We start from the raw sequence: 57,671 nt of genomic DNA on the forward strand, positions 1-57,671 counted from the left end.
CAGACAGGGTGTTCATCCGGCTGAGTAAATATTCCAGATCGTGCCTGTCGAGATCGACGCCCAGATCGCCATACTGGGTCAGCACGCGTTCAAGCAGACGGCGCTGATAGCGTTCCAGATCGTTGGCACCGCAGTCATAGTCTGTTTCGCGGATGACATCGATGGCAGCCCGTATCGCGGGCAGCAGGCTGGGAGGCAGGGAAGCCTTTTCAAAAATACCGTTCAGCCCCAGAGAGCCGCTGTCGTGGATCAGGATGCGGGCGTTGATCACCGGCACGCCACTTTTGATCGACATGGCATATTCAAAGAACTTGAGGTCACCCATGCACAGCGACCGCACGATGATGGACGGGGTCAGGCGACCGTGGTCCTGCATCTGCTGGACCAGCCGTTCAACCTCATCTTCGGCGCTTTCCGACGACAGGGTGATCACCGCCCGTTCGCGTGACTGCACAACCAGATCGGCGGCAATGTCGGCGGGCAGTTCGTGGTTTTGCAGGATATGGTCCTGCAACACTTCGGATACCCGGTGAACAAGGCGTTCGGAAACGGTGATCGGCAGATAGGCGCGGTGGACCAGCGGGGCCTGTACCGACGGATCGTCACCAAAGCGTTCCACCAGTTCCAGCATGGTGCCTTCGCTGATGTGGGCGCTTTCGTTGGCGGCCAGAGTGGCGGCCACTTCGGCATCGCCTTCGCTGACCAGCTCGGACGCGATGTCTTCACTCAGATTGTCACGACGGGCCACGGCCTTTTGACGACCGGGATCATGGGCGTGAATGATCTCTTTCAGGTCGTCTGCGGTCAGAACCTGTGAAAATTCGATCACCGGCAGGGCAACACGATCCACGTCGCTGGCCAGGGTGCGGGCGACATCGTGGGGGACCCGGGGATTGTCCTTGAGGTTCAGCGCCAGGGATTCGCGGACACGAACCTCGGCATCACGCAGCATCAGGCGAAAGATGTCTTCTGCCAGTTGCCGTTCGGATGTGCTGAGGCTGGGAGTATCATACTGCATCGCCAGTTTGCGGGCAGTATCGGCGCGCACGTCGCCGGACGGATCCCGCAGGAGCCGTGCCACATCCTCAGCTGTGAGTTTTTGTTCCGCCATGATAAAGGCCTAATGTTATCAAATCGCTACTGAGACAGAGGACGCCGGTACCCCTGCCGGATACCCCGCCTGAGCGGGACGGTCGCGCGGCAGGCGGCTCCTTTGTGTGACCAAGAGCAGGATACCCTTATTCCCTCTCCCTGTATATATGACAGAGCAGACACGTCGTCAGTGATGGTGAGCACTGGTGACGGTTTTTCGCGTTGCCGGTGTATGTTCCGGCCACGGATCGGCGGCAACAGGGCAGGGAGCAGGGCGCCGTTACTTCATCAGCCCGGCTTCGCGATAGTATTTCTGGGCTCCGGGATGGAGGGGGGCGGTGCGGGCGGCGTTGATCAGGTCTTCTTTTTTCAGGGCCTCAAAGGACGGATGCATCCGCTTGAAATCCTCGAAATTGTCAAAGACGGATTTGACCAGTTGATAGACAACCGGGTCCGGGGTTTTGGCGGTGGTCAACAGGGTTGCGCGGACACCGAAGGTCTTGACGTCCTTGTCGCTGCCCCGGTACATGCCGCCCGGAATGGTGCTCCAGCTATAGAACGGGTTGTCCTTGACCAGCTTTTCGATGCCGGGGTTGTCGATGCTGACCAGCTCGGAATCACAGGCGGTGGTGGCTTCCTTGATGGTGCCAGAGGGATGGCCGACCATGAAAAAGATCGCGTCAACCTTGCCATCACACAGGGCCTGGCTTTGCTCGGAAGCGGTGAATTCATCGGCCACCGAGAAATCCGAGCGTGGATTGATGCCGGCGGCGGCCAGCATGATGTCAACGGTCGCCCGCGCGCCTGATCCCGCATTGCCGATATTCACCCGCTTGCCTTTCAGATCGGCGAGGGTGTGGATATTGGCATCCTTGCGCACGACCAGCGTCATGACTTCCGGGTAGAGGGAAAAGACGGCCCGCAGGTCGCTGAACGGGCCCTTGGTGCCGAATTGCGCACTGCCCTTGTAGGCGTGGGACTGCCAGTCGGACTGGCTGATGCCAAAGGTGATGTCTTCGGCGCGCAAGCCGTCGATATTGGCGATCGAGCCGTTGGTCGATTCAACCGAACAGCGGATCGAGTGTTCTTTTCGCCCCTGATTGACCAGTCGGCAGATGGCACCACCGGCAACGTAATAGACGCCGGTAACGGCACCGGTGCCGATGGTGATGAAGGTTTGCTCTGCTGCCCGTGCCGGTGCCGGGGATGCAGACAGCAGGGCGAGGCTGGTCATCAGGGCGAGGCTGCTCATCAGGGTGGCAGGCAGGGTGGTCAGGGACAGCAATTTCATGGGGTCACTCCGTACCTGAGGCGATGAGCCTGCAGTACCTGCAGTAATTGACTGAACAGATATGACTGACCCTTGGTGCAGGTTACACCCTGTCAGACATGCGAAAAGATGATGGTGGCTCAGACTGATAGACGTAAGCGAAACACAGACTATCCCTTGGTGCAAGGAGGGAGTCACCCTTGAAAATAGAGGTCAGGGCCCCGTGTGGCGAAAAAGGGTGATTGCTCGCAGAACTTCGGCCCGGCAGGCGTCGTGTTCGGCCAGCAGTTCGTGACGGGCAGCCGGGATGTGACGCAGGGTGGCCTGCGGAAAGCGGCTGAAAAAGGAGGAGTGGGTGGCATGGGGGACATAGGGGTCATCGCTTCCAACCAGAACCTGTATCGGGATGGTGGGCGATGACGGCCAGGGGGCGGCAAGCTGGCGGGTCAGGCGAAAGGCCTGATGTAACCAGTTCCACGTCGGACCGCCGACCCGCAGGTCTGGTCTGGCTTGTAACAGGGCGACCTCGCGGGCGAAACGGCGATGATCGCTGGTTCGGCGGTTGCCCTCGAACTGGCAATCATCCCGCAGTCCCCAGCCCCCATGGCCCGGAACATAGCGGGACCCGCGTCCGGCGATCACCGCCAGCCGGGCGAGCAGGCGGGCCAGCCATTGCGGTGTGCCCCAGGTGGGAATGCTGATCATCGGGGCGCTGAGGACGATTCCCCCCACGGCCAGTCCGGCCGGAGAGCGGGTTTGCAGCCAGCGGAGCACCACAGCCCCCCCCATCGAATGGGCGAGCAGAATCACCGGGCGGTGCTGGTGCGCCGAGTGCTGGCGATGCCAGTGCAGCAGATGATCAAGGTCGGCGACCAGATCATCAAACCGCTCCAGATGACCCCGGCGGGAAATGGCCGGGTCCGGGTGACGGGTGGACAAGCCCTGTCCCCGCCAGTCAACGGCCCATACCGGCATGCCTTCGGCCAGCAGATCACTGGCGGTTTCGGCATATTTTTCTGCCGGTTCTGCCCGTCCGGGAAGAATGATCACCAGCGGGGCACTGGTGGCGGTTTGCCCTGCCCAGGACCATTCCAGCCCCCGCAAGGTGATGCCGGGGGCTGGTGTCAGGTGAAAGGGAACCGCCTCAGGCACCGGAATGATCCCCGCCGCTGCTGGCCGGCTGCCGGGTGGGGCGCAGGCCGCTCAGACTCAGGCCGTTGATCTGCCCGATGGCGCTGCCGTCGGCCCACACCCGTCCCTGGGCTTTCAGGGTCAGGCTGCCATCATCGCCGTTCTGACTGGTGGTGATGTCCAGACACAGGCGGACCTGCGCGGTGGAGGGCAGGATCTGGCCACGGAACTGACCGCTCAGGCGCCCGTCAAAAACCCGGCTTTGTTCGCTGAGGGACAAGCCCTTTTCTGCGGCGGCCACGGTCAGCAGGCGTTGCAGGCTGGCAACCATCACACTGCCGGGGAGCACCGGGTCATTGTGGAAATGGGCGGCATACAGCCAGTGGTATGGGTCATTGTGCAGATCGGCGACAAACCGGCCCAACTGCTGCGGTCCCCCCGTCGGATCAGCGAGGCGCAGACGGTCAAGGACGGGAAGCCGATCCCCCTCGACCAGCGGCAAGCGGCGGCCTTCGGGCAAGGGGCCGAGGATGGCGCTGTCGTCATGGGACAGGGCGGGGCGGGCGATGGGGCGGGCGGGCTGACTGAGGCGCGCCGCTTCCATGAAGCCAATAATGCCGCGCGCATTGACCAGAACCCGATCCTGCTGGCGGGCGCACAGGGCGGTTTCCATCAGGCTGGTGCTGCCCATGCGGGTGACCCCGGCCAGGCGGACGCTGACCTCCACCGGCGGGCCGTCGAGGTCCGGGCGGTGCAGCGGGGTCATCTCGAAACTGAGCAGGCGGCCACAGGTGTCTTGCGGCGGGCGGGTCGGCAGATCCAGCCACAGGGCGGTGTATCCGGCGGCCTGATAGAGGGTTTCCATCATCGCCACCGTATCACCGATCCCGATCGGGTCGAGCTGGTAACACCAGCGGGTGCTGTCGGACGGGCTGAGGAACAGGGCTTCGCTCCCTCGCCCCTGTGGGGTCAGGGACGCCATACTGGCATGGGACAGGAACAGGAACGGCGGTGCGGGCAAGCGGGGGCCGCGCAGCCCGAGACGGTCAAGGGTATCCCCGGCTTTTCCCACGGCAGCGGCCAGCGGGCCGCAGGCCGCTGCCAGCAGGGCGGTCTGATCCTGCACAACACCATGAACGTTGGGGGCATTGCCGGGGATGGCGTCTGGCCCGCTCTCTGCCTCGCTCTCTGGACCGGTTTTGACAACGGGGGGACGCAGGGTGAGGGCAAAATCCGTCAGGTGCAGGACTTCGCGCTCGCCGACCCATGCCTGAACATCGGCGCGGACGTGCCGGGCCGCGCGTTCGCGGAGGGTTAGTTGATAGCGAACGGCGTCTCCGGCAGGCAGGGGGGCGGGGCTGCCAGCAAGGGTGAACGGGTGCTGTGGCAGTGGTGCGAGGGTCCAGCCATCACGCTGCCGTGTCAGGCCGCACACCACCAGAGCGATGCTGTGCAGATCAAGGGCGGTGGCAAAAACGGCAAAGGGGGACAGGGACTGCGCCTGTTCGGCAGTACGGCCAAAGGCCCGCAGGCATCCGGCCTGCCACGGACCTCCCTCCGGGTCCCAATGGTCAATGCGGGCAAGCGACGGCTCCGGCTGAGCGCTCGGGCGCGGCGTCTGGCGGTGGGCCGCCATGTCCTCAAAGCCTTCTCCCAGAAAGCCGAAGGCATCGCCGTTCCACAGCGCCGCCAGCGCCGCCTGTCCAAAGAGCGGGCGGTCATTCTCTTCGGGTGGCGGGGCACTCGGGGAGGCCGATGGCGTGGAGGAATACTCAAGGGTTAACGGCAGGCAGGAACAGGCAAAGCCATTCAGGCCAGTGATGCCGCCGGCAAAGACATGAACATCCGGGGAATCAGAGGCCGAAGCGCGCATATCAAGCCGCAAAACCGGCGGCTCGTTCGTCTGTTGGGCAGGTAAATCCCCGTGCAGGGCTGCACGCAGGCGAAAGCGGGACAGGGGGGCGTCTGCCGCCACGCCTGTGGACAGAAGGCTGACCGCTTGCTCAAAGCAGTCTGCCAGCGGGGGCAACGGGCCGGTTAAGGGCAATGGTTGCTGGAACAGCCGTTCTGCCGGTGGGACTGGTTCGGCGGCCTGATCTTCGGCGATTGCCTCGGCGGTATCATCCGCGTCTGTGACCGCTTCCGGCTGGTTGTCGTCTTGCGGTTCGGCGGTTTCGTCTGTGGCGACAGCCTCGGCGGTATCATCCGCGTCTGTGCCCGCTTCCGGCTCAGCATCGTCTTGCGGTTCGGTGGCTTCGTCTGGGGCGATGGCCTCGGCGGTATCATCCGCGTCTGTGACCGCTTCCGGCTCGGCATCGTCTTGCGGTTCGGCGGCTTGGTCTGTGGCGATGGCTTCGGCAGTATCATCCGCGTCTGTGACCGCTTCCGGCTCGGCATTGTCTTGCGGTTCGGCGGTTTCGTCTGTGGCGATGGCTTCGGCAGTATCATCCGCGTCTGTGACCGCCTCCGGCTCGGCATCGTCTTGCGGTTCGGTGTCTTTGTCTGGGGCGATGGCCTCGGCAGCATCATCTGCGTCCGTAACCGTTTCTGGTTCATCATCCAGCGGTTCGGTGGCTTCGTCTTTGACGATAGCTTCGGCAGCAGGAGAGTCCACCACCGCAGGGGGGAACAAGGTCAGGGCCAGCGCCCGTTCCTGCGACGCATAAAAATCCTGCAAGGCCAGATGGCTTTGCAGGGTGTAGGCCGAATGGGCGGCAAGAGTGGTGTTGATGTGCTGACGCCACAGGTCCAGCCGATCGGCAGACCCGGAGATATCAGACGGCGAGGACGGCAGAGGGGCAGAGTCATCAGGGGAGCACAAAGCCATCACCATAATTTACTTCTACAGCACCGTCGGCGCCGCTCAGGGTCTCGCGGACGAATAACCCGGCGCCTTCTTGTTGAGGTAGGGCGTGCGAGGTGCTTTGTGCAAGCGGGTCACGCTCGTCCGATGCTTTTTCCCAGTCTCCCCAGTTGATTGAAACCACCCGGCAGCCGTCCCCACGGCGACGTTGTTCGGCCCATGCCAGTTTGTTGAGGACTTCGCAGCCCATGCCGTAGTCCAGTTCTCCGGCCTGTCCGCTGCGGGCAACGACCGAGCTGAAGGTGGCAATCAGGCGCAGCGGATCTTCGCTGGTCAGCGACAACAGGGTGTGCAGCGCAAGGGCCTTTGTCCCGAAAACAGCCTCGAACTGGGTGATGGACTTGTCTGGCAACGGGCGGGACGGGCGCAGACCCGCCCCGTGAATGATGGCCTGCACGGGGCCAAAATCAGCACGGGCCTGATCCAGTACAATTGTCAGTGCCTCACGGTCCCGCACATCAACGTTGGCATAGCGGGCGGTGATGCCGTGATCATGCAGCACGGCCAGGGTTTCCCGAATGGCGCGGGCGGTCATGATGGCATGGACCTGACGGTCGATGCTGCTGGGCGTTGGCAGTTTGCCGTTGCCCTGCGCACGCCGGAACAACAGGGCGCGCAGCGAGGCGGCATCCGGGCAGCCGGTGGTCAGCGGGCTTTCGTCCTGCAGCAGCGAGCGGCCCAGCAACAGATAGGGGCCGGGGCAATATTGCGCCAGCGCCAGAACACACTGGGCGGTAATGCCGTGTCCGCCGCCACTGACCACCACCAGACCGGACACATCGAGGGATGGGGTTTGCGGTGGCGGGGTCCGGTTCAGGCGCGGAACGAAACGCTCCCCGGTCAGCGGCAGGGCGATTTCGACCTGATGCCCACCGGTCAGAATTTCGCTGGCCAACCGTTGGGCAATCTCCGCCGCCGACAGGCCGGTGGTGGCGATGTCAATGGATTTGACTGTCGCCAGCGGCCATTCATGGCGAACGCCCTTGGCCAGCGCCCCCAGTGCCGCACGCCACGGGGCGAGGGGGAACGGCTCGGCGGACAGGCCATGGCCCCCCCCATTGTCAAAAACGGCGATATAGGCTGCCCCGTCAACCGCAGACAGCCGATCATGGCAGGCCTGCGCCCGCTGAAAGGCCGCGCTGGCCAGATCGGCGGCAGAGCGGACGGTTGCCAGAGGACGCAAGCCGCTGAGGTCTACGATGGCCCCCAAAATCTCGCTCTGGGGCTGGTCGTTGCTCACGTCGACGCGATGGCCCGCCTCGCGCAGCAGCCCGGCAAGGATCGGGGCGACACCGGTCTGGTCATCAATCAGGGCCACGGTCAGCCCCTGGTCTTGTGGTGGCAGGCAGGGATCGCCGCTGGCCGGTTCATCGACCAGTGTCAGGGTCTGGCGCGGAACGCTGGAGGCAACGTTAATCGCCGGACGCGGCTGGACGAGGGCCGACAGGGGGGCGTCTTCGAGGGCCTCGGGGGAAATTTCGAGAGTGGAGGCTTCATCTGCCTCAGGCTCGGCCTCCTGTTGGACGGTGGTTTCCGGCAGCGGTTCTGCCTCGTCGTCGAGGAACGGCGCGGTTGGCTCTGCGGGCTGCTGGTCCGCTGGCGGTTCGGATGGGGGCGCGCTGGCCGCAATGGCAAGCCCGCGGTCGAGCGATGCCAGCATGGCCAGATGGGCCTGCGCCATCTGTTCCTGCCAGTTACGATGGGCATCAAGGACCGCTTGCTGGTACAGGCCATAGGCATGGGCGGCGGCCGGGCTCAGGCCGCTGAAGGTATCGGCAGGCAGGGGCGTATGGGCCGGGGGGGGCGGAGTCTGTGGTTCGGCGGCGGCCTCTTCTTCTTCTTCTTCCTCTTCCTCTTCCTCTTCCTCTTCCTCTTCCTCTTCCTCTTGGCTTTCGGCAACCGGAATGATCTCTGTTTCCGGTTCAACCTTGGCCTCGGTGTCCGGTTCCGGTTCAACGTTCGGTTCGGCTTCCGGCTCCGGCTCGACCAGCGCAAAGGCGCAAGGCTCCCTGCCTTCATCCGGGGGGAGCAACTCTTCATCCAGCCCGCTCAGGGAAACCGTGGCCCCGGCAATGATCAGATGGGCAATACCGTTCAGGAAGGCATGCCAGCCGCCGTCGCCGACGGCCTGCAGTTGATCCAGCGCGATGGCGTGATGCGGCAAACCATCAAGGGTTTCGCTGACCAGACGGGCCAATCCGTTGCCGGGGCCGATATCAACAAACACCCGGACGCCGGCGTTATAATGGGCCCGGATCAGGGCGGCCAGATCTCCGGGGGCGGCAACGTGCTGGCCAAGACTGTCGGCCAGATCCATGCTGTCGTCATAGCAGGTGGTCCGGGCGGCGGACCACACCAGACAGGGGCTGTCAGAGGGTAGATGCAGCACCAGCGGCTGCAAGGCATCGCGGAAGGATTCCCCGGCCTGATGCAGAGCGTGGTGGGCATTGAGGGGTTCCCAGGCACACTCCAGCCCCAGCGCACGGAACTGCTCGGCAATCGTCTCCAGCAGATCGGTGTCGGCTGTCAGCAGAATGGCTTGGGGGCTGTCCTGCTCGGTCAACTCCGGGGCTGCGGCTCCGGCGGGCAGGTCGCACAATTCCAGCGCATCGCGGACGGTTTCGGCGTCTCCATCAACGACCAGCACTGGCTGCGGCGTCTGGCTCAGGGCCTGGGCGATCAACTGGCCACGGGTGCGGGCGATCGGCTCCAAAGCCTCGCGCGGTACGGCTCCGGCGGCGGCCAGTGCGGTCAGCTCGCCGCAATCCTGCCCGGCCATGTGACCGGCGTACAGGCCCAGACTTTCCAGCGCCGCCAGCGTGGCCAGACTGGCGACCCCCAGCGCGGGCTGGGCCCAGTCGGGGGCATCAAGGCGGTCCTGCCAGCGGGCCGCCTCCTCATCCGACGGGCGACAAGGGGGGAACACCACGTCGCGCAGGGTCAATTGACCATCGCCGGACTCCTCGCACACCTGCGGCGAGGCATCATCCCACACTGCCAGCGCCGCTGGATGATGCAGGGCGATACCGGCCCCCATCTCCAGGTACTGGCTGTTCTGGCCGGGGAACAGGAAGGCCAGACTGTCACTGTCGAGCGGCAGGGCCTGCGGCGAATACAGCAGGCTGCCATCGTTCTTCAGCGCCTGCGCCGGGTGATCGGCCAGATGGCTGTGCAGGGTTTCAAGTTGGCTGCCCAGTGGCCCGCCGGAAGTCACCAGCAACACCGCCTTGCAGGACAGGGAGGCGTCAAATGCCGCATGGCTGTGGCGGCACAGGCTGCGCCAGCCGTGCGGCGTGCTGGCGAGCTGCTGCCGGAGTGCTTCCACCTGCTCACGCAGGGCGTTGGGCGAGGCTGCCGACAGGGCCAGCACATCCAGCGGGCGACCGTCTGGCCGGGCGACGGGGGCGCGGTCCACCGAGGCAGGCAGGCTTTCCTGCAGGACGGCATCCAGCAGATCGGGCGAGCCGTCGGGGCTGTATTCTTCCAGCGTCAGGTGATGGCAGAGCGCCGCGGTGCTCCAGGCGGCGACGGCTGCCCGGCGCGGGCCATCGGGAGGCAGAACCCACGGGCGGGGTACGGCGGGTGACTGAAAGGCAAGGGCCGGTTCCGCGCGGGCTTCGGCCAGAGCGGGAGGCAGGGCCTTGGTGGCCAGCGACAGGACAGCCTTCAGGACTTGCAGGGCGCTGCCCAGCGGGTGGCGGGCGGCATGGCCCATGCTTCCCAGTGTCACCCAGCCTTGTTGCGGGCCGCTGCGCCGGGGGGCAACGGCAGCAAAGGCGGCGCTGAGGGCCGGGGCCTGCTGTGCATCGGCGGCACTGTCGAGTAGCTCGACCATGTCCGGGCCATAGCCCGCCGCCTGATAGGCCCGTTGCAGGACATCGGCGGTCTGGCGACCGCTGGCCTGCCCCTTGATCACCGCCAGCAGCGGATCATGGTCGCGTTCGGCGTCAGACAGGCGTTTCAGGGCAAACAGGATGGCGCCATCGCGGGGCGTGCTGCTGCCACACAGCATCAGGTCCGCCTCGTGGCTGCGCAGTTGGTGTGCCGCCATGCTCAGGGCGGCAAGGGCCGCGGTATGGTCGCCGCCCAGATCACAGCTAAAGCCATCGCAGGCGACCGTATCGGCCAGCCGCAGGGCCGGGGAGATGCCCTGGACCGGTCCGCCGAGGATGATGCCGCTGAAGGAGGGGCGCTGAACCCCCCGCAGGCAGTCACGCGCCGCCCGCAGCAGGGCTTGCGACAGGCCGCTGGCCGGATCAATGAGGGCTTCGATGTCGCTATCAGCCTGGTCTGTGTCGCGGAAGACACCCTTTAACAGGGCTGTCCACAGGTCGGCGGCAGTCTGGTAGTGTGGGAGGCAGGCCCCGATGCCAACTACGGCGACCGGCTGGGTGAAAAGGCTTTCCGACGGGATGCTTCCAGATGTGGCGCTCTCTGGGGCGTCTGCCGAATCACGGAGGGACAGCGGGGCAGAGGGCGCAGGGCCGGTCATCAGGAAACCTCTTCAACGACAAAAAGACGTATCAGGATAGCAGAGCATGGCCCCGCCAGAAGCCCTTTTCTTAACACAGACTTAAACTGTCGTCCTGTGACGGTTGACGGACCGTCAGCGCAGGAAAGATTTTCTCTTTGTTAGAAAAGCGCGTAAGGGGTGACGAAGTGGTTCCGGCAGGGTACAAGGCTGGCTAACGGCCTCTGGCTGTGTTGCGTATTAACGGCCTTTGGCCGAGTTGCGTGTTAACGGCCTCTGGCCGTGTGGTACGTTAACGGCCTTTGGCCGTGGTTTGAACCTGCCCGTGACTGTAAACTCCGTGATTGTGGAGGCACGATGACCGCAGAACCCCATCATTTCCTTATCCGGCTGGCAACCGTCGAGGATGCGGATGCCATCGGTCTGATCCATCGAACCGGGCAGAAACAGGCCGCCGCAGAGTCCCTGCCAGCCGCCGCGCTGGCGGTTTCGGCATCGCAGTATGCCGAAGAATGGCGGCACTGGCTGCGCTTGCAGGCGATGGGGCAGGCAACCGGTTTTGTGCTGGTGGTTGATACGCGGCAAGGGGTTGGTGGTTTTCTGTGTGCGGTCCCGCCGCGTCCGGCACAGCGGAATTCCTGGACCATCCAGCATCTTTATGTGTTGCCAGCCTTTCAGGGGCAGGGTATCGGCCAGCGTCTGCAGCAGGCGGCCTTTGCCCGCATGCGTTCTGCCGGGGCCGAGCGGGTGGAGCTGTTGAGCTTTGCCAACAATCCCTCCCGCCATTTTTACGACCGGTGCGGTTGGCGGGAAATTGCGGCGGAAACCCTCAGCCTGTACCGGACGGTGCTGCCGATGGTGCGCTATCAGCACGATCTGACCGACTGGGATATCACCCCGGACAAGGAACCGTCTGGCCCGATGGCCGATGATGAGGGTCTGGAGGAGGATCATGCCCCCTATCCCGATGGGGGAGTGTCGGCGCAGGATGAGGACGAGCGTCGGCACGGGGTATGAATGGGCATCCTGTCCCGTTCCGCGCTTGCGAGTCCCCCGGACTGTCCTTATAGACTCTGTCAGGTTTCACAAGGGTAACGGCACGCTGGATCATCGGCCCGGTCTCGGGAAGCGTGAGGTCCAAGGTTTCTGTTCACCCGCCAAGGCAAGGACGGAGAGGCCCGTGTCCGGTTCGTTTCAGCGCACGACGCGCTATGACTATGATCTGATCACCATCGGAGCAGGGTCGGGGGGCGTGCGTGCCTCGCGCCTGGCCGGGGGCTATGGTGCCAAGGTGGCGGTGGTCGAGGAAAAGGCCCCCGGTGGCACCTGTGTGTTGCGCGGATGCGTGCCGAAAAAGCTGTTGGTCTACGGAGCCCACTTCGCCGAAGAGATGGAAGACGCCCGTGGCTATGGCTGGACGATTGGCGAGGCATCCTTTGACTGGGGCGCGCTGATTGCGGCCAAAAACACCGAGCTGAAACGGCTCGAAGGCGTCTATGAGCGCATCTTGCGCGGCAGTGGCGTGGACATCCTGCAAGGGCGGGGCGTGGTGGTCGATCCGCACACCGTGCAGGTGGGCGACAAGACCTATACCGCCGAACGCATCCTGATTGCCGTGGGGGGCTGGCCGAGCCTGCCGGCGGTGCCGGGGCACGAGCATGTGATCACCTCGAATGAGGCGCTCGACCTGCCAGAGCTGCCCGCCTCGATTGCCATCGTTGGCGGCGGCTTTATTGCGCTGGAATTTGCCGGTATTTTCAATGCGCTGGGCAGTGACGTGACGGTGATCATCCGTGGCGATGAAGTGTTGCGCGGCTTTGATCAGGATGTGCGCTCGCATCTGGCCCATGAAATGGAGCGCAAGGGGATCCGCATCCGGCGCGAAACCCGCGTCCAGTCGATCGAACCGACCGCTGATGGCCAGTATTCCGTTCTGCTGTCCACTGATGAGGAACTGGTGGTGGCCAAGGTGATGTATGCCACCGGCCGGGCACCAAATACGCGCGGGCTGGGGCTGGAGGCTGCCGGGGTCGAGCTGGACCCGAAAAGCGGGGCGATCAAGGTCGATGAATGGTCCCGCACGTCGGTACCCAGCATCTGGGCGGTGGGCGATGTGACCGACCGGGTGAACCTGACGCCGGTGGCCTTGAATGAAGGTCGCTGCTTTGCCGAAACTGAATTCAACAACAACCCGCTGACCATGACCCATGCCAATGTTCCGGCAGCGGTGTTTACCCAGCCGCCGGTCGGGACCGTGGGTCTGACCGAGGAACAGGCACGGGCGCGGGGTCCGGTTGACATTTATCTCAGCCGCTTCCGACCGATGAAATACACCCTGTCAGGCCGGGAAGAAAAGACGCTGATGAAGCTGATCGTTGACCGGGAAACTCAGGTGGTACTGGGGGCGCACATGGTCGGCGTTGATGCCCCGGAAATCCTGCAAGGCTTTGGGGTGGCGGTGCGGGCCGGGCTGACCAAGCAGCAGTTCGATGCCTGCGTCGGCATCCATCCGACCGCCGCCGAAGAGTTCGTGACCATGCGCGACAAGCTGCCGGACCCGTCGCCGGAGTGCAGCGAGTAATCCGCACTGAGGCCCCAGACGCCATTTTTAAAATGGGGTCAGGGGCCTCAAGACCCCGGACCCCGGGTGTTCGATACGGCTTTGGGGGACGCAGACGCCTCAATGATCCGCGACAACGGAAAATCCAGACTGGCGGTGGTGCCCTGACCGGGAACCGAGGTCAGGTGGAACTGTCCCTGATGCATTTCGACCATCGCCGCCACCAGCGGCAAGCCCAGTCCGGTACCGTCAAACCGCCGTCCCAGTCCGCTATCGACCTGCACAAACGGTTGCAGGACGGCTTTGCACTGCTCGCGGGTCATGCCGATGCCGGTGTCCCGCACCTGAATGCGCAGGCTGTAGTCGGTTATTTCCGCCGAAATGGTGATGGTGCCGCCGTCGGGGGTGAATTTCGAGGCGTTGGACAGCAGGTTGAGGGTCATTTGCTTGACCCGGCGGCTGTCGGCCCAGATCAGTGGCAAGGGCTGCGGGATGTCACAGATCAGCCGCTGCTGCGCCTGATAGGCGCGCGGCTGGATCAGTTTCAGGCTGCTGGCGATGGCGGCGGCAATGTCGGTTTCTTCTTCGTGCAGGGTCATCTGGCGCGCCTCGACACGGGCAATGTCGAGAATATCGTTGATGACATCCAGCAGATGCCGCCCGGAATGCATGATGTCACCGACATATTCCAGATAACGGTCATTCCCCAGCGGGCCCAGCAGCTCGCTTTTCATGATTTCGGAAAAGCCGAGAATTGCATTCAGCGGCGTGCGCAGTTCGTGGCTCATGTTGGCCAGAAATTCGCTTTTTGACCGGTTGGCGAGTTCGGCCTCTTCCTTGGCTGCCAGAAGAGAGGCTTCGGTTTGCTTTTGCTCGGTGATGTCGCGCAGGACGCCGGTATAGATGGTGCGCTCGCCCAGCGGGGCGGCGCTGACCGCCAGCGACAGCGGGAACACGCAGCCATCCCGCCGTAATCCCAGCCCTTCCCGCCGCTGGGCGCTGGTCCCGGCGGGCAGGGTCCGCAGCGGATTGTCGGGCTGGCTGCGTTCGGAGGGAGGAATGAGCACGGCGGCGTTCTTGCCCTGCACTTCCTGTTGCCGATAACCGAAAATCTGCTCGGCCGCCGGGTTGAAGTTTTCAATCAGGCCGTGCTCGTCAAGGGTGACGATGCCATCGGCAACCGTATCGAGCATGGTGCGCAGATAGGTTTCGCTGCGGCGAATGGTCTCCTCTGCCCGTTTGCGGTCGTCCAGCTCGCGCGAGAGCTGCTGGTTGAGCAGCGCCAGTTCACGGGTTGATGCCTGCACGGCCTGCGCCAGTTCGTCGCGGTGGGCGGCCAGCGCCCGTTCGGCCTGTTTGCGCTCGCTGATGTCGGCGGCCCAGACATAGGTCACCGGCTCGTGGCCGAAAGAGCCATGCTCAAAGTTCAGCAGGCACCACAGGCTGCTGCCATCCGACCGACAGATTTCCGCTTCGACCCCGCGCAGGGTTTCCCCCTGGTGCAGGGTGCGCAGCAGCCAGCGCCCTTGCGTCCGGTTGCGCAACAGCCGGTGCAGGCGGGGAACCTGCTGATGGGGATCAACGCCGATCATCGCCAGCAGGGCCGGGTTGGCATAGCGGACATCGCCTTCGCCGGTGATGGCGGCCATGCCCAGCGGGCTGGCTTCGAGGATGGCATGCAGGCGTTGCTGGCTGGTGCGCAGGCCACGTTCGGCGGCCTTGCGGGCAGTGATGTCAAACAGCCAGGTCAGACGGGCCGGGGCGCCATCAAAATCGACCGGCATGATCGAAATCAGGCAGGTCCGCAGAACCCCCAGCGCGCTGCGCAGGTCCACTTCGTCATTGACCACCGTGCCGCCGGAATGAATGACCCGGGCCAGCCGGTGCAGCTCTGCCGGATCGGCGTAAAACGACCGCCCGTCGCTGCCGATCAACAGGGCACGCGGCAGGCTGACCAGCGCGGCGGCTTTGGGGTTGGCGTAAACGATGCTCCCGCCGGGACGGCTGATCACCACCGCTGCCGGGCTGTCGTCCAGGATGCTGCGCAGGCGGCGTTCGCTGGTCTTGAGCTGGGTCTCGTCGGCCTTGCGGCTGCTGACGTCATAGCTCCAGGCCATCAGGGCCTGCTGGCCGCCAAGATCGACCGTGCGCCACCATTCCTGCACCCAGCGGTCACCGCCATCCAGACGGTACAGCCGGTGTTCATAACCCTCGATGCGTCCCAATCGCAAGGTGCGGTCGAGCATGTCGCGGTAGGACACCGGGTCTTCGAACAGGCTTTCGACCCGGATGTTGCTGGCCTTGGGGCTGCCGATCAGCAGCAGATAGGCTTCGTTGGCGGCGATGATGTCGCCGCTGGCATAAAACAGGGCGGCGGGAACCGGGGCGGAATCGAGCAGGTCCTGAACCTGACTGCGCAACAGCCGCAAGGGCGGGTAGGGGGCAGGAAGCTCGTTGGCCAGCGGCCCGAAGGCCCCGAGGCGCTGATTGCAAATGGCCAGCATCAGCGGTGTGAGGATGCTGAGGGTGGCAATGGTCTGGCCGCAGGTGGCAAGGAAGCTCATGCCCTGCGCCGGGCCGAGAAAAATCCACTGTGCGGTGGTCAGGACAAACGCCAGCCCGACCAGCCCGAGCGCAACCCGTTGCAGCAGCAGGGCTGCGGGAATGCGGTAAAACAGCCACAGCGACAGGATCCGCCCGGCACTGAGCGCCAGGGCCATCATGGTCAGGGTCAGCAGGAGTGCCGACGGCAAGGACAAAGGCAGAACCACGCCGTTGAGCAGAATGATCCCCGTCAGGGCCCCCACGGCACCATACCCGTGCCAGCAGACGACGGCTGCCAGCGCGCAGGACAGGCTTGCCGCCAGATACAGGGACGGCGTAAAACCTTCGTGCGCCTGCAGTAAGGCAACGACCGACGGCAGCGCCACGCAGCAGGCGCTGAGCAGGGCTGTACAGACGGCTTTGAATGACGGTGGCCACAACAGGAATGGAACGCTGGAGGGGCCTTGCCATGGAGACGGTGGCGAGGGCGAAGGGGGAGCTGGTCTGGGCACGGATGGCACTCTATCTGTAAACAGGCGAACTGAACTCTGCACGGGGCGGTGCAGCGCAAGCGGACTGGCTCATCCCGAGAGGGGGCGGCAGGCAGAACAGTCGCTAAATTGTATTTACGCGAATAAAGACCATGGTAGCTGCCTGTTGAGGAGTATAGACAGACTTTCGCCAGAAGGGAAACAGAGGCAAAAGGCTTATATCTCTTGCCAGCACGCTGGGGGGAAACGTGTTGATGTTTTTCTTATAAACGCAGAAGTGGTCGAAACAGCAGAATTTTCGCCAGCGACAACCCTGCTGGCCTGAGGACAGGAACATCGAAGTCTTGACGCTGCCTGGTTCACGACAGGCCGGACAGTGGCAAGTCGATCGGGACGAACGCGCAAAGGATTGACGATGGTCAGTGGAAAGGCGAACGGAGCGGTTGCCGCCGGGCATACCCTTACGGCTGAGGCCGCTCGCGGCATTCTGGAAGATGGCGGTAACGCCTTTGATGCCGTGCTGGGGGCGGCTCTGGCGGCGTGTCTGTGCGAGCCGGTCTTTGCCTCTTTGGGCGGTGGAGGGTATTTGTTGGCGCGCCCGGCCCATGCCAAGCCGTGGTTCTATGATTTTTTTGCTCACACCCCCCGTCAGCGCCTGCCCGATGACAAACAGGACTGGCACCAGTTGCAGGCCGCCGGAATGCCGCCGATGTGGGGTGGTCTGGGCACTATCGCCACGCCGGGGATGGTGGCAGGGGTGTTTGCCATTCATCAGGATCTGGGGCGGATGCCGGTGCGTGATGTGGCGGCGCGGGCGCTGGCATGGGCGGCTGAAGGCGTCGAGGTGGATGCCTTTCAGGCGCGGATGCTGGCGATGGTAGCGCCGTCGCTGGCCCTGTCAGAGGACAGTGCCGCGATGTTTACCGTGCAGGAGCCTGCGACCACCGCCGCCGACGGTGCCCCGGTGGTCGGAGAGCGTCGCCCGTTGGGGGAGGGGGAGCGGATCAGGAGCTGGCATTTCGCCGACGCCCTTGAGGCCTTGGTGCTGGAAGGCCCGGACCTGTTTTACAAGGGCGAAATCGGTGGTCGGTTGATTGCGGATTGCCAGCGCGATGGCGGCCATCTGCGGCGGGAAGACCTGTTGCGCTATCAGGTCGAAAGCCGGGCACCGCTGGAGTGCAGCTATGCCGGGCAGCAGGTCTGGATCAGTCCGCCGCCGTCGCTGGGAGGCTTGCAACTGGCGTTTTCGCTCGCCCTGCTCGATGGCAGCCAGAGGCGCTCGCCCGGTTGGGGCAGCCCGCATCACTGGGGGACACTGGCCGAGGCCTTTGCCCTGACCTCGGAGGCGGCACTGGAGGAGCCGTCTCCCTTTGCCGATCAGTACGACCGGTCCTTGCTGGCCGAACCGACGGTGGCCCTGTACCGCCAGCGCCTGCAAAACCGTCCGACCGCCCGCCGTGGCACCACCCATATTTCGGTTATCGACGGGGCAGGCAACGTGGCAGCCATGACGTTGTCCAACGGCGAAGGCTCGGGCTATGTCATTCCCCGCACCGGCATCATGATGAACAACATGCTGGGGGTGATGGACCTGATGCCTGATGGCGTCGGGCAATGGCAGCGCAACAGCCGGATGGCAACCCTGTTTGCGCCAACCCTGATCCGGCACCGCGACGGGCGCGAGATGGCGCTGGGGGCAGGAGGATCGTCACGGATCAGAACGGCGCTGGCGCAGGTTCTGTGCAATCTGCTCGACTATGACCTGCCGCTGGAGGAGGCGATCACCCGGCCTCGCCTGCATGTCGAAGGCAGTGGAGACGACGCCCGCTTTGGCTGCGAGCGGGATATGCCCGATGACCTGCGCGACCGCTGGCGCACGCCCTGTGTGTGGGATGATCTGCACATGTATTTCGGCGGCGTTCATGCCGTCGAGCGCAACGGGCGTGGGGTGCTTACCGCCGTTGGCGATCCGCGCCGGAATGGAGCCGAAGCCTTGGTGTAAAGCGGGGGAGGGGCCACGCATGGCCCCTCTAGAGCAAATCCCGAGCAGATGGACACATCTGCGACGACGTATTTGCTTATATAACAATCCATTAGAGCATTTATCGTGATCCTTGGAGACCGAGAAATGCTCTAACGGCAGGATTAGATAGTAGCCGCAGGGTCTTCGATCGGACAGATTTCCTCGCCGACGTAAATCCCCAGCCCGCGGGCGGTGCCGACCATCGTGCCACAGGGGTCCAGCGAGCGGGGACCAATGCACACCTTTTCCAGTGGCACCGCCACCACGCTGCGGCCTTGCCAGCCGACCATGGTGCCGAACTGTTTTTGTGCCACCAGATCAACCGCTTTCACCCCAAAGGCCGAAGCCAGCAGGCGGTCGCGGGTTGACGGAATGCCGCCACGCTGGACGTGCCCCAGAATGGTGACGCGGGTTTCCGCACCGGTCATCTGGGCGATCTTTTCGGTCAGGTAGTTGCCGATGCCGCCATAGCGTTGCTGGCCACCGCTGTAGCTGATCATGAACGGCTCGCCGCTTTCGGTCTTGACGCCTTCGGCCACCACCACCAGCGCATGGCTGCGGCCCTGCGCCAGCACGGTGCGGATTTTGCGGGCCACGCCGTCCAGCGAATAGGGCACTTCGGGGACCAGAATCACGTCGGCACCACCGGCGATACCCGAATTGATCGCAATGTGTCCGGCGTCGCGGCCCATCACTTCCAGGATCATCACCCGGTGATGGCTGGCGGCAGTCGGTTGCAGGCGGTCGAGGGCTTCGGTGACCACATTGATCGATGTGGCAAAGCCGACGGCATAGTCGGTGCCGTGAACGTCATTGTCGATGGTCTTGGGGACGCCGACCATGCCGATACCGGCGCGTTCGCACAGGCGGGACAAAATCCGCATCGAGCCGTCGCCGCCGATCACCACCAGCGCATCAAGGCCCAGCATCCGGCAGCCTTCGGCGAATTCTTCCGAACGGTCCTTGATGGTGCCATCGGGCATCGGGAAGTTGAACGGGTCGCCCTTGTTGGTGGTACCAAGGAAGGTGCCGCCTTCGCGCAGATAATTGCCGCCAAAGGTTCCCATGGTCAGTTCACGGAACTGCAATGGCCGCTGGATCAGGCCCATCGAGCCATCCATGATCCCATAGACTTTCCAGCCGTAGGTCTGAATGGCGCTGTAGGTGACGGCCCGGATGACCGCGTTCAGGCCAGCGCAATCGCCGCCGCTGGTCAGGACGCCGATGGTGCGGATACCGCTGTTCATGTCTTTGCTACCCCTGCTGTTTTTGCCGTGTCACGATTTTCACACGGAGCCCGTCATCCAGCCATACCGTTTTCGCTCCGCATCTGCTAGTGTCAAATCAATGACTCTGTCCTGCCCTTTTCCATGTGGTGCCTGCCCCATGATTGATGATGAAACCGTGCAGCAATTGCAAATGCGTCTGGCTGAATTGAAATCCGAACACCGTGATCTGGATGACGTGATCAGCAAGGTGGTGGACTCCGGCCCCCATGATCAACTGCAAATGGTCCGCCTGAAAAAGCGCAAGCTGATGCTTAAAGATGAAATCCTGCGGCTGGAAAGCAAGCTGCTGCCCGACATTATCGCCTGATCAGGGGATTTGGCGGGCATTTCCGCTGTGATGTCCGCCGTTTACAGCAGGTTTTCAGTGGCAAGGGACGTGCGCAGCAGCTCGTCAACGGCGGCCAGCGCCTGTTCACCCTCATCCCCGGCCTGCAAGGGCATCACCGCGGCCCGCACGGTCAGCGAGACCAATCCGTCGCGCAGGGTCAGAACCCGCATGCTGAGGGTTTCCAGTAACTGGGCGATCCGTGTCTGGGCACCATCAAGGGATGCGCCCGGCATCAAAACCAGCAGGCCCGCCCCGCCGACTGATCCGACCCGATCCGATGCCCGGACGGCCCCTGCGACCTGACGGGCCAGATGAATCAGGGCGTCTTCAGCTTCGATCAAGCCATTGTGACGGTGCAGTTTTTCAAAATTCACCAGATAAAACAGGGCGACTGCTCCGATGGCGGCAGTGCTGTCTGCGTAGGGCGTTTGGGGCTGGTGAGTAAAGGCGCTGACCTCGCGCAGGATGGCGCGGCGGTTCAGGACCGGCATGTAGGCGTGCTGGTCGGAAAGCTGCTCCAGAAAGCTGATCCGGCCTTCATTCTGCAAGATGGTTTGGCGCAAGCCCTCCTGCTCGACCACCAGTCCCTGAACGATCTTGTGGACCGCGGGCGGCAGGTTCAGAAAGCCTTCGCTCAGGGCGCTTAGATCATCGGTTGGCATCATCGCAGGACTGCCGTCGTTTTCGCTGGCTGCCTGCTGATACTGTTCATAGGGCGAGCGGCGGCCCCCACTATTGCCATGGTGTGGCCAGGTTACGGCGTCGGTTGCCTGCGGGCGGGGGATTTCTGACATCGGACCTCCGGGGCATGTGCAGGATGCCAAGTGTTGGGTGCAACGCATTATCATAGGGCGTTTCCGGGGTATTTTCTGCTTTTTGTGTCATTGTCGGGAAACTGTCACCCGGCAACAGTTGCAAACCGGCGTATGCTTTCTATAATGCCGTTTTTTCCGGCATAGGCCACGCTGGCTCTGCCAGGCGCAACAGAAAACAGCAGGTTTCGATGAGCACCCTTCCGGTTCAGGACCAATCCTCCGCTCCCCAGGTTGGCATCATTATGGGCAGTCAGTCCGATTGGGAAACCATGCGTCATGCGGTTGAAACCCTGACGGCGCTGGGCGTGTCCTGCGAAGCCCGCATTGTCAGTGCCCACCGCACGCCGCAGCGTCTGTACTCCTATGCCGAAACCGCCCGTGGCCGTGGCCTGAAGGTGATCATTGCCGGAGCCGGTGGCGCAGCGCACCTGCCGGGGATGTGCGCGTCGATGACCCCGCTGCCGGTGTTTGGCGTGCCGGTGCAGTCCAAGGCGCTGAAGGGGCTGGACAGCCTGTTGTCGATCGTTCAGATGCCGGCTGGCGTGCCGGTGGGGACGCTGGCCATTGGCCGTGCCGGGGCGATCAATGCTGCGCTGATGGCGGCCTCGATCATCGCCTTGCAGGACCCGGCGGTGGCGGCGGCACTGGATGATTTTCGCGCCCGCCAGACCGAAGCGGTGGCCGAAATACCGGTTGACGAAGTGTAATGTTGCGACAGGTGTAATGTTGCGCTGACTGGCGTAATATTCCCCTTGGCGTGTTCAGGTTTTTGTGTGTTCAGGTCAGGATTGGCGTTTGTGATGACTGGTTCGTCTGTGTCGGTGATGGTTCCTCCGGGGGGGGCGATCGGTATTCTGGGTGGTGGGCAACTGGGTCGGATGACCGCCCTTGCTGCGGCGCGTCTGGGATATCGCTGCGTCATCCTGACCCCGGAAGAAAACAGCCCGGCGTCTCTGGTCAGCGACCGCACCATCGTTGCGGCCTATGATGACCCGACGGCACTGGCCGAACTGGCGGCCGCGGTGGATGTGGTGACGCTGGAGTTTGAAAACATTCCGGTATCGGCGCTGCGTCTGCTGGAAAGCCAGATTCCCCTGCGTCCCGGCCCGCGTGCGCTGGAAGTCGGGCAGGACCGGGTCAACGAAAAGACCTTTTTCGGTGACTTTGCCGAAACGGCGCCGTGGCGTCCGGTGCGCGATCTCGCCAGCCTGCAAGCAGCGATTGCCGCCATTGGCGTTCCGGCCATTCTGAAAACGGCCCGGCTGGGCTATGATGGCAAGGGGCAGGTCAAGATCACCTCTGCCGAACAGGCTGCCGAGGCGTGGGCGACCTTGCGGTGCCCGGATACGGCGGCGGACCAGCCTGCTCCGGCAATCCTCGAAGGTTTTGTGGCCTTCCAGCGTGAAATTTCGGTGATCGTGGCCCGCCGGGAAGACGGCCAGACGGCAGTGTGGCCGGTGGCCGAGAATGTTCACAGCAACCACATTCTCGATACCACCACCGTTCCGGCAGCTATTCCTGCCGGGGTGGCAGCGGAAGCCCAGCGGATTGCCATCACCGCCGCCGAGCGTTTGGGGCTGATTGGTCTTTTGGCAGTTGAAATGTTCGTTGCCGATCACCACGTCATCGTCAATGAGATGGCGCCCCGTCCGCACAACTCCGGCCACTGGACGATGGATGCCGCAGTGACTGACCAGTTCGAGCAACTGGTGCGGGCCGTCTGTGGTCTGCCGCTGGGCAGCCCGGATTTGCGGTGTCCGGTGGTGATGAAGAACCTTTTGGGGGACGATGTGGCAGAGTGGCAGGCTCTGCTGCAAGACCCCACCGCAAAGCTGCACCTGTATGGGAAAGCCGAAGCGCGTGAAGGCCGAAAAATGGGCCACGTCAATTACTTAAAACCATAAGGGCTGCCGTTTAGCAGCAGCCCGACGCGGGAGAACAGCGGTGGGCAAAGGACAGGGTAAACGCCAGTTGGCGCAGACGGAGGCGGGCCGGTGATCGAAGAGTGGCTCAGTACCTATGGCTATCTGGCGATTTTGATCATTACTTTCCTTGAGGGGGAAAGCATTGTTATTCTTGCGGGGATTGCCGCTTATCAAGGCATCCTGAACCTCGAAGCCGTCATCGCCTGCGCCGTCTTTGGCAGTTTTTGCGGTGACCAGTTTTACTACACCATCGGCCGCCGCTATGGCACGCCCCTGCTGAAGCGATGGCCGGGACTGGCCGGGAAAATCGACTGGGCGTTCCGCCTGGTGCGTAATTACGAAGTCCTGTTCATCCTGTCTTTCCGCTTCATTTACGGGGTGCGCAACGTCAGCCCGTTCGTGATCGCCATGTCCGGGGTGCCTCGTCTGAAGTTCATGGGGCTGAACCTGATTGCTGCGACGCTATGGGCTCTGGCCTTTACCTTTGGTGGCTACTTCTTTGGCAAGGCGCTGGAGAAGGTGATGGGCGAGCATCAGATGAAGGCGCTGGCCGTGCTGGCGATCTTTGCGGCGGCGGTTGCGATCTTTACCCTGTGGCGCAAGCGGCGCGGGAGCAAGACGACGGCCGTGGTTGACCCGAATACGGAAAAGAACGGCAATCCGGCGGAATGATCCTGTCGGCTTGTTGATCCTGCGGTGACAGTCGAGCGTGCTGCTGTCCCCCGAACAATACCCTCCACAGTCTGGTGTGGAGGGTTTTTGTGTTTTATGCTTTTCATGCTGTATGTTTGATGAACGGGATTTTGGGCAGGGAGAAAACGCGTGCAGGCTCGTTGGATTGCGATGCAGGAACAGCATCTGTCGGCCGTGATTGCCATCGCAGAGGTGGTTCATCCGAATTACCCCGAACGGCCCGAAGTGCTGGCCGATCGGCTGACCGTGTTTCCGCAGGGCTGTTTCATGGCGCAGGGAGCCGATGGAGCCTTTTTGGGCTATACGCTGAGCCATCCGGGCGTTTTGCTGCGCCCGCCGCCGCTGGACAGCCTGCTGGAGCGCATTCCGGCAGGGGCTGATTGCCTGTATCTGCACGATATCGCCTTGCTGCCTGCCGCGCGGGGGCTGGGATTGGGGGCCTCGCTGGTTGCCGGGCTGGACAGGTTGGGGCGGGAACTGGCGATCGGGCCACTGGCGTTGACGGCGGTGAACGGGTCGGTGCCGTTCTGGTTGCGGCAAGGCTTTACCGTACTGGAGCCGGATTCGCTGCTGGCAGAGAAACTGGCAAGCTATGATGCCGATGCGGCGTACATGGTGCGCCCTGTGTCTGTTGCATAGGGCACCGTGCATGCCGGATTATCCTGTTCTACCTTAAGATAGCACCCTATTTCACTGTTTTATAATAAAAAACTTGCCTTGCGCCCGTGGGTGGGGTATCCAGCAGAAAATGTTGTTTAGCGGCGGAAAAAGGATTGTATCCCTTATTCCCGATCCGTTACCTTAGTGGCCGTTCTTTCACCGCACTGGTTTACTCTTCCCATGACGCCTTCCTTCGCCATCCAGCACGCCGGTCAGGCTGCCCAAGACGAACCGCTGTTCGTTTTCGGCAGCCTGATGGACATGGATCTGTTGGCGGTGGTGTTGGGCGATTGCCAGCACCTGCGGCATGCTGCCGCCGTACTGCCCGGCTATCGGCGCTGTTGCGTCGAGGACGAAGTATTCCCGATCGTGGTTCAGGATGACATCAGCACCGTTGACGGGCTGCTGGTTCATGGCCTGACTGCACGGGACCTTGACCGGATTCTTTTCTTCGAAGGCCCCGCCTACGCCTTGCTACCCTGCGAGGTGGATCATCTGGACAGTGACCGACGACGACGAACCCCCGCGCGGGCATTTTTTGCCACTGCGCTGCTGTCGCCGCGTCCGCAGTCCTGGGACTATGCGTACTGGCAAGCGCAGGAAAAGCCCCTGGCTCTGAACATCGCTGCCGAGACGATGGCCCTGTACGGGTCCGTTGCGGCCAGTGACCTGAGCGGGGCGCTGTGGGATGGCATCAAAGCTCGCGCCGTCGCCCGCCTCTCCACCGGGGAGGGGATACGCTGCGCCGCCTGAATGACGATGTTCGGGCGGTTGGAACCAGATCGCTCGGATATCCTGTACCATGCATGTTGTGAACGAAGCCCCGCACCACGCGGACCTGATTGAGGATTTGCTGGAAGTCGCCTTTGGCCCTGATCGCCATCAAAAGACCGTTTACCGGTTGCGTGAAGGGGTTGCCGCTATCCCGGGCCTGTCGCTGGTGGCAGAAACCGAAGACGGCGAGTTTCGCGGGACGCTCCGCTTCTGGCCGGTGCACATTCGCACCGCCACCGGAAAGATGGAGAAGATTTTATTGTTGGGACCGATTGCAGTTGAGAGCGGATTGCGTAACACTGGGGTCGGTACCTTGCTGATGACCGAGGGCTTGGCTCGCGCCAAAGCCATGGGCTGGGATGCGGTGCTGTTGGTAGGGGACGAGCCCTATTACAGCCGCTTCGGGTTCAAAAGATCATTGGCCGAAGGATTACAGTTGCCTGGACCGGTTGATGTAAACCGTTTCTTAGGACTTGAGTTGAAAGATGGGGTGCTGAATAGCGTCTCCGGGATGGTTGAACCGGCTGTGCCTGCGTATGGGGCGTCGGTGTAAACGAAAACGGGCCTGATCCCAGGCCAGAAAACAGGTGGGAGTAGCATGCCAAAGACGATCTCGCGCTGGATTCTGACAGTTTGCCTTCTTGTCGGTGCAACGGTGGCGTCTGCGCCGTCTGCCGAGGCGGCTGCATGGAGCTGTGTTCCCTACGCTCGGTCTGTTTCTGACATCGAAGTCTCAGGCGATGCCTGGCAGTGGTGGCAGAACGCAAGTGGCATCTACAACAAAGGCCAGCGCCCGGCTCCCGGCTCGGTGCTGGTGTTCAAGAAGACCCGCTCGATGAGCCGTGGTCACGTCGCCGTGGTCCGGCAGGTGGTTTCCAACCGCAAGATCATCGTCGATCACGCCAACTGGGGCATGGGCCGCCGTGGCAAGGTCGATACCGGGGTTGGCATCATTGACGTTTCGCCCAACAACGACTGGACCGAAACCCGCGTGTGGTACTCCCCGATCGGGGATTACGGCAACACCACCTACCCGACCAACGGCTTTATCTATCCCAAGCGTTCCCCGTCGGCTGCGACCGCCCGCATCGTTCGTCCGGGTGGCTGACAGCCTGCACTGAGCACGATCGTCTCTGGCGAGCGTATCCGTTGGAAAAACGGGTGCGCTCGTTGTGCTTTCAGGGGTCACTATAGGACGTGGTGATGTGCAATGCTGAATTCAACAGTCATTGACGGAATTTTGGCTGATGTGGCGGAAGCGGTCACTGCCGGCAAGCTGCAACGCGGCTGGCTGTTGCTGTCGCCGTTGCTGCAGGCCGCTGTGGCCCAGACCAATGAGCTGACCCGCGAGCAGCAGTATCACGTCACCGCGCAGGCCGCCGAACTGGCAATCGCCCTGAAAAGGCCCGGTGTTGCACTCGACTGTGCCCGGCATGCGGAAAGCCTGACCATGCAGAAAGGCTGGCCGACTCATTTACAGGCTTTGGCGCTGCGGGATTTGGGGCGTCTGGACGAGGCCGTTACCCTGTGGGAACGGGTTCTGGCGGGGGAAAGCTATGTTCAGGCGGCGTATCAGGGGTTAGGCAGTCTGCTGTCGCGGCAGGAATGCTATCTGCGTGCCCGGCAGGTGCTGGACGATGGCGTCCGGCTGTGGCCCCGGTCTGCCGACCTGTGGCTCAGTTACGGGCTGGTGCAGGCGCGTCTTGATGATCTTGAGGGGGCTGAGGCTGCTCTGCGGACTGCCATGCGGTTGGGGCCAGCGGGATGGGAAGCGCCGCTGCTGAATCTCGCATGGGTTTTGCGGCGACGGGGGGGCTTTGCCGAGGCGTTGCAGCTTCATCGGCAAGCGGTCGAGCTGGCTCCGGAGTCTGCCGAAGCGCATTGGAATCTTGCCACCAGCCTGTTGTCGCACGGGCAGTATCGCGAGGGATTCGCGGCTTTCGAATGGCGGTTCCGGCGGGGGCGTGCCTTGCTGCAACAGCGGGACATCCCGCCGTGGGATGGGCAGGCCGAGCTGTCTGGCAAGCGTATTCTGGTCGCACGGGAACAGGGAGTGGGCGATACCCTGCAAATGCTGCGCTTTGCCGCCGTTCTGGCCGCACGGGGAGCCGAGGTGATCTGGGAGGCCCACGCCGGGCTGGAAAGCCTGTGTGCCAGCGTTATAGGTGTTCATGCGGTTGTTGGGCCGGATATGGCTCTGCCCGAGGTGGAGTATCAGGTTCCAGCCATGAGCCTGCCCTATTGTTTGCGGGTGACGGACGCTGCGGACATTCCGCCTGCGCCCTATCTGACCGCCCCGGCCGGAGACCCGGTGCCGTTGACCGTGAGCGCAGGGCGGAAGAAAATCGGGCTGGTGTGGCGGGGAAACCCGTCCCATGAAGGGGATGCCGCCCGTTCGATCGCCTTGCCCCGGCTGGGAGAGATGCTGCACCGGTCGAGCGGGATGGTCGATTGGGTGTGTCTCCAGCGCCCGGATAACCGGGAGGCTTTCCTCCCCGAGCTGGCTGCCTGCTTCCGCGACGATCTGGGGCCATGGCTGAGTGATTTCAGCCGCACTGCACGGGCATTGATGGCGCTGGATCTGGTGATCAGTGTTGATACCGCCGTGCTGCATCTGGCGGGGGCTTTGGGGCGGCCTGTGTGGGGGCTGCTGCCGTTGGCCAGCGACTGGCGCTGGCTGATCGGGCGCGATGACAGCCCGTGGTATTCGACGTTACGGCTGTTCCGTCAAACGGAACCGGCCCCGGCAGGGGATCCCTGGGGGCCGGTTTTACAGCAGGTGATGGCCGCGCTGGAGTGGTACAAGCCCGTAAGATAGCAAGGACGTGGAGCGCTGCTCCACACCTCGCCGGGGCCTTGAGGCCCCAGACCCCATTCCTTTGATCATAAAGGAAAAAATGGGAGCTTGCTGGCATCGCTACCAAACTGGTTTCGGGTTATTGCGGGTTGATGCCCGCTTCCAGTTCTTCCATGCGGCTGATGGTCAGGTCGGCCAGACAGCTCATCAGGATCAGGTCCGATGAGCGACCGGTTTCGATATCATAGGCATTCCAGCGGCAATCGGCATCACGATAGGCGACCCACGCCTTGTGTGCTGCCTCGAAGGTGGTTTTGCCTTCGGGCGGCAGGCTGGCCATCGTTTCCTTGACCAGAACGTCAAGACGCTTTTGACCGGCTTCCAGATCCTTGCGGGCACAGGCCAGCAGTTCATTGTCCTGATCGGTGGCATCGCAATCGATGGTGCCGCCACCGGGCTTCTGAAGGGTGTGGGCGGGCGGGGTCGGTTCGGCCGCGACGGCAGGTGCCGCAATGGTCGGGATGCTCATCGCTCCGGCAATCAGGGCAGCCGTAACCCAGCGGCGGGCAGGGTGGAGAAGGGTAGCGTTCAGCATGATAACGGGTACGTCCTCAGAGCGTCGGGCGGAACCGGTGTTGCCGGTTTTCCGCATCACCGATGCGACACTACAACGACCCGGGGCATGATGCACAGTGCCTGGCACCGGATCACGCCCCGGAAGCACAAGGAGATCAAGCTGCGCTGGCGGCAGCGGCTTTTGCCTTTTTCTGCAGCAGACGCTTCTCAATAAAACGCATTACGGTCGCCGACAGGAACGGAATGGCCTGCACCGCAACGGTGGCAGCAAAGACGTTCTGTTCGGTGATGTGGAACTGGTTGCTGAAATACAGCAGACCCGCCGCACACAGCAGGGCAATCCCGAGGGTGGTTTCCCAGAACACCGGGCTGTCGGTCAGCTTGGCCTTCGGGGTCTTGCCCTTGCCAGCCGCACCACCTTTTTCGGTACGGGCAAAGGCGAGGTTGTCTTTGACCACCCCGGTCAGAACGGCATCGGACACGGCGAGCTGCAGGCTCATCGCTGCAATGGCGGCCCCGGCAATTTCGGGGACGGCGGCCTTGACACGCTTGCGGTACAGCAGCACGACGTGCAACACGTTCACCACAAAGCTGGTCAGGATCGGCACGGTCAGGGCCATCATCGGCAGAACCATGCCGACAAACACGATCACCGGCACCCAGATCAGGTTCAGGATTGCCACCGCCACCCCAAGGGCATCGGACAGCCAGTAGACCCAACCGGAAACGAACTGGGCTTTCTGTTTGCTGTTGAGGGTGTCGGATTTCGGCAGCATGTGCCGCCAGTGCTTTTTAATGATCTGCACGGCCCCATAGGCCCAGCGGTGGCGCTGGACTTTAAAGGCCTTGAAGGTATCGGGCAGCAGGCCCCAGCCATAGCGCTTGTTGGTATAGGTGGCATCCCAACCGGCTTCGAACAGGCGCAGACCGAGTTCGGTGTCTTCGACGATGGTGTCGGTGGACCAGCCGCCGACCTGATCAAAGGCTGTCCGGCGCAGCATCAGCATGGTGCCGTGGGCGACGATGGCGTTGTCTTCGTTGCGCTGGACCATGCCGATGTCAAAGAATCCGGCGTATTCCCAGTTCATCATGGTCTTCAGCAGGTTTTCGTCACCGTCACGGTGATCCTGCGGTGCCTGAACCAGGGCAATTTTCGGATCATCAAAGGCCGGGACCAGTTCGTGCAGCCAATCGCTGTCAACGGCGTAATCGGCATCGATCACGGCGATGATTTCGGCCCGCGCATCGGTCATCGGATAGGCGAGGGTCATCGCCCCGGCCTTGAACCCCTTGACCTTGGGCAGATAGCAGAACTTGAATGCCTCACGGCCGATCTTTTCGTTCAGCACGGCGCAATGATCGGCCACCGGACGCCAGTAAAAGGCATCGGTGGTGTTGTTCATGATCACCAGAACTTCAAAGTTCGGGTAATTCAGCGCGGCGCAGGTATCAAGGGTATGCTTCAGCATTTCCGGCTGTTCTTTGTAAGCCGGAACGTGAATGGACACCATCGGCCACGGCAGGGCCGGGTCGCGGACGGCATCGGTCTTGATCAGGCGCAGCGGGTCGCGGCCCAGCAGCACTTCACTGATTTCGTTGACCTTGGCCAGAGTCATGATCGCCAGCGGGATCACCAGCAGGGTGCCGGTAAACCACATGATGACGGTGCCAAAGTTCATGTAGTTGGTGAACGGGTAATAGGCCGCCAGCGCAATACCGGCGGCAAAGCCGTTGGCCGCCAGCGAATAGAGGATGGCATGGGGCAGGGTGGGGTTGCGGCGGCGCAGGCCGATCCAGCTGAGCAGGACGCCGATGACCCCCGCCATCACCGCCACGATGCGGTAATCGACCTTCACCGGGCCTTCCAGCGAGAATTTCAGCACGCCGTTGGCATCGAACATGCCCCAATAGGCACCAACCGAGCCTTCGTTGACCTTCCACGGCTGGTCAAAGGCTTCGATGATGTTGTAATCGGCATTACGCTGACGGGCTTCGCGCAAAAAGGCGCGGATCACCTCGGCCTGAACGGCCGGGCCGGTGTCGGCGGCCTTGAAGTTATAACCCTGACTGGGCCAGCCGAATTCCCCGATGGTGACCTTTTTCCCCGGGAACATCTTGCGCAACTGGTCATAGCGGTCAAAGGCGACCTTGACCGCCTGATTGGCGGGCACGCCTTCCCAGTACGGCAGGAAGTGGGAGGAGATGAAATCGACTTCGCGTACCAGCTGAGGGTATTTGGCCCAGACGTGCCAGACTTCCCCGGTGGTGACCGGAACGCTGACCCGGCTCTTGACTTCGCGGATATAGGCGACCAGTTCGTCGGGGGTGACTTCTTCGCGCAGCAGGGCTTCGTTGCCGACGTAAATCGCCCGGACGTTCCAGTTGGTATTGGCCAGCTTGATTGCCCGCTCGATTTCCGCCCGGTCTTCTTCCTTGTCACCGGACAGCCAGGCGGCGACGGCGACGTTCAGGTTGAACTTGCGGGCTTCCTGCGGCACCAGTTCCAGCCCGCCGCGGCTGGCGTACAGGCGGATGTTGTGGGTGACGTGGGACAGAACCTCGAGCGAGTGATCCAGACGGTCGAGGGAAACCTTGTCGCCGTCCTCGGGGTTTTCACCGGGGCGGAACGGGCTGAAGGAAAGAGAGGCGATCGCGCCACCGACATCCGGTGGCGTGACGGTAATGGTGGCCACTTTCCAGACCGCAATCTGGCAGAGTGCGGCCAACAGGACAGCAACGACAATACGCTTCATGGTATGGGTTCCCCACGTCTCCCCACGTTTCAGGGGGAGTCCTTTAGCAAAGCCTGGCAGGCAGTCCGCCCCCGCCATTGGCACCGGCGGTATGGGACCGTAGAAACATGGCAATTCAGCGGCGCACAGACCCGGCTTTCCAGTTGTGCGGGCCCGCTGTTGTTCTGGTACCGAAACAGGGCTGGCACGGAAACGGGGGAGCCTCGTTTCAGAGCCTTCCCCCGCAATCCTGTGTCATGTCCGTTCCGCTCGCTGCTCTGGTCAGGACGCCGCGAGCAGAGGGCGGCGAAGGGCGATTACTCGCCGCTTTCCCAGCAATGGTCAACGCGATCGGCAAAGGCCACTTCCTGACCCGCCGGAGCCGGCTGGGCATCTGCGGCAATCACGCAGCGGAAGGTCGGGGCGATGTGGGCTTCCTTGCAGTTGAACAGGCGGTAGAATTCCATGAACCGCTTGGCCTGATCAACATCGTCGCGCGCCAGCAAGCTGACGACCCGCTTGCCGGTCCAGGCGCATTCACCGGACAGCTCGGGCGGCAGGGCCTTGGGGGCCGGTGCTGCCGGGGCAGCCTTCGGCTCTTCCTTGGCGGTGGCCGCTGCGGCAGCAGTGGCCTTGGCATCGGTGGCTTTGCCGTCGCCCTTGGCGTCGGTTTTGGTTTCGGTTTTGGCTTCAGGCTTGGTTTCGGCCTTGGCCGGAGCCTTTTCCGCGTCCTTCTTTTGCGGAGCGGTGGCCGGGGCCTGCGGGGCCGCCGGGTCGGCGGCATGCGCGACCGGGGCAAAGCTCAGGCCGCCAACAACCAGCGCTGCCGGCAGGGTGCGGCGGAGAACGGCGATCGAAGACGTGGCGGAATTCAGGAGGGAGGAGGCCCGAAGGGCAAAGGTCATGGTCGTGATTCCCGATGCGGGGTGACAATGTGAAAGGGATTAACGCAATAGGCAGTACAGAACACGGCTGCCCATTATGACACTTCACTCCCATCTTTCAATGATTGTTGCATTGTATCAATGCATGGAAGCTGTCTGTGCCGGAATTCATGTGTTTCAGGATGGTGTCCGTGTAGACTGTGCGCCGCGGGTCAGGCAAATGTCCTGCGGACGCGTGGTCCGGTGCACGAGGCGCATGATCGAATCGGATCGTATCGATGACATAGGACAAAGAGAGGAAAAAGGGAATGCAAAAGAAACCGGATTCAGGGTTGCTCGCGATGGGGATCCTGCTGGTGCTGGCTCTGGTGGTGCTGGGGGCTGCTCTGGTCGTCGGCGAAATGGATCGTTTTGGCTGAATTCTGTCCGTGTGTGGAATTTTCTTGATTGATGTTTCTCTTGTGCCAACTCTTCCCGCGGCTGTCCGGATAAGTGTACGATGATCATCTATGAATGATGATGGTTGTATGGCATCCTTGGCCGGTTTAGGGGTTTATTATCCTGGGGAGGGGGTAATGTCACGAGGACGAGCCAGGGCGCGATCGCCCGAAGATCAGGAACTGGTCCGCCAGAAATTTCTCGCCTGCGCGCGCACCGTGTTCTCGACCACCGGGGCGCACGGGCTGACCATGCGGCGGCTGGCGGCCGAGGCAGGCTATAGCCCCGGAACGATTTACCTGTACTTTTCCAGCCGTCAGGATTTGCTGTGGGAAATCTGGCGGGAAGATATGGTCGGGCTGTACAACAGCGTCCGCGAAGCCTTTGAGACACCCGATGCCGCACCGCTGAGGGTGCTGCGCAACGTCCTGGCTGCCTATGCCATCTTCTGGTTGGGCAAGCCGGATCATTTCCGTGGCATGTTCATGGAAAATGACCGCGAGTATCTGGATGAGCGGGCATCGTTCGTCGGTGACGACAGTGTGCAAAAGGTTCACGATCTTTTGCTGGCTGCAACGGCGGCGGCGCTGCCCGATACTGCGCCCGAGCCCGAGCAGATTCGCCTGATGACACACAGCGTTCTGGCCGCGGTTCATGGCGTGGTGGCCCTGCATATCGGGGCGGGAGCATTCCCGTGGGCGCCTGCACCTGCGATGCTGGATGTGGTGCTTGACAGCCTGCTGTCGGGGCTGAACCCGACAAGGGCGGGCGCTGGCGCTGCATAGAGCCGTGAGCGCAAAAGTGGGAACCGGCTTTCGCAACAACAATGCGGCACTACAAAAAGTTAGACCAGCGTGCCTGCGTCAGATCACAGGACAGGACAGTCTGCCGGATTAGTGTGGGCTACCGCCCAAACCCGTTTGGTGGCGATGCCCCCAATCCCCCATTTTTCTTTAAAAATCAAGTTAATGGGATCCGGGGCCTCAAGGCCCCGGCGAGGTTTGGAGCAGCGCTCCGTGATCCTGTTTGTCGTGTACTCTGGCGCCAGATTTAGAGCGTTTTCCGAGCCGTTGACCGTCGACGGTCAACTTGAAAATGCTCTAACGCACGCTGGTCTAGCGTATTTCGCGTCTGGCGAGCCATGCTCTCCTGCCCGTAGTGGTGTCAAAAAGTCGTTTGTGGTGTCCTGTTTCGGGGTGGTGCAGACAGTTTTTATCGCGTGGAAGAGGACTGCATGACGTCAAACAGTGCCGATGCACAGGATATTGCCGGTGTCATCCTGACCGGGGGAGCCGGGCGGCGGATGGGGACGGTCCCCAAGCCGTTGCTGCCGTTGGGACCGGATACGATCTTTGATCATGTCGTGCGGCGGGCCCAGCCTCAGGTGCAGATGTTGGCTTTGTCTGTACACCATTTGTCATCGGCGACGAGGGACGCTTTTGCCCGTTTTCCCGGCCCGTTGCTGGTTGATCCGCCGCAATTGCTCCGCCCGGATGATCGTGGCGGACGGGTTGGCCCGCTGGCTGGCATTCTGGCGGCTCTGGGCTGGGCGGAGAGTCTGGGGCTGGAATGGCTAGCCGTTTTCCCCGGTGATACACCCTTCATTCCGCTGGACTATGTGGCCCGTCTTTACCACCATGTGGCGGACGGCGGGGCCTGTGCCGCCCATGCCGTTTCGGGAGGGCGTTCCCATCCCGTTGCCTCGGTGTGGTCTGTTCGGTTGCGGCCGGTTCTGTGGCGTGCGGTGGCCGCCGGAGAGCGGCGGGTTGGTCGCTGGCTGAGTGAGCAAGGCGCAATCGGGGTCGAGTGGACGATTGATGATGCAAACGGTGGAGACCCGTTTTTTAATATCAATGAGCCTGATGATCTAAAACGGGCCGGTACGTTTCTATCCGTTGCCGGTATGCCGCTTTCTTCCGAACGATAAACGACCACAGAACATTGCCGCGTTTGTCCGGTATTGCGCAGAGGGTTTCCGATGACGTCATCCACTTCTCAATCTCATCACGTCCTGCTGGTGGAGGATGTTCTGGTCAACCGGCGTGTTGCCGCAGCATTCCTGACCAGACAAGGGTATCGGGTCAGCGAGGCGGTGACCGGGGGCGAAGCTCTGGACATGAGCGGGGCGGAGCGCTTTGACCTGATCCTGCTCGATATCCGCTTGCCGGACATGGATGGGGTGGATGTCGCCAGCCGAATTCGTGCGTTTCCCGATCCGCTGCGGGCGCAGGTGCCCATTCTGGCCCTGACGGCCAATGTTTTTCCCGATGACATCAAACGCTATCGTGCGGCCGGCATGAATGGTGTGGTTGCCAAGCCGATCCAGCTGGAACAATTCCGGATGGCGGTTGCCTCGGTGTTGCAAAGTACGCCGGTGGTGGTCAGCGTCGATAGTGGTGGGGCGTCAGCCCTGCGGGGAGACGAGGCTGCTCTGGATGAGGACTTTATTGCAGAGCGTCTGCGGACGCTGGGGCGCTCAACCTTTGACACCATCCTGCAACTTGGCAAGCGCAGCATTGCCGGGGCGGTCGCCGATGTTGCAGCCACCTGTGATCAGGGGGAGCAGGCTCCGCTGGCTCTGGCCAAGGCCGCGCACCGGCTGGCGGGGGCAGCATCGAACTTTGGCTTCCGGGGTCTGTTTCTGCTGGGGCAGAAAATCGAGACGCTGGCCGATCCTCGTGACGGTGCTAAACCGCAAGGACAGGCAGCGGTGGCCGCTGCGGCAACGGTTCCGATGGTTTATGAACAGACGCTGCAGGAACTTGACAGCTGGTTGGCGCGCCTGCCTCCGGTGTGAGGTCTGGTGTTCAGAAAACGGAGGATCATGGGGCGTTGCTCCACGGTCCTCCGTGCCTTCGTCCAGTGGGTTAGAGCGTTGTGCGCAAAACCGGAACCACTTTTGCGCTCACGGCTCTAGCTGCCTGATACGGACTTCGTCCGGGCTGTTGCGACCTTCAGGACCACAAAGCCGATCACTGCCGACAGCAGGGAGCCGCCCAGCACGCCAAGGCGGACGGGGGCTTCGTAGCCATGGGTGGTAAAGGCAAGGGTGCCGATGAACAGGCTCATGGTAAAGCCGATGCCGGTCAGAATGGCAACGCCATAGAACTGCATCAGGCTGGCACCATCGGGCAGGCGGGCGAGCTTCAGGCGGCAGGCGGCAAGGCTGAACAGCATGACGCCCGCCTGTTTACCGACGAACAGGCCAAAGGCAATCCCCAGCGTCACCGGATTGGCAAGGGCGCTCCAGTCGATGCCGTCCAGATTGACGCCGGCATTGACGAAGGCAAAGAACGGCAGGATGGCATAGGTGCTCCACGGGTGCAGGGTGTGTTCGACGTGATCGGCGGGACTGTGCGCCCCATTCGCCGAACGCATCGGCAGGGCAAAGGCCAGAATGACCCCGGCCAGCGTTGCGTGAACGCCTGATTTCAGCACGCAAACCCACAGGAAGGCCCCGATCAGCAGGTACGGGGTCAGGCGGGTGACGCCGAGCCGGTTCAGGGTAAACAGGGCGACGATGGCCACGCCAGCCAAAGCCAGCGAAATCACCGACAATTCAGCGGTATAGAACAGGGCGATGATGATGATGGCGCCCAGATCGTCGATCACCGCCAGAGCCAGCAGGAATGTTTTCAGCGAGAGCGGGATGCTGCGCCCGGCCAGGGCCAGCACGCCGAGGGCAAAGGCAATGTCTGTTGCCGCAGGAATGGCCCAGCCGCTGAGCGTGGCGGGATTACCCAGCGAAAACAGGCAATAGACCAGCGCTGGAAAGGCCATCCCCCCCAGAGCCGCGATGGCCGGCAGCGAGGCTTTGCTGAGCGAGGACAGCGACCCATGCAAGGCTTCACGCTTGATTTCCAGCCCGACGACCAGAAAAAACAGCGCCATCAGGCCGTCGTTGACCCACAGCAACAGGGGTTTGGCCAGACCGGCTGTGCCGAAACTGACCGCGACGGGGACGTCAAGAATGGCGACATAGCTGTCGGCATAGGGGCTGTTGGCCCAGAACAGCGCAACGATGGCTGCCAGAACCAGCAAGATGCCTCCGGCAGCTTCCAGTTTTAAAAAGCGATCAAACAAAGACAGCACGCTATGATTTCCTCCTGTCTGAATGGGCGTGAGCAAGCGGTCCTGCCGATATAGGGGGTGATGGCAGCCCTGTCAGGATAAAAATTACAAAATGTTTAGAATTTTGGGGCTGGCGGCGGGAATGGGGGCTACGGGGGGGCATCCCTGTTTTTCCTCAGGTAATCCTCCAATGCCTGCCGGGAGATTTTCCCGTTGCTGGTGCGCGGCAGCTTTCCCCAGATTTCGATCGCCTGAGGCAGGGTCGATGACGGCAGGATGTCGCGCAGGAATGCCTGCAAGTCGATCGTGTCGGGGATTTCGTCCGGGCGATGGCTGTCATGCAGGGCGACAAAGCAGAACGGCCGGGGGTCTTCATTATCCGGGCTGGCACGCAGGCAGGCGGCCTCGATCACCATCGGATGCTTCAGCAGGGCGGCTTCGATCTGTTGCGGATAGAAAATGGTGTCGAAAACGTGGAACGAGTCACTGCTGCGACCGACAAAATGCAGATAGCCTTCCTCGTCCTGCCAGGCGCTGTCACCGGTCTGTAGCCAGCCGTCCCGCAGGACGGTGCGGGTTTCTTCCGGGCGATGCCAATAGCCGGACATCAGTTGCGGCCCCCTGACCCACAGCTCGCCAATCGATCCTGAGCGCAGGCTTTGTGATGACGGGCCGGGGGCCCTGATCTGTGCTTCGGTGCCGGGCAGGGGCAGGCCGATGGCGCCGTGGCGTTGCGGGCCGACCAGCGGCATGCAGTGGGTTACCGGGCCGGCTTCGGTCAGGCCATAGCCTTCGATCATCCGGCAGCCGCTGATGCTCTCAAAGGTCTCCTGAACGGACAGCGGCAGGATACCACCGCCACAAACGGCATAGCGCAACGACGACAGGTCGTAGGCTTCCAGTTCGTTGCAGGTGGTGATGGCACCATACATGCCCGGAATGCCAACCATCACCGTTGGCCGGGTTTTGGAGATGGTCCGCAGGCAGTGATCCAGATCAAAGCGCGGCAACAGCACCAGTTCGGCTCCCAGCACGGTGGCGAGGTTCTGGACCGCGGTCATGCCCAGGCTGTGGAAGAACGGCAGGATGGCCAGAAAGCGTTCTTCCCCCGGAACACAAGGGTGGAACCAGCGGCGGAGCTGTTCGGTGTTGACCGACAGGGCGCTGTGCGACAGCATCACAGCCTTGGGCAGGCCGCTGCCTCCGGTGGTATGCAGGATGACCGCCACGTCCTGATCCGGAGAGATCCCGGGGATGTCAAGGGATGTGGCGCTGTCCAGCGAGGCCAGCATTTCATCCCACGACAGGTGGCGTGGGTCGTCCGGCAACGGGCTGTGGTGCGACCGTTGAAAAGTGGTGAAGAACAGTTTGCGCAACGGCGGCAAAATGCCCGCCATCGGGCAACTGATGATGGTCTTGACGCAATCCGGGGCTACCCGATCCATGCGGGGCAACATTTGCTGCAGGTTCAGGGTGATCAGAACCCGGCATTCGGTATCCCCCAGCTGCTGGAACAGCTCGTGGTCGCTTTGTTGCGGATTGAGCGGGACAACGGTGCCTCCGGCTTTCAGGACGGCGAAGTAGGCCCATGGGGCATAGGGGGTGTTGGGCAGGCACAGGCCGACCCGCACACCCTGACGGACGCCGATCTGTTGCAGCCCGATGGCAGCCCGTTCGATGATCAGGGCGCTGTCACCATAGCTCCACTGTCGCCCCATGAAGGTCAGGTAGGGACGTTCGGGGAACGAGGCCGCACTATGGTCAAAAATATCCGTCAGGGGGCGGTGCAGTAACGGGCTGTCCCAGTCAACACCGGGAGCCAGAGCCCGCCACGGATGGCCTGCGGACAGGCGGATCGGCATGGTCGCGGACGGCAGGGTCTGAGAAGGGGGCGGGACAATACTCATTCCAGATCACCTCCAGAGCACCGTGCGCAAAAGACCATCCGGCTTTGCGCGCGATGCGACAGATCAACGGGTCGGAATGCCGCCTTTGACTTGCTTTGGTGTGCGACACTCTCAACTCGGCAGCAGGGCGACACGGACGGGCGGTGTTAGACCAGCGTGCGGTAAACCTGACGTGGGCGCGTTGGTCTAACCTTTTGTTTTGTCGCAGTAATTTTTCGCAAAACCGGAACCGCTTTTGCGCTCACTGCTCTGGCCGCTGTCTGCCGTGTCGGTCACCAGAACCGTGTTCGCCAACTGTGTTTGTCGTCAGGCACTTCAGGCTTTTTCTATAGCACATCAGGGGTGGGGGCGTCCTGTGCTTTCTCCGCGCCATGGGATGGGGCTGAACTGTGCTTGATGGAATGCTTTGCTTTGGCAGGTGAAAGGCTTCAGTGATAGGATCAGAGCGTTGTGCGAAACGTGGGAACCGGTTTTCGCAAAAACAATGCGACAAAACAAAAGCAGGGCAAATCGCGAGCGGATGCCCGAGTGGATGCCCGGGCGGATGGCAGTATCCGCGACGATGAATTTGCTTTACAAGCAATGCGTTAATTGTCATCTCCTGATGACGGTTCGCCTGCTATCAATAGGACGGCCAATGATTGATCCGGCTTTGCTCGATCTGTATTCCTCGCGGCTGAAAGAGCTGGGGGCGCAGGTCAAAGAAGATCACCCGCTTGCCGACGCCGATGCCTCGGTGAAAAAGCGCAGCCCGTTGTGCGGCAGCCAGATTACTTTTGATGTGCTGCTTGATCAGGACCAGCGGCTGAGCCGGATTGGCTTTACGGTGCGGGCCTGCTCGCTGGCCGAGGCGGCGGCGGCGATCGTGATTGGCTGTGCTCCGGGATCGACGGTGGACGAGTTGAAAGCCGTGCGCGATTCGGTCAAGGCCATGCTGCGCGAAGCCCGTGATGAATTGCCGGGGGGGAAGTGGGACGATCTGGAAGTCCTGAAGCCCGCCCAGATGGTGCCGGCTCGACACGGCTCGGCGTTGTTACCCTTTGATACCATTGTCAAAGCCATGGAAGCTGCCCTGGCAAAACAGCAATAATGATTGTGAAGGCGGTAGTTGAGGGTTTCTTTCGATCTTGTGGAAAATAAACGAAAAAACACGATCGTACACCAGATTTTAAGTTTCCTTGTGGACGCAATTGTGCGCGGTCGCTCTTGTCTCCGAGTCTGGTATGGCGTACACAGGTTTGCCATGATCCACTCTTGCCATATGGGAATGTCTCTTTATGAGCCGCCTCGTCCTCATCCTGCGCCATCCGCAACTTAAGGATCTGTACCAGTTCTGGCTGAGCCTGTGCGACGGAAGTCGTTTGCCGGTGGCCGCTGATCTTGATCCGGCTGACCTTCGGCCGTGGATCGACAATTTGGTGTTGCTGGATGTCTCGCGGGATGGGGGTGACTTCACCTATGCCTATTATGGACGGTCGTTCAGCAATGCGTTCCATGCCGATACGGTCGGCAAGTCGATCGAAAGCCTGCCACCGGAACAGTCCAGCATCCTGAAAGCAGAATATGACCGCGTGACCAAGGAACGCATCCCCGCTGCCCGCGTCTATACGGCGGATTTTGGTGGTGATGTGCAGACGTGGGAACGGCTGGTCCTGCCGCTGTTCGATGGCAAGGGCGATGTTGAAAAACTGCTGGTCTGCGCGTACCGCCTGAACGGATCATAAGCCCGGCTGTGCGGAGGCGATGCTGTTCTGATTTGCGTACCCGGTCTGTTTATGGTTCTTTTGTCCTATCGGGAGCTTGTCCGGGGCTCCTTCCTTTTTCGTCTCTGGCATAGGAAGTCTGTCGCGCGATGTCCGTTGAAAAGCTGCGAGGCCGTACCCCCCCGCCCGAAGTCAAGGACGCCATGACCGCCAGCGAGTTCAATCTGTGGTGTGCCATGAATGGCAAACCGTACCGGATGGCTCGGCATGTCTGGCCCGACGGCGCATGGGAATGGGACGTTGAATACCGTCCGGGACGCCCGGAAGGCACCATTGCCTACGGGACAGGGCAGGAAGACGAAACACTGGCGACGCTGGCGGCGTTTGCCTTTGTCGCCGGGGTCGAATGGCAGGAAAGCCTGATGCGTCCGCAGGATGTCGACGACGAGGACGACGAGGACCTGCCAGCCGCAGACGAGCAGGCCCCACGCCCGGCGCACCATGCCATTCAGGTGGCCGATGCCGACTATGCTGCCCGTGCCGGGGAATTTGAAGTCGTTGACGAGGCGCTGGTTGTGGCCGGGCAAGGGGTTGCAACGGATGATGCTAGCCCCGACGACGAGGATGATGCCAGCCTCGACGACGAAGACGACCTTGAGGAAGACGGCGACGAGGCCGACCTCGAGGAGGAGGATGACGAAGAAGACCTCGATGATGAGGACTTTGACGAGGATGACCTCGACGAAGACGACCTGGACGGCGAGGCAGACGGCGCTGCTGAAGAACAAGAGCTGGACGAGGGCGATCTGGAATTCGTTGATCCCGACGAAGACAGCGCCCCGGTTGCTGCCGAACCCGTCGCCGCGCCCCCTGCTGCTGGTTTCGATGCCGCAGAAGAGTCTGCTGCTCCGTCCTATCTGCCGCCATCGGTGACGCTGCTGCAGGAGCCGCCGCAGTCGGAAGAAGAAGAGGCCGATGAACTGGCGCTGGCCAGCAATGCCCGGACTCTGGAAACGGTTCTGCGCAACTTCAAGGTTCGCGGCGAGATCATGCAGGTCAAGGCCGGGCCGGTGGTGACGCTCTATGAATTCGAGCCGGTGCCCGGAACCAAGTCTTCCACCGTGATCAACCTGTCCGATGATATCGCCCGGTCGATGTCGGCGGTCACCGCCCGTATTGCGGTGGTGCCGGGGCGGTCGGTGATCGGGATCGAACTGCCGAACCCCGAACGCGAAACCGTCTATCTGCGCGACATGATGGAAAGCCCGGCCTATGCCGAAACGGCGGCCCGTCTGCCGCTGGTGCTGGGCAAGGACATCGGCGGTGAACCGGTGGTCGCCGATCTGGCCAAAATGCCGCACCTGCTGATTGCCGGGACCACCGGATCGGGCAAGTCGGTCGGCATCAACACCATGATCCTGTCGTTGCTGTACCGCCTGCCGCCGGAACGCTGTCGCCTGATCATGGTTGACCCCAAGATGCTGGAACTGAGCGTCTATGACGGCATTCCGCACCTGCTGACCCCGGTGGTGACCGACCCGAAGAAGGCCGTTGTTGCCATGAAGTGGGCGGTGAAGGAGATGGAAAGCCGTTACCGCTCGATGGCCGCGCTGGGCGTGCGCAACATCGAAGGCTACAACGAGCGTGTCGGCGAACTGCTGGCCCGTGGCGAGCAGGTCACCCGTTCGGTGCAGGTGGGCTTCGACCGGGAAACCGGCGAGCCGATCATGGAAGAGCAGTATGTCGACCTGGCCAAGCTGCCGTACATCGTGGTGGTGGTCGATGAAATGGCCGACCTGATGCTGGTGGCGGGCAAGGAAATCGAAGCTGCCATCCAGCGTCTGGCCCAGATGGCGCGGGCGGCGGGGATCCACCTGATCATGGCCACCCAGCGCCCCAGCGTCGATGTGATCACCGGCACCATCAAGGCCAACTTCCCGACCCGCATTTCCTTCCAGGTTACCAGCAAGATCGACAGCCGTACCATTCTGGGTGAACAGGGTGCCGAGCAGTTGCTGGGGCAGGGCGACATGCTGTACATGGCCTCTGGCGGGCGGATTACCCGCGTCCATGGGCCGTTCGTCTCTGATGGCGAAGTCGAGCAGGTGGTCAGCCACCTGAAGCGTCTGGGCTCGCCGGAATATCTGCACACCATCACCGAAGAAGAGGGCGATGATGATGGCGGCGACGATTACGGCTCGGGTGGTGGTGCGGTGTTCGATGGCACCTCGGTCGGTGAGGAAGGCAGCAGCGACCCCTATGATCAGGCGCTGGCACTGGTCCTGCGCGAAGGCAAGGTGTCGGTGAGCTTCATCCAGCGTCACCTGCAGATCGGCTATAACCGCGCCGCCCGCATCGTCGAACGCATGGAGCAGGAAGGCATCATCAGTGCCGCCAACCACGTCGGCAAGCGCGATATTCTGGTCAGTGCGTCGCGCTATCTGGTGCGAGAGTAAAAGGAGCCATCTGCTCAGGATTTGCCCCAGACCTCGTTGGGTTCAGTCGGCCCTAAATCTCATTCCTTTGATTATAAAAGAAAAAAATGGGGTTCGGGGCCTCAGGCCCCGAGTGGGTCCGGGCGGCAGCCCGCTCTTGTTTTTAATCTGTCGTGTCCAGCGTGCAGCCCTGCCACAGACACAAAAAAAGCCCGGGGATGGTCGCCCGGGCTTTTTTTTGCGGTGAAGGCCGTCGTTACGACTGGCTGGTCCGCGCAATCATGCGGCTCATCCAGACGGCCAGCAGGACGAACGCCGCCAGAGTGATGGTGCCGAGCGACAGCACCTGAAACAGCATGTCCGGAGCAAAGCGGGTCAGCGAACCGGGACGCAGGACAACGAACTGGATAAAGGCCCAGATCAGGATCGGGGCGGCCATGAACGCAACCAGGACATAGGGAAGAAAGCGCATCGCAACGGGTGCTCCGGTCAGGGGCCGCTGGGGGGAAGCCGAGGCGGCCTTGCGGGGGACAATGTTTGGTGTCTCTGGCGACCAAACGGAGCGGATCATAGAATTTATATTTGTAATAACAACCATGAAACATTTGTGGCTAAATAAAGACCATATATTTTTTAATGATATGGGCGCGCATAATGGAGCTCAGGAAAGGCTATTGATAGTATTCCATGCTATTATTGTGGATATTGTCTGTGCTTGTCCTTAGGTCAGTGTGCGTTAAATCTGGCGCCACAGGGCAGGACAAAAAGATCATGGAGCGCTGCTCCAAACCTCGCCGGGGCCTTGAGGCCCCAGACCCCATTGACTTGATATTGAAAGAAAAAATGGGGGTTCGGGGGCATCGCCTCCGAACGGGTATGGGCGGTAGCCCATTCTCCTGCACGGACTGTCGTGCACGGCGGCGTCAGGTTTAACGCATGCTGGTCTAGTAATGGGGGGGCTTGTGGGCTTCGATGGTTGGCTCCATTGCGCCAATCCGCTTGTACAGCATTTCAACCGTCCGGTTCAGGCGGTCGATCAAATCCCATTGTTGCGCGACCATCTCGCTCAGGTCGGCGTTACTGCTTTCCAGATGACTGATCCCGCGTTCCAGATCGGTGATCCGCTGTTCCAGTTCAGTGATGGTCGGGGTGGGGGTGTCCATGGGATGCCTCGGCGGGGTGAATGGAAAAAGCCCCTCCTGTGGTCATCCCACCGGAGGGGCTGAACGCGAACGCAAGGGCGATGGACAGCGGTTTACCAGATGGCGGCCAGAGCGGCAATCGCAAGGATGGTAAACAGGAACCCGAAGCCATAGCAGCCAAGCATCACCATTTGCCGTCCGCCGTGGCTGCTGACGCCCAGGTCTTGCAGGGTGCAGCGGAACCGGTGGGCACCGTGCCACAGGCTGGGCAGCAACACCCCCAACAGGACCAGCTTGCCCAGCGGGTGGGCGACCACCGCATGAACCCGCTCATAGGACAGCGCGCCGTCCGGCAACAGTCCCAGCGGGCTGAGAATGCCGGTGATCAGCATCAGCACCGGCAGGACCATCGCCGAGGTGACGCCGCCGGCGGCGAAGGGCAACCAGACCAGAGGCTTGGAAGACTTGTGATAGTGGGTCATCAGGGCCTCCGTTGATTACAGCCAGACCGTTACGGCGATCATCCCCAGCGACAGCACCACCCATGCCACATACTGGGCGATGACGATCGGGGCCGCTGGCAGGAAGTCATCGCCCACCAGCACCGGCATGGTGCGGGGGGTGACGGCGAACCAGGTGACGGTGTGATAGAGGGTGAACAGCAGCGCCAGCAGGTGATAGAGCACCGCGAACGGCGATTGCAGGGCATGGAGAAAACCATCCCATGCCTGCGGCCCATCATTCAGCCGCCACAGGCCGATGATCAGCAGGGCGGAATAGGTCGCCACAAAGAAGCTGGAGGCCTCGCGGATCATGTAGCGGGTATAGAACGCGCTTTGCAGCCACCAGGTTTTCGGGAAGACAGGTTTGTAGGACTGACTCATGGCGCTTTCCTCCCGGGGACCAGACGGTCAAGGAACCAGTCGAGCGAATTCTGCACCTTTTGCTCCTGAATGGCTCCGGCAGGCTCGACGCCTTTCGGACAGACTTCCGAGCAGGCCGAGACAAAGGTGCATTCCCACACCCCTTCGGCGCTGCCGGTGACCTTTTGCCGTTCCCGGCGGCCTTCGTCGCGGCTGTCGAGGTTGTAACGGTGGGCAAGGGCCAGCGCGGCGGGGCCGAGGAAGTCGGGGTTCAGGCCCATCTGCGGGCAGGCCGAATAGCACAGCAGGCAGTTGATGCACAGGGTATGGTGCTTGAACCGCTTCAACTGCTTGGGCAGCTGGACGTAGGCGCCCTCGTCGATTGGCTTGTCGTCCTTGCGGATGATGTACGGCTTGATCGCTTCGAGGCGGTCAATGAAGCCATCCAGCCCGACCACCAGATCGCGCTCGATGGGGAAGTTGCGCAGCGGCTCGACCTTGACCGTCGCCGGCACATAGTCGCGCAGGAAGGCCTTGCAGGTCAGAACCGGCGTGCCGTTGACCTGCATCCCGCACGACCCGCAGACCGCCATGTGGCAGGACCAGCGAAAGGTCAGGCTGCTGTCGAGGTTGTCCTTCACCCAGGTCAGGGCGTCGAGCACCACCCAGTCCTCGTCGTAGGGTACCTGATAGGTCTGGTAATAGGGCTCGGTGTCGGTGGTGGGGTCGAACCGCAGGACCTCCAGCGTAAAGGTGGTGGGTGTGCTCATTTCGCCTCTCCCCCATAAATGCGCTCGGCGGGCTGGGACCGGGTGATCACCACGTCCTTGTAGTCAATGCGGGGTGCTTCGTCGCCCTGACGCCAGGCCATCGAATGACGCAGGAAATTCTGGTCATCGCGCTGTGTGTGATCCAGACGCTGATGCGCGCCACGGCTTTCGGTGCGCAGGCGGGCGGCGTGGGCCATGCACTCGCCGATTTCCAGCATGTGGCCCAGCTCCAGCGCCTGGGTCAGATCGGTGTTGAACACCCAGCTCTTGTCGTTGACTGCAACGTTTTTCCACCGCTGGCGCAGCTCGCCCAGCTTGGCGCAGGTGGCTTCCAGCGCCTCGGCGGTGCGATAGATGCCGCAGCCGCTTTCCATCGCCTGATACATTTCGTTGCGCAAGGTGGTGGCGGACTCGGTACCCTTCGAGCCATCGACCATTTGTTCAACGCGAGCCCGCGCCGCAGCGGCCTGCGCCAAGGCGTTGCTGTGGCTGATCGCCGGGGCCGAGCGGGCAAAGGCGGCGGCGTTTTCACCGGCGACCCGACCGAACACCAGCAGCTCGGCCAGCGAGTTCGAGCCAAGGCGGTTGGCGCCGTTGATCGACACGCAGGCGGCTTCCCCGGCGGTGTACAGGCCGGGCAGCGATGTGCTGGCGTGGATGTTGCTGGCGATGCCGCCCATGGTGTAGTGCACCACCGGACGCACCGGGATCGGCTGTTGGGTCACATCGACGCCAACATAGGACTTGGCGAGATCACGGATGAACGGCAGGCGTTCATTGATCTTTTTGGCCCCCAGATGGCGCAGGTCAAGGTGGACCACGTCGCCCCACTTGGAGCTGATGCAGCGGCCCTTTTGCTGTTCCTGCCAAAAGGCTTGCGACAGGCGGTCGCGCGGACCCAGCTCCATCGCTTTCTTGCGCGGCCACGGGTCCGGCGGGCCCATGCCATAGTCTTGCAGGTAACGATAGCCGTCCTTGTTGACCAGAATGCCACCTTCGCCACGGGCGGCTTCGGAAATCAGGATGCCGGTGCCGGGCAGGCCGGTCGGGTGGTACTGGACGAATTCCATGTCTTCCAGCGCGACGCCAGCGCGATAGGCCATCGCCATGCCGTCGCCGGTCTTGATCGCACCGTTGGTGGTGAAGGGGAACACCCGTCCCGCCCCACCGGTACACAGGACCACCGATTTGGCCACAAAGGCCAGAGCCTTGCCGCTGCGCATCTCGTGGGCCAGAACCCCGGTGCAGCGACCGTCTTCGATCAGCAGGTCGGTGGTATAGACTTCGTCATAGCGGGTGATCGACGGATATTTCAGCGAGGTCTGAAACAGGGTGTGCAGCAGGTGGAACCCGGTCTTGTCGGCGGCGAACCAGGTGCGTTCGATCTTCATGCCGCCAAACGGGCGCACGGCCACCGATCCGTCGGGGTCGCGTGACCACGGACAGCCCCAGTGTTCGATCTGCACCAGTTCCTTGGGGGCGCGTTCGACGAAAAAGTCGATGCAGTCCTGATCGGCCAGCCAGTCGGAGCCGGTGACGGTATCGTTGAAGTGGTTGTCGAGGCTGTCGTTGCTTTTGGCGACCCCGGCGGCTCCCCCTTCGGCGGCCACCGTGTGGCTGCGCATCGGGTAGACTTTGGAGATCAGGGCGACTTTCAGGTCGGGGGCGCTTTCGGCAACGGCGATTGCGGCCCGCAACCCGGCTCCGCCAGCGCCAACAATGGCAACGTCGGCTTCGATCAGGGTTAAATCGGTCGGGTGGGAGGATGGCATCGGCAAAGGGCCTCCTGCAGAAAAATACCGGGGGTGCCAAAGCGCTGACGCGGTCCTGACGCGGCACCCTCACCCTGTGGATCATACGCCTGTTTGACGGGCCAACCAACTACCCATTGTAGGGTCTTTTGCCGAAAAAGTGTTTTTTATGAATGAATTAATAAGAATGTCATCTGGCGGGTATGTCCGAAGGCATACCCGCTGTCAGGAGGTTTATGTCGGGGGACGGGTGGCGATGACGCGCTGGTAAAGCCCACCAAAACGGGTTTCTTTTCGCCACTCGGCCTGCTGCGGATTGCTGGCGTAGTCGCGGATGTCCCGGCGGCACAAAGCCTGCGCAAACGGCTCAAGAAAGCGGAAAACGCCAGCCATGACCGGGCGCAGGGGATGCCATGGGGCCGTCTGGTGATAATCGACGAAAATCACCGAGCCGCCCGGCTTGACCGACGCCAGCAGGGCGTCAACGATGGCGGTTTTCACCGGATCGGGGACTTCGTGCAGCAAAAAGAAACAGACGATTGCATCAAAGGCTTCGCCGTGGGGCTGGCTGGCATCGTGCAGGCCGACGGTGACGGTGGAAAGGTCGGCAACCTTGCGGGTGGTCAGGGCCACCTGCACCGGGGCAACATCGCATACGGTCAGTTGCCCCTGTGGGCCGAGGGTCGCGGCAACGTCACGGGAAAACGAGCCATAGACCGCCGCCGGTTGCAGGACAGTCTGACCGGGACGCAGGGCCGAGCAGGCCCAGCGGATCAGACGGCGGGCGTTGCCCCACAGGATGGTGTTGACCACCAGTTGATGGTCAAAAAAGCGGGTGCCGAAGTCACTGAGATAGGCCCAGGTATAGGTATCGCGCAGATAATCGGGTAGAGGCGGCGGCGCAGCAGGCCGGTGCGGCGTCCCGGCGGACGAAGGGGTTGGGGCCGGGCGGTCGACGAGGGCTTGATTGGAACGGCGCACCACAAATCCTTTTTGGCAGGGACGGCAGACGGGGAGTTACTCGTGGCTGGCGTGATTGGGGGGGCCGTAAAGATCCTGGGCGCGATGTTCAAAGGCATCGACCATGCGCACAACGGACTCCCGCGACAGGATCGAGGTAATGGCCTGAAAGGCCCGAACCTTCAGCTCGAAGTCCACCACCAGGGTAATCCGGCAGCCACCGTCATCAGCAACAGCGAAATGCCATTGTAGCTGCAATGTCTTGAACGGGCTATCGCTGGATGTGACGGTAATCCGGTCCGGGGCCTGCAGGGATGTGGTGCTGGTAAAGGTGTGGCGCATCGGGCCGAAACGAACCACCTGATCGGTGCGATAGCTGGTATCATCAAGCGGGCGGACACGGACCATCTGCCAGTTGGGGACAAAATCGGGATAGCGGGCGACATCGGCGACCAGCGCGAACATCTGTTGCGGTGAGTAATAGACTTCGCGGGTGACGGTGGTTGCTGGCACGGGCTTTATCCGAGTTGATTGGTGGACGATTTATATTGTCTTTCCTCTTGTATACCCTGTTTCCGAGGCTTCCCCAACCTGTCCAAGAGTGGGGGGAAGCAGAGGGAAAGGGGTGGGGGAGTAGTTGTTGCAATTAATTCTCAAAATCTATCTAAGTCGACTGCGGCTCTCTTTGCTCTAAAAGGCGGCAAAACAGCTAATGACACACAGGGCGCGGGGTAATTAGCGTGAAAAGACGCTGTCAATGCCCTTGTTTTCTTGACTTGCCGCCCTAGCACGGATTAGATCACGGCGATTCCAACGGGGGGCGTGAATCGCCTCGGTTTCGGTGTGCCGCCGTGCAACGGTACGCTGGGGCTTGCCATGGTTGGCCGGGCTACCCGTAAGGGTGGGCAGGCAAGGCACCGAGGAGAGTGTATCTGAGGCACGGAGGGCGTGCGCGGTACGTACGGCAACAAACCATCGCCGACCCGCGCCGGAGCTGGGGAAACCTGGTGTCCAGTGGAGAGTGTCGGTGTCGGAAACCCGTTCTGCCATATGGCAGACTATCCTGCTTGGGCAGGGTAGGGGGCCGTAAACCACCGCAGCCGCCCGCCGCCGAACATGGAGGTTGGAGCCTGCTCATGGACTTGCTCCGCGAATACCTACCGATCCTGATGTTCCTCGGGATCGCGGTCGCCATCTCCGGGATTATGATCCTGGCATCCTACGTGGTCGCCCCGCAGCGTCCGGACCCTGAAAAGGATTCGGCCTACGAGTGCGGCTTCGAGGCCTTTGACGACGCCCGGACGCGCTTTGACGTGCGCTATTACCTGGTCGCCATCCTGTTCATCATCTTTGACCTGGAAGTCGCCTTCCTCTTCCCGTGGGCCGTGGCCTTCAAGGACGTGGGGATCTATGGCTTCTGGTCGATGATGCTGTTCCTGGGCGTGCTGACCATCGGCTTCGTTTACGAATGGAAGAAGGGAGCCCTGGAATGGGAGTGACGAGCGGCAATCCGCACAATCCCATGAATCTCATCCCGCCGGGAACTGACCAGGACCTGATCCTGAAAGGGGTTGATGAAACCCTGAAGGAAAAGGGCTTTGTGCTGTCTTCGGTCGATGCGCTGGTGAACTGGGCCCGTACCGGTTCCCTGTGGCCGATGACCTTTGGTCTGGCCTGCTGCGCCGTGGAAATGATTCACGCCTACATGCCACGCTATGACCTGGACCGCATGGGCGTGGTGCCGCGTCCCAGCCCGCGCCAGTCCGACGTGATGATCGTGGCAGGCACGGTGACCAACAAGATGGCCCCGGCGGTGCGCAAGGTCTATGACCAGATGGCCGAACCGCGCTGGGTGATCTCGATGGGGTCGTGCGCCAACGGCGGCGGGTACTATCACTATTCCTATTCGGTGCTGCGCGGCTGTGACCGCATCGTGCCGGTGGATGTGTACGTTCCGGGCTGCCCGCCGACTGCAGAGGCACTGGTTTATGGCATTATGCAGTTGCAAAAGAAGATCCGGCGGACCGGCACTCTGCGCCGCTGATTGCCTCTGCTGATACGGTACGGTCGGGGAACCACCATGAAACTGACGGAAGACCAGGTGCAGGCTCTGCGCGATCTTGGCGACCATGTCGCCGCGATCATGCCGCATGATGTCATCAAGACCGAGCTTGCAAAGCAGGAACTCATCGTAACTGTCCAGCGCGGCAGCATCGTCAAGGTGCTGACAACCCTGCGGGATGATGTGAACTGCAAGTTTAGCCAGCTTGTCGAATTGACGGCGGTGGACTACCCCGAACGCGAACAGCGTTTTGATGTGGTCTACTGTCTGCTGTCGATGAAGCACAACCAGCGGGTCCGCGTAAAGCTGGCCACCGACGAAGCAACCCCGGTTCCGACCGTGACCGGCGTGTTCTCGACGGCTGGCTGGTTCGAGCGTGAAGTGTGGGACATGTACGGCGTGTTCTTTGCCGACCATCCCGACCTGCGGCGCATTCTGACCGATTACGGTTTTGAAGGCCATCCGCTGCGCAAGGACTTCCCGCTGACCGGCTACGTCGAAATGCGCTACGACGAAGATCAGAAGCGTATCGTCTATGAACCGGTAAAGCTGGCCCAGGACTTCCGTTCCTTCGACTTCCTCAGCCCGTGGGAGGCCATGACCTCCCGCTGGCTGCCGGGCGATGAAAAGGCCGCGCAACAGGCCGAGGGGAAGAAGTGATATGAGCGAACAGCAGATTAAGAACCTCAATATCAACTTCGGCCCCCAGCACCCTGCCGCGCACGGCGTGCTGCGTCTGGTGCTGGAGCTGGATGGGGAAATCGTTGATCGTGCTGATCCGCATATCGGCCTGCTGCACCGCGGGACCGAAAAGCTGATCGAGCACAAGACCTATATGCAGGCGACGCCCTATTTCGACCGCCTGGACTATTGCTCGCCGCTGAACATGGAGCACTCCTATGTGCTGGCAGTCGAAAAGCTGCTGGGCATCGAAGTGCCCGAGCGCGGCAAGCTGATCCGCACCCTGTTTGCGGAAATCGTGCGTATCGCCAACCACCTGCTGAACGTTCCGTCCTATGCGATGGACGTCGGGGCCATGACCCCGATGCTGTGGGCCTTTGAAGAACGCGAAATCATTTTCGAGTTCTGCGAAGCGGTGTGTGGCGCCCGTATGCACATGAACTACTTCCGTCCCGGCGGGGTGGCGCAGGATCTGCCCGATGGCCTGATCGAGCGCATGCGCGAGTGGGCGAAGAAGTTCCCGAACTATGTGCGGGACATGGAAACCATGATCACCCGCAACCGCATTTTCATGCAGCGTACCGTCGGGATCGGCGTGGTGACGCCGGAACAGGCGCTGGACTGGGCCTTTAGCGGTCCGAACCTGCGCGCGTCGGGCTTTGCCTGGGACCTGCGCAAGTCGCAGCCCTATGACTCCTATGAAGAGATGGACTTCGACGTGCCGATCGGCAAGACCGGCGACTGCTATGACCGCTATCTGGTCCGCGTCGAAGAAATGCACCAGTCGCTGCGCATCATTCATCAGTGCCTCGACCGGCTGGAAAAGGTGAAGGGTCCGGTGAAGACCGATGACCGCAAGGCCACGCCGCCGTCGCGCCACGAAATGAAGCGCTCGATGGAAGCCCTGATCCACCACTTCAAGCTGTTTACCGAAGGCTTCCACGTGCCGGCCGGGGAAACCTATGTCGCCACCGAAGCCCCGAAGGGTGAGTTCGGCGTCTATCTGGTGTCCGACGGCACCAACAAACCCTACAAGTGCAAGATCCGGTCGCCGGGTTATGTCCACTTGCAGGCCATGGACATGATGTCCAAGGGTCACATGTTGGCCGATATTCCGGCCATCATCGGCTCCATTGACGTGGTTTTCGGCGAGATTGACCGATGAGTTCGCACAGCACAGATCCCAAAGTGCCGCAGCCTGAGAGCTTCGAGTTCACTCCGGAATACATGGAAAAGGCCAAGGTCTTTATTGCCAAGTATCCGGCAGGCCGCCAACGCAGCGCGGTGATGCCGCTCCTTGACCTGGCCCAGCGTCAGGAAGGGTGGCTGTCGCGCACGGCGATGGACTATATCGCTGACCTGCTGGACGTCCCGGCGATCCGCGTCTACGAAGTGGCCACCTTCTACACCATGTACCGCCTGCGCCCGGTCGGACGGCACCACATCCAGCTGTGCACGAACATTTCGTGCTGGCTGCGCGGGTCGGACGATGTCAAGCGCGCCGCCGAGGAAGTGTTTGGTCTCCATTTTGGCGAGTCCAACGACGAAGCCACGCTGGAAGAAGTCGAATGCGCCGGTGCCTGCTGCAACGCTCCGGTGGCGCAGATCGGTGACGACTATTACGAAGACCTGACCTACGAAAACGCCAAGGCCCTGTTCCAGGACCTGAAGGACGGCAAGCCGGTGAAGGTCGGTTCGCAGATCGGTCGTTCGGGTTCGTGCCCGGAAGGTGGTCCGACCACGTTGAAGGAGCTTGGCTGATGCTGCAGGATCGTGATCGCATCTTTACCAACCTGTACGGGTTGCAGGACATCGGTCTGACCGGTGCCCGTGCCCGTGGCGATTGGGATGGCACCAAGGCCATCATGGAAAAGGGTCAGGACTGGATCATCAACGAGATGAAAGAGTCCGGCCTGCGTGGTCGTGGCGGCGCTGGCTTCTCGACCGGCATGAAGTGGTCCTTCATGCCCAAGCAGGAAGGCGAGCGTCCGCATTATCTGGTGGTCAACGCCGACGAAGGCGAGCCGGGCACCTGTAAAGACCGCGAAATCATGCGCCATGACCCGCACAAGCTGGTCGAAGGCTGCCTGCTGGCCTCGTTCGCCATTCGCGCCCATACCTGCTACATTTACATCCGTGGCGAGTTCTATCGCGAAGCCGAGGCCCTGCAGAGCGCCATCGACGAAGCCTATGCCGCTGGTCTGATCGGCAAGAACGCCTGCGGGTCGGGTTGGGACTTTGACCTCTATGTCCACCGTGGCATGGGGGCCTATGTCTGCGGCGAAGAAACCGCGCTGATCAACTCGCTGGAAGGCAAGAAGGGCCAGCCGCGCCTGAAGCCGCCGTTCCCGGCCGGTGTCGGTCTGTACGGTTGCCCGACCACCGTCAACAACGTTGAGTCGATTGCCGTTGCCCCGACCATCCTGCGTCGTGGTGCGTCGTGGTTTGCCGGTCTGGGGCGTCCGAAGAACAGCGGGACCAAGCTGTTCTGCATCTCCGGCCACGTCAACACGCCGTGCAACGTCGAAGAAGAAATGGGCATTCCGCTGAAGGAACTGCTCGAAAAGCATTGTGGTGGCGTGCGCGGCGGCTGGGACAACCTGCTGGCGGTGATCCCCGGCGGGTCGTCGGTGCCGATGATGCCGAAATCGGTGTGCGATACCGTGCTGATGGACTTTGACTCGCTGCGCGAAGTCGGGTCGGGTCTGGGGACCGCCGCCGTGATCGTGATGGACAAGTCCACCGACGTGATCCAGGCGATCAACCGGCTGGCCAAGTTCTATACCCACGAAAGCTGCGGTCAGTGCACCCCGTGCCGTGAAGGCACCGGCTGGATGGCCCGCGTGCTGGATCGCATTGCCCACGGCAAGGCGGCGGTCGAGGAAATCGACATGCTGTTCGAAGTGTCAAAGCAGATCGAAGGGCACACCATCTGTGCTCTGGGGGATGCCGCAGCGTGGCCGATTCAGGGCCTCATTCGCCATTTCCGCCCGTTGATCGAGGCGCGTATCCTTGGCCAGTCGGCCCAGGCCGCCGAGTAGGAGGGATTGTAGGTCATGCCAAAGCTGACCATTGACGGACAAGAGATCGAAGTCCCGGCTGGCACTACCGTCCTGCAAGCGGCGGAGATGCTGGGGATCGAAATTCCCCGTTTCTGTTACCATGAACGCCTGTCAATCGCGGGCAACTGTCGTATGTGCCTGGTTGAAGTCCAGCCGGGCCCGCCAAAGCCGGCCGCCTCGTGCGCCCTGCCGGTGGCGGAAGGCATGACGGTGAAGACCGACTCCCCGATGGCTGTCAAGGCCCGCAAGGGGGTGATGGAATTCCTGCTGATCAACCATCCGCTGGATTGCCCGATCTGCGATCAGGGCGGCGAATGCGATCTGCAGGACCAGGCAGTTGCCTACGGTTTTGACCGTTCGCGCTACGACGAAGGCAAGCGCGCCGTCGAAGACAAGTACTTCGGCCCGCTGGTTGCCACCGAAATGACCCGCTGCATCCAGTGCACCCGCTGCGTGCGCTTTGCCACCGAAGTGGCGGGCGTGCCCCAGCTCGGTGCGACGGGCCGTGGCGAGCACATGGAAATCACCACCTACGTCGAAAAGGCGATCGAGTCCGAACTGTCGGGCAATCTGGTCGACCTGTGTCCGGTGGGGGCGCTGACCAACAAGGCCTATTCGTTCCTCGCCCGTCCGTGGGAACTGAAGAAGACCGAAAGCATCGACGTGTTCGATGCCGTTGGTGCCAACATCCGCGTCGACAGCCGTGGCGGTGAAGTCCTGCGCGTCATGCCGCGCCTGAACGAAGAGATCAACGAAGAGTGGCTGGCCGACAAGAGCCGCTATGCCGTTGATGGTCTGAAGCGTCAGCGCCTTGACCGTCCCTATGTCCGCAAGGATGGCAAGCTGCAGCCGGCCTCGTGGGGCGAAGCCTTTGAGGCGATCCGCACCGCCGTTGCTGCCAGCAGCCCGGCCCGCATGGCCGCCATTGCCGGTGACATGGCCGACGCCGAATCGATGGTCCTGCTGAAGGACCTGATGACCGGTCTCGGCTCGCGCTCGCTGGACTGCCGTCAGGACGGGGCTCTGCTTGACCCTGACAACCGCGCCTCCTACCTGTTCAACAGCGGCATCGCTGGCATTGATCAGGCTGACGCCCTGCTGATCGTCGGCAGCAACCCGCGCTGGGAAGCGCCGGTGCTGAACGCCCGCATCCGCAAGCGCTATCTGGCCGGTGGCTTCAAGGTCGGTGTGATCGGTCCGCAGGTCGCCCTGACCTACAAGACCGAGTATCTGGGTGCCGGGGCGGAAACGCTGGCGGCGGTTGCCGATGGCAGCCATCCGTTCGCCGACGTCCTGAAAAATGCCAAAAAGCCGATGCTGATCCTCGGCATGGGCGCGCTGACCCGCAAGGACAGCGCCACCATCCTGTCTCTGGCGGCCAGGGTTGCCGACAACAGCGGCATGGTCAGCGACGAGTGGAACGGCTTCAACGTTCTGCACACCGCTGCCGCCCGCGTCGGTGGTCTGGATGTCGGCTTCGTGCCGGGCCTGAACGGTCGTGACCTGAAGGGTATCCTCGACGGGGCTTCGTCCGGGGAGATCAACTTCGTCTACCTGCTGGGTGCGGACGAAATCCCGATGGACCGTCTGGGCAAGGCGTTCGTGGTCTATCAGGGCAGCCATGGGGATGCCGGTGCGATGCGCGCCGACGTGATCCTGCCGGGTGCCGCCTATACCGAAAAGAACGCCACCTACGTCAACACCGAAGGCACCATGCAGCGCACCCGTCTGGCGGTGTTCCCGCCGGGGGATGCCCGCGAAGACTGGACCATCATCCGGGCGCTGTCGGACGTTCTGGGGTACAAGCTGGCGCAGGACTCTCTGGCGCAGGTGCGTGACCGTCTGGCGACGGTGTCGGCGGTGTTCGACGAAGACACCCCGGTGGCTGCCGCCAAGTGGAAGGCGTGTGGCGCAACTGGCTCCGTCGATCAGGCTCCGTTGAGCAGCCCGATCACCAACTACTACATGACCGATCCGATCAGCCGGGCCTCTCGCGTGATGGCGGAGTGCACCGAGGTGTACGTGAACGGCAAGCAGCAGCGGACTGGGACCAATGGCTGAGCTTTGGGAAGGCTATCTCTGGCCGGGCATCATTATTGTTGCCCAGATCGTGGCGATCGTGCTGCCCCTGTTGGTGGCCGTTGCCTATCTGACGCTGATGGAACGTAAGATCATCGGCGCCATGCAAATGCGGCGCGGGCCGAACGTCGTTGGTCCGTGGGGGCTGTTGCAGCCCCTCGCCGACGGTGTGAAGCTGTTCATGAAGGAAACAGTGATCCCGACCGGTGCCAGCCGGGCGGTGTTCCTGATGGCACCGATGGTGACCTTTTTCCTCGCGCTGATCGCCTGGGCGGTGATCCCGGTCAACGAAGGCTGGGTGCTGTCGGACATCAACGTCGGTGTGATGTACCTGTTCGCCATCTCTTCGCTGGGGGTGTACGGGATCATAATGGCCGGCTGGGCGTCGAACTCGCGTTACGCCTTTCTGGGCGCGATGCGATCGGCCGCGCAGATGGTGTCCTACGAAGTCGCCATGGGCCTGATCATCATCTCGGTGCTGCTGACCGTCGGGTCGCTGAACCTCAGCGATATCGTCCATGCGCAGCAAAAGAGCGTGTGGTTCCTGGTGATCCACTTCCCGATGGCGATCATGTTCTTCATCTCGACGCTGGCGGAAACCAACCGCCACCCGTTCGACTTGCCGGAAGCGGAAGCCGAACTGGTGTCGGGCTACAACGTCGAATATTCGGCCATGACCTTCGCCCTGTTCTTCCTGGGTGAATACGCCAACATGATCCTGATGTCGGGCATCACCACCATCCTGTTCCTGGGTGGCTGGCTGCCGCCGATCGACATTGCGCCGCTGAACTGGATCCCGGGTCCGCTGTGGTTCATCATCAAGGTTGTCGCCCTGCTGTTCGTCTTTGTGTGGGCCCGTGCGGCGTTCCCGCGTTACCGCTATGACCAGTTGATGCGTCTGGGCTGGAAAGTGTTCCTGCCGGCGTCGCTGGGCTGGGTGGTTCTGACCGCTGCCGTATTGCAGTTCACCGGCTGGTCGCCGTGGAACTAAGGAGGGAAGCAGATGTCCTTTTTTGACCGTACACTGCGCGCCTTCCTGCTGTCGGAAATCCGGCAAGGGATGATGCTGACCGCGCGGTACTTTTTCCGCCCGAAAGTGACCATCAACTATCCGATGGAAAAGGGCCCGCTGAGCCCGCGCTTCCGTGGTGAGCATGCCCTGCGCCGCTATCCGAATGGCGAAGAGCGTTGCATTGCCTGCAAACTGTGCGAAGCGATTTGCCCGGCTCAGGCGATTACCATCGAAGCCGAACCGCGTGCGGATGGCTCGCGCCGGACCTCGCGGTACGACATCGACATGACCAAGTGCATCTACTGCGGCTTCTGTCAGGAAGCCTGTCCGGTTGATGCCATTGTCGAAGGTCCGAATTTCGAGTTCGCCACCGAAACCCGCGAAGAGCTGCTTTACAACAAGGAAAAGCTGCTCGCCAACGGGGACCGCTGGGAACATGAACTGGCCGTGCGTATCGAACTCGATGCGCCCTACCGCTAAGCCGTCAGGCCGTCAGAAAACGCAAGGCAGAACAATGTTCCAGCTGAAGGAAATCGCCGGGAAAGCCGGGAAGGGGGATCGATGATCATCGCGGGCCTCGCCTTCTATCTGTTCGCTATCATCGCCGTGGCCGCTGCGGTCATGGTGATCACCGCCCGCAACCCGGTCCATTCGGTGTTGTGGCTGATTTTGGTATTCTTTAACGCCGCCGGCCTGTTCCTGCTGTTGCAGGCCGAATTCCTGGCGATGACCCTGGTGGTTGTCTATGTCGGGGCGGTGGCCGTGCTGTTCCTGTTCGTGGTGATGATGCTCGACCTCAATACCCAGGTCCTGCGCG

At 62.0% G+C, this 57,671-nt stretch carries 49 protein-coding genes (2 of these 49 only partly in view); 28 read left to right on the forward strand and 21 right to left on the reverse strand.

Annotated elements, in window-relative coordinates; genetic code table 11:
* The 5 genes from BW995_RS01185 to BW995_RS01205 form a co-directional block, all read right to left on the reverse strand.
* Positions 1-1,048, reverse strand: partial view of a DUF2336 domain-containing protein gene (locus BW995_RS01185; protein ID WP_322099104.1) — the 5' portion only. Its footprint begins 20 nt before the window's first position; the window shows 1,048 of its 1,068 coding nt (coding positions 1-1,048); the start codon lies at positions 1,046-1,048; its stop codon lies beyond the left edge, outside the window.
* Between the two features lie 324 nt (positions 1,049-1,372).
* A complete protein-coding gene (locus tag BW995_RS01190; protein WP_139332710.1) occupies positions 1,373-2,383 on the reverse strand; it encodes a TAXI family TRAP transporter solute-binding subunit in 1,011 nt (336 codons plus the stop codon).
* A 192-nt stretch (positions 2,384-2,575) separates the two neighbouring features.
* Positions 2,576-3,514 (reverse strand): alpha/beta fold hydrolase, encoded by a 939-nt coding sequence (locus BW995_RS01195; RefSeq protein ID WP_076398185.1) that lies wholly within the window; start codon positions 3,512-3,514, stop codon positions 2,576-2,578.
* Positions 3,507-6,320 carry a hotdog family protein gene (locus BW995_RS01200; protein WP_175616951.1) on the reverse strand — a complete coding sequence of 938 codons (2,814 nt, stop codon included), beginning with the start codon at positions 6,318-6,320 and terminating at the stop codon, positions 3,507-3,509. The genes BW995_RS01195 and BW995_RS01200 overlap by 8 nt, the downstream gene beginning before the upstream one ends.
* The gene (locus tag BW995_RS01205; RefSeq protein ID WP_076398188.1) at positions 6,301-10,848 is read right to left on the reverse strand and encodes an SDR family NAD(P)-dependent oxidoreductase; all 4,548 of its coding nucleotides are present in this window, start codon (positions 10,846-10,848) and stop codon (positions 6,301-6,303) included. The genes BW995_RS01200 and BW995_RS01205 overlap by 20 nt, the downstream gene beginning before the upstream one ends.
* Positions 10,849-11,184: 336 nt before the next feature.
* Here BW995_RS01205 and BW995_RS01210 point away from each other — a divergent pair, with 336 nt between their 5' ends.
* Both BW995_RS01210 and gor read left to right on the forward strand, forming a co-directional pair.
* The gene (locus tag BW995_RS01210; protein ID WP_076398189.1) at positions 11,185-11,844 is read left to right on the forward strand and encodes a GNAT family N-acetyltransferase; all 660 of its coding nucleotides are present in this window, start codon (positions 11,185-11,187) and stop codon (positions 11,842-11,844) included.
* 163 nt (positions 11,845-12,007) lie between these two features.
* Positions 12,008-13,408, forward strand: coding sequence for a glutathione-disulfide reductase (gor, locus tag BW995_RS01215; protein ID WP_076398191.1), 1,401 nt, complete (start codon positions 12,008-12,010; stop codon positions 13,406-13,408).
* Between the two features lie 47 nt (positions 13,409-13,455).
* Here gor and BW995_RS01220 read toward each other — a convergent pair whose 3' ends face one another.
* Entirely contained in the window at positions 13,456-16,443 is a 2,988-nt protein-coding gene (locus BW995_RS01220) for a PAS domain S-box protein (RefSeq protein WP_139332711.1), read from the reverse strand.
* Between the two features lie 394 nt (positions 16,444-16,837).
* Here BW995_RS01220 and BW995_RS01225 point away from each other — a divergent pair, with 394 nt between their 5' ends.
* Entirely contained in the window at positions 16,838-18,424 is a 1,587-nt protein-coding gene (locus tag BW995_RS01225; protein ID WP_076398194.1) for a gamma-glutamyltransferase, read from the forward strand.
* Between the two features lie 143 nt (positions 18,425-18,567).
* Here BW995_RS01225 and BW995_RS01230 read toward each other — a convergent pair whose 3' ends face one another.
* On the reverse strand, positions 18,568-19,692 hold the full coding sequence (locus tag BW995_RS01230; RefSeq protein ID WP_076398195.1) for an ATP-dependent 6-phosphofructokinase: 1,125 nt from the start codon (positions 19,690-19,692) through the stop codon (positions 18,568-18,570).
* Positions 19,693-19,831: 139 nt separating this feature from the next.
* Between BW995_RS01230 and BW995_RS01235 the strand changes: the two genes are divergently transcribed.
* The gene (locus BW995_RS01235; RefSeq protein ID WP_076398197.1) at positions 19,832-20,041 is read left to right on the forward strand and encodes a YdcH family protein; all 210 of its coding nucleotides are present in this window, start codon (positions 19,832-19,834) and stop codon (positions 20,039-20,041) included.
* A gap of 41 nt (positions 20,042-20,082) precedes the next feature.
* Here BW995_RS01235 and BW995_RS01240 read toward each other — a convergent pair whose 3' ends face one another.
* The gene (locus BW995_RS01240) at positions 20,083-20,856 is read right to left on the reverse strand and encodes a GGDEF domain-containing protein (RefSeq protein ID WP_076398198.1); all 774 of its coding nucleotides are present in this window, start codon (positions 20,854-20,856) and stop codon (positions 20,083-20,085) included.
* A 209-nt stretch (positions 20,857-21,065) separates the two neighbouring features.
* Between BW995_RS01240 and purE the strand changes: the two genes are divergently transcribed.
* The 8 genes from purE (at position 21,066) to BW995_RS01280 (ending at position 27,747) form a co-directional block, all read left to right on the forward strand.
* Positions 21,066-21,584: a 5-(carboxyamino)imidazole ribonucleotide mutase gene (gene purE, locus BW995_RS01245; protein WP_076398200.1), complete on the forward strand. Its 519-nt coding sequence runs from the start codon at positions 21,066-21,068 to the stop codon at positions 21,582-21,584.
* 93 nt (positions 21,585-21,677) lie between these two features.
* A complete protein-coding gene (locus BW995_RS01250; protein ID WP_076398202.1) occupies positions 21,678-22,781 on the forward strand; it encodes a 5-(carboxyamino)imidazole ribonucleotide synthase in 1,104 nt (367 codons plus the stop codon).
* A gap of 90 nt (positions 22,782-22,871) precedes the next feature.
* Complete coding sequence (locus BW995_RS01255; protein WP_076398203.1) at positions 22,872-23,474, forward strand: DedA family protein; 603 nt, start codon at positions 22,872-22,874, stop codon at positions 23,472-23,474.
* 150 nt (positions 23,475-23,624) lie between these two features.
* On the forward strand, positions 23,625-24,134 hold the full coding sequence (locus BW995_RS01260) for a GNAT family N-acetyltransferase (protein ID WP_245821204.1): 510 nt from the start codon (positions 23,625-23,627) through the stop codon (positions 24,132-24,134).
* Positions 24,135-24,335: 201 nt separating this feature from the next.
* Positions 24,336-24,908, forward strand: coding sequence for a gamma-glutamylcyclotransferase family protein (locus BW995_RS01265; protein ID WP_076398207.1), 573 nt, complete (start codon positions 24,336-24,338; stop codon positions 24,906-24,908).
* Positions 24,909-24,957: 49 nt separating this feature from the next.
* Positions 24,958-25,482: a GNAT family N-acetyltransferase gene (locus tag BW995_RS01270; protein WP_076398209.1), complete on the forward strand. Its 525-nt coding sequence runs from the start codon at positions 24,958-24,960 to the stop codon at positions 25,480-25,482.
* Between the two features lie 45 nt (positions 25,483-25,527).
* Positions 25,528-26,037: a CHAP domain-containing protein gene (locus BW995_RS01275; protein WP_076398211.1), complete on the forward strand. Its 510-nt coding sequence runs from the start codon at positions 25,528-25,530 to the stop codon at positions 26,035-26,037.
* A 102-nt stretch (positions 26,038-26,139) separates the two neighbouring features.
* Positions 26,140-27,747: a tetratricopeptide repeat protein gene (locus tag BW995_RS01280; RefSeq protein ID WP_076398213.1), complete on the forward strand. Its 1,608-nt coding sequence runs from the start codon at positions 26,140-26,142 to the stop codon at positions 27,745-27,747.
* 118 nt (positions 27,748-27,865) lie between these two features.
* Here the strand turns inward: BW995_RS01280 and BW995_RS01285 are convergent, their stop codons facing one another.
* The 3 genes from BW995_RS01285 to BW995_RS01295 all read right to left on the reverse strand — a co-directional run bounded on the left by BW995_RS01285 (position 27,866) and on the right by BW995_RS01295 (position 31,939).
* The gene (locus BW995_RS01285; RefSeq protein ID WP_076398214.1) at positions 27,866-28,321 is read right to left on the reverse strand and encodes a lysozyme inhibitor LprI family protein; all 456 of its coding nucleotides are present in this window, start codon (positions 28,319-28,321) and stop codon (positions 27,866-27,868) included.
* Positions 28,322-28,457: 136 nt separating this feature from the next.
* The gene (locus BW995_RS01290) at positions 28,458-31,055 is read right to left on the reverse strand and encodes a glycosyltransferase family 2 protein (RefSeq protein WP_076398216.1); all 2,598 of its coding nucleotides are present in this window, start codon (positions 31,053-31,055) and stop codon (positions 28,458-28,460) included.
* 296 nt (positions 31,056-31,351) lie between these two features.
* A complete protein-coding gene (locus tag BW995_RS01295; protein WP_076398218.1) occupies positions 31,352-31,939 on the reverse strand; it encodes a hypothetical protein in 588 nt (195 codons plus the stop codon).
* Positions 31,940-32,493: 554 nt separating this feature from the next.
* Between BW995_RS01295 and BW995_RS01300 the strand changes: the two genes are divergently transcribed.
* From BW995_RS01300 to BW995_RS01310, 3 genes are all read left to right on the forward strand, one after another.
* On the forward strand, positions 32,494-33,141 hold the full coding sequence (locus tag BW995_RS01300) for a TetR/AcrR family transcriptional regulator (RefSeq protein WP_076398220.1): 648 nt from the start codon (positions 32,494-32,496) through the stop codon (positions 33,139-33,141).
* A 449-nt stretch (positions 33,142-33,590) separates the two neighbouring features.
* The gene (gene mobA / locus BW995_RS01305) at positions 33,591-34,283 is read left to right on the forward strand and encodes a molybdenum cofactor guanylyltransferase (RefSeq protein ID WP_076398221.1); all 693 of its coding nucleotides are present in this window, start codon (positions 33,591-33,593) and stop codon (positions 34,281-34,283) included.
* 51 nt (positions 34,284-34,334) lie between these two features.
* Complete coding sequence (locus tag BW995_RS01310) at positions 34,335-35,153, forward strand: response regulator (protein ID WP_076398223.1); 819 nt, start codon at positions 34,335-34,337, stop codon at positions 35,151-35,153.
* 116 nt (positions 35,154-35,269) lie between these two features.
* Here the strand turns inward: BW995_RS01310 and nhaA are convergent, their stop codons facing one another.
* Both nhaA and BW995_RS01320 read right to left on the reverse strand, forming a co-directional pair.
* Complete coding sequence (gene nhaA, locus BW995_RS01315; protein ID WP_076398225.1) at positions 35,270-36,448, reverse strand: Na+/H+ antiporter NhaA; 1,179 nt, start codon at positions 36,446-36,448, stop codon at positions 35,270-35,272.
* A gap of 128 nt (positions 36,449-36,576) precedes the next feature.
* Complete coding sequence (locus BW995_RS01320; RefSeq protein WP_084194488.1) at positions 36,577-38,334, reverse strand: AMP-binding protein; 1,758 nt, start codon at positions 38,332-38,334, stop codon at positions 36,577-36,579.
* 637 nt (positions 38,335-38,971) lie between these two features.
* On the opposite strand from BW995_RS01320, the gene BW995_RS01325 reads away from it, so the two are divergent.
* The 3 genes from BW995_RS01325 to BW995_RS01335 all read left to right on the forward strand — a co-directional run bounded on the left by BW995_RS01325 (position 38,972) and on the right by BW995_RS01335 (position 42,493).
* On the forward strand, positions 38,972-39,424 hold the full coding sequence (locus BW995_RS01325) for an iron-sulfur cluster assembly scaffold protein (protein ID WP_076398226.1): 453 nt from the start codon (positions 38,972-38,974) through the stop codon (positions 39,422-39,424).
* A gap of 187 nt (positions 39,425-39,611) precedes the next feature.
* A complete protein-coding gene (locus BW995_RS01330; RefSeq protein WP_076398228.1) occupies positions 39,612-40,058 on the forward strand; it encodes a PAS domain-containing protein in 447 nt (148 codons plus the stop codon).
* Positions 40,059-40,186: 128 nt separating this feature from the next.
* Positions 40,187-42,493 carry a DNA translocase FtsK gene (locus tag BW995_RS01335; protein ID WP_076398230.1) on the forward strand — a complete coding sequence of 769 codons (2,307 nt, stop codon included), beginning with the start codon at positions 40,187-40,189 and terminating at the stop codon, positions 42,491-42,493.
* A 235-nt stretch (positions 42,494-42,728) separates the two neighbouring features.
* Here BW995_RS01335 and BW995_RS01340 read toward each other — a convergent pair whose 3' ends face one another.
* The 8 genes from BW995_RS01340 to BW995_RS01375 form a co-directional block, all read right to left on the reverse strand.
* Positions 42,729-42,944, reverse strand: coding sequence for a hypothetical protein (locus tag BW995_RS01340; RefSeq protein WP_076398231.1), 216 nt, complete (start codon positions 42,942-42,944; stop codon positions 42,729-42,731).
* 472 nt (positions 42,945-43,416) lie between these two features.
* Complete coding sequence (locus tag BW995_RS01345; RefSeq protein ID WP_076398233.1) at positions 43,417-43,635, reverse strand: SlyX family protein; 219 nt, start codon at positions 43,633-43,635, stop codon at positions 43,417-43,419.
* A gap of 92 nt (positions 43,636-43,727) precedes the next feature.
* Positions 43,728-44,096 carry a fumarate reductase subunit FrdD gene (gene frdD / locus BW995_RS01350; protein WP_076398235.1) on the reverse strand — a complete coding sequence of 123 codons (369 nt, stop codon included), beginning with the start codon at positions 44,094-44,096 and terminating at the stop codon, positions 43,728-43,730.
* 15 nt (positions 44,097-44,111) lie between these two features.
* Positions 44,112-44,498, reverse strand: a complete 387-nt coding sequence (locus BW995_RS01355) for a hypothetical protein (RefSeq protein ID WP_076398236.1) — start codon at positions 44,496-44,498, stop codon at positions 44,112-44,114.
* Positions 44,495-45,247 carry a succinate dehydrogenase/fumarate reductase iron-sulfur subunit gene (locus BW995_RS01360; protein ID WP_076398238.1) on the reverse strand — a complete coding sequence of 251 codons (753 nt, stop codon included), beginning with the start codon at positions 45,245-45,247 and terminating at the stop codon, positions 44,495-44,497. The genes BW995_RS01355 and BW995_RS01360 overlap by 4 nt, the downstream gene beginning before the upstream one ends.
* Positions 45,244-47,019, reverse strand: coding sequence for a fumarate reductase (quinol) flavoprotein subunit (gene frdA / locus BW995_RS01365; protein ID WP_076398239.1), 1,776 nt, complete (start codon positions 47,017-47,019; stop codon positions 45,244-45,246). The genes BW995_RS01360 and frdA overlap by 4 nt, the downstream gene beginning before the upstream one ends.
* 213 nt (positions 47,020-47,232) lie before the next feature.
* Positions 47,233-47,979 carry a rhodoquinone biosynthesis methyltransferase RquA gene (gene rquA, locus BW995_RS01370; protein ID WP_084194489.1) on the reverse strand — a complete coding sequence of 249 codons (747 nt, stop codon included), beginning with the start codon at positions 47,977-47,979 and terminating at the stop codon, positions 47,233-47,235.
* 36 nt (positions 47,980-48,015) lie between these two features.
* The gene (locus BW995_RS01375; protein WP_084194490.1) at positions 48,016-48,471 is read right to left on the reverse strand and encodes a type II toxin-antitoxin system RatA family toxin; all 456 of its coding nucleotides are present in this window, start codon (positions 48,469-48,471) and stop codon (positions 48,016-48,018) included.
* A gap of 623 nt (positions 48,472-49,094) precedes the next feature.
* On the opposite strand from BW995_RS01375, the gene BW995_RS01380 reads away from it, so the two are divergent.
* From BW995_RS01380 to BW995_RS01425, 10 genes are all read left to right on the forward strand, one after another.
* Positions 49,095-49,457 (forward strand): NADH-quinone oxidoreductase subunit A, encoded by a 363-nt coding sequence (locus BW995_RS01380; RefSeq protein WP_076398241.1) that lies wholly within the window; start codon positions 49,095-49,097, stop codon positions 49,455-49,457.
* Positions 49,448-50,002 (forward strand): NuoB/complex I 20 kDa subunit family protein, encoded by a 555-nt coding sequence (locus BW995_RS01385; protein WP_217696033.1) that lies wholly within the window; start codon positions 49,448-49,450, stop codon positions 50,000-50,002. The genes BW995_RS01380 and BW995_RS01385 overlap by 10 nt, the downstream gene beginning before the upstream one ends.
* A gap of 36 nt (positions 50,003-50,038) precedes the next feature.
* Complete coding sequence (locus BW995_RS01390) at positions 50,039-50,680, forward strand: NADH-quinone oxidoreductase subunit C (RefSeq protein WP_076398244.1); 642 nt, start codon at positions 50,039-50,041, stop codon at positions 50,678-50,680.
* Between the two features lies 1 nt (position 50,681).
* Positions 50,682-51,866 carry an NADH-quinone oxidoreductase subunit D gene (locus tag BW995_RS01395; protein ID WP_076398245.1) on the forward strand — a complete coding sequence of 395 codons (1,185 nt, stop codon included), beginning with the start codon at positions 50,682-50,684 and terminating at the stop codon, positions 51,864-51,866.
* Positions 51,863-52,462, forward strand: a complete 600-nt coding sequence (gene nuoE, locus BW995_RS01400) for an NADH-quinone oxidoreductase subunit NuoE (protein ID WP_076398247.1) — start codon at positions 51,863-51,865, stop codon at positions 52,460-52,462. The genes BW995_RS01395 and nuoE overlap by 4 nt, the downstream gene beginning before the upstream one ends.
* On the forward strand, positions 52,462-53,742 hold the full coding sequence (gene nuoF, locus BW995_RS01405; RefSeq protein WP_076398249.1) for an NADH-quinone oxidoreductase subunit NuoF: 1,281 nt from the start codon (positions 52,462-52,464) through the stop codon (positions 53,740-53,742). Before nuoE ends, nuoF begins: the two co-directional genes overlap by 1 nt.
* Positions 53,743-53,757: 15 nt before the next feature.
* Positions 53,758-55,824, forward strand: coding sequence for an NADH-quinone oxidoreductase subunit NuoG (nuoG, locus tag BW995_RS01410; protein WP_076398251.1), 2,067 nt, complete (start codon positions 53,758-53,760; stop codon positions 55,822-55,824).
* Positions 55,817-56,833 carry an NADH-quinone oxidoreductase subunit NuoH gene (nuoH, locus tag BW995_RS01415; RefSeq protein WP_076398252.1) on the forward strand — a complete coding sequence of 339 codons (1,017 nt, stop codon included), beginning with the start codon at positions 55,817-55,819 and terminating at the stop codon, positions 56,831-56,833. Before nuoG ends, nuoH begins: the two co-directional genes overlap by 8 nt.
* Positions 56,834-56,845: 12 nt before the next feature.
* A complete protein-coding gene (gene nuoI / locus BW995_RS01420) occupies positions 56,846-57,334 on the forward strand; it encodes an NADH-quinone oxidoreductase subunit NuoI (protein ID WP_076398254.1) in 489 nt (162 codons plus the stop codon).
* Positions 57,335-57,415: 81 nt separating this feature from the next.
* Positions 57,416-57,671, forward strand: the 5' end (the start) of a protein-coding gene (locus BW995_RS01425; protein ID WP_076398255.1) for an NADH-quinone oxidoreductase subunit J. Its footprint extends 347 nt past the window's final position; only the first 256 of its 603 coding nucleotides appear in the window; the start codon lies at positions 57,416-57,418; its stop codon lies beyond the right edge, outside the window.

Source organism: Insolitispirillum peregrinum (assembly GCF_900156605.1).
Lineage (GTDB): Bacteria > Pseudomonadota > Alphaproteobacteria > Rhodospirillales > Rhodospirillaceae > Insolitispirillum > Insolitispirillum peregrinum.

Excerpts from the sequence above, each read along its gene's own strand:
- nuoI (WP_076398254.1), top strand. The coding sequence starts at position 56,846 with ATGTCCTTTTTTGACCGTACACTGCGCGCCTTCCTGCTGTCGGAAATC.
- nuoG (WP_076398251.1), top strand. The coding sequence starts at position 53,758 with ATGCCAAAGCTGACCATTGACGGACAAGAGATCGAAGTCCCGGCTGGC.
- BW995_RS01280 (WP_076398213.1), top strand. The coding sequence starts at position 26,140 with ATGCTGAATTCAACAGTCATTGACGGAATTTTGGCTGATGTGGCGGAA.
- nuoE (WP_076398247.1), top strand. The coding sequence starts at position 51,863 with ATGAGTTCGCACAGCACAGATCCCAAAGTGCCGCAGCCTGAGAGCTTC.
- BW995_RS01390 (WP_076398244.1), top strand. The coding sequence starts at position 50,039 with ATGAAACTGACGGAAGACCAGGTGCAGGCTCTGCGCGATCTTGGCGAC.
- nuoH (WP_076398252.1), top strand. The coding sequence starts at position 55,817 with ATGGCTGAGCTTTGGGAAGGCTATCTCTGGCCGGGCATCATTATTGTT.
- BW995_RS01310 (WP_076398223.1), top strand. The coding sequence starts at position 34,335 with ATGACGTCATCCACTTCTCAATCTCATCACGTCCTGCTGGTGGAGGAT.
- BW995_RS01290 (WP_076398216.1), bottom strand. The coding sequence starts at position 31,055 with ATGAAGCGTATTGTCGTTGCTGTCCTGTTGGCCGCACTCTGCCAGATT.
- BW995_RS01340 (WP_076398231.1), bottom strand. The coding sequence starts at position 42,944 with ATGCGCTTTCTTCCCTATGTCCTGGTTGCGTTCATGGCCGCCCCGATC.
- BW995_RS01205 (WP_076398188.1), bottom strand. The coding sequence starts at position 10,848 with ATGACCGGCCCTGCGCCCTCTGCCCCGCTGTCCCTCCGTGATTCGGCA.
- purE (WP_076398200.1), top strand. The coding sequence starts at position 21,066 with ATGAGCACCCTTCCGGTTCAGGACCAATCCTCCGCTCCCCAGGTTGGC.
- BW995_RS01265 (WP_076398207.1), top strand. The coding sequence starts at position 24,336 with ATGACGCCTTCCTTCGCCATCCAGCACGCCGGTCAGGCTGCCCAAGAC.
- BW995_RS01275 (WP_076398211.1), top strand. The coding sequence starts at position 25,528 with ATGCCAAAGACGATCTCGCGCTGGATTCTGACAGTTTGCCTTCTTGTC.
- BW995_RS01335 (WP_076398230.1), top strand. The coding sequence starts at position 40,187 with ATGTCCGTTGAAAAGCTGCGAGGCCGTACCCCCCCGCCCGAAGTCAAG.
- BW995_RS01240 (WP_076398198.1), bottom strand. The coding sequence starts at position 20,856 with ATGTCAGAAATCCCCCGCCCGCAGGCAACCGACGCCGTAACCTGGCCA.
- BW995_RS01270 (WP_076398209.1), top strand. The coding sequence starts at position 24,958 with ATGCATGTTGTGAACGAAGCCCCGCACCACGCGGACCTGATTGAGGAT.
- BW995_RS01395 (WP_076398245.1), top strand. The coding sequence starts at position 50,682 with ATGAGCGAACAGCAGATTAAGAACCTCAATATCAACTTCGGCCCCCAG.
- mobA (WP_076398221.1), top strand. The coding sequence starts at position 33,591 with ATGACGTCAAACAGTGCCGATGCACAGGATATTGCCGGTGTCATCCTG.
- BW995_RS01250 (WP_076398202.1), top strand. The coding sequence starts at position 21,678 with ATGACTGGTTCGTCTGTGTCGGTGATGGTTCCTCCGGGGGGGGCGATC.
- BW995_RS01295 (WP_076398218.1), bottom strand. The coding sequence starts at position 31,939 with ATGACCTTTGCCCTTCGGGCCTCCTCCCTCCTGAATTCCGCCACGTCT.
- BW995_RS01200 (WP_175616951.1), bottom strand. The coding sequence starts at position 6,320 with ATGGCTTTGTGCTCCCCTGATGACTCTGCCCCTCTGCCGTCCTCGCCG.
- BW995_RS01190 (WP_139332710.1), bottom strand. The coding sequence starts at position 2,383 with ATGAAATTGCTGTCCCTGACCACCCTGCCTGCCACCCTGATGAGCAGC.
- BW995_RS01285 (WP_076398214.1), bottom strand. The coding sequence starts at position 28,321 with ATGCTGAACGCTACCCTTCTCCACCCTGCCCGCCGCTGGGTTACGGCT.
- nuoF (WP_076398249.1), top strand. The coding sequence starts at position 52,462 with ATGCTGCAGGATCGTGATCGCATCTTTACCAACCTGTACGGGTTGCAG.
- frdA (WP_076398239.1), bottom strand. The coding sequence starts at position 47,019 with ATGCCATCCTCCCACCCGACCGATTTAACCCTGATCGAAGCCGACGTT.
- frdD (WP_076398235.1), bottom strand. The coding sequence starts at position 44,096 with ATGACCCACTATCACAAGTCTTCCAAGCCTCTGGTCTGGTTGCCCTTC.
- BW995_RS01300 (WP_076398220.1), top strand. The coding sequence starts at position 32,494 with ATGTCACGAGGACGAGCCAGGGCGCGATCGCCCGAAGATCAGGAACTG.
- BW995_RS01380 (WP_076398241.1), top strand. The coding sequence starts at position 49,095 with ATGGACTTGCTCCGCGAATACCTACCGATCCTGATGTTCCTCGGGATC.
- BW995_RS01320 (WP_084194488.1), bottom strand. The coding sequence starts at position 38,334 with ATGAGTATTGTCCCGCCCCCTTCTCAGACCCTGCCGTCCGCGACCATG.
- BW995_RS01330 (WP_076398228.1), top strand. The coding sequence starts at position 39,612 with ATGAGCCGCCTCGTCCTCATCCTGCGCCATCCGCAACTTAAGGATCTG.
- BW995_RS01210 (WP_076398189.1), top strand. The coding sequence starts at position 11,185 with ATGACCGCAGAACCCCATCATTTCCTTATCCGGCTGGCAACCGTCGAG.
- BW995_RS01230 (WP_076398195.1), bottom strand. The coding sequence starts at position 19,692 with ATGAACAGCGGTATCCGCACCATCGGCGTCCTGACCAGCGGCGGCGAT.
- BW995_RS01345 (WP_076398233.1), bottom strand. The coding sequence starts at position 43,635 with ATGGACACCCCCACCCCGACCATCACTGAACTGGAACAGCGGATCACC.
- BW995_RS01385 (WP_217696033.1), top strand. The coding sequence starts at position 49,448 with ATGGGAGTGACGAGCGGCAATCCGCACAATCCCATGAATCTCATCCCG.
- BW995_RS01235 (WP_076398197.1), top strand. The coding sequence starts at position 19,832 with ATGATTGATGATGAAACCGTGCAGCAATTGCAAATGCGTCTGGCTGAA.
- BW995_RS01325 (WP_076398226.1), top strand. The coding sequence starts at position 38,972 with ATGATTGATCCGGCTTTGCTCGATCTGTATTCCTCGCGGCTGAAAGAG.
- BW995_RS01355 (WP_076398236.1), bottom strand. The coding sequence starts at position 44,498 with ATGAGTCAGTCCTACAAACCTGTCTTCCCGAAAACCTGGTGGCTGCAA.
- BW995_RS01225 (WP_076398194.1), top strand. The coding sequence starts at position 16,838 with ATGGTCAGTGGAAAGGCGAACGGAGCGGTTGCCGCCGGGCATACCCTT.
- BW995_RS01360 (WP_076398238.1), bottom strand. The coding sequence starts at position 45,247 with ATGAGCACACCCACCACCTTTACGCTGGAGGTCCTGCGGTTCGACCCC.